The organism is Citrobacter sp. Cu096, assembly GCF_030332285.1.
GTDB lineage: Bacteria > Pseudomonadota > Gammaproteobacteria > Enterobacterales > Enterobacteriaceae > Citrobacter > Citrobacter meridianamericanus.
Genome location: NZ_JAOWID010000030.1, coordinates 229587 through 287257 on the forward strand (window position 1 = coordinate 229587; position 57671 = coordinate 287257).

Consider the following 57671-nt stretch of genomic DNA (forward strand, 5'->3'; position numbering starts at 1 on the left):
ATCCTATTTTCGATGTAGAAATAATTAATGATAAATAATGTTACTATCGCATTTAATATAATTAATATCTGAATAGTAGCTATACGACAGAAACCTCTTTAATAGCAGGGTTTTCTTTAAGTGAAGAAAGAATCTGATTCACCGAGGTTGCGTCCGTATACTCAATGTTTGCCGTGAGAACATGAGAGTCGGATGTATCATTAGCCAGTGAACGCAGTTGGATGCGATATCCCTGTTCATTAAGCGAGGTCAGAACAACTTGCGCAGTCCCGGCTGCAATACGCATACGTAGTTGTAGATGGCGATTTAAAAAGCGGTAGGTAAGCTGACGGAAAAACTCCAGCACAATGAGCGCCATAATCGTACCTATGATGCCAACTTCATACATTCCACTGCCGATAACCAAACCTATTGCTGCGGTGACCCACACATCCGCAGCTGTTGTTAATCCTCTGATGGTTTGTTTTTGTACCAGAATATTCCCCGCACCGAGAAATCCTACGCCAGTGACAACCTGAGCTGCGATTCTGCTGGGATCTAATCCTATATGGATATGTTCAATAACATCATAGAAACCGTATTTAGAAACGATCATGAACATGGCACTGCCAATACCAATCAAGATATGTGTGCGTACACCTGCTTCTTTAGCGCGAATTTGACGCTCCAGACCAATTACGCCGCCGAGCAGACTGGCTAATATAAGTCGGAAAAGAAATTCTTCAGTCATAATGATTCTCTCATTGATTCAGGAGTGACGATGCTCTGGCATAAATTCTTTATTCGGCACCAGGAATAACCATGATGAAATAACAAATGGCATGGTTAATGTTGGTATACCAAAAGGCATTAAAAGCACATTCATGGCAGCCTGAATAAAAACTGTAAAAATGATACCTGAGATAGTATAAATAAATACTCGCCAGCCAGGTTGATTAAATACTGTACCCAGGGCAACTGATGTCAACACGGCACTAAAGGCATACAGTCCTGTAGAAATGTCATGAGCATTAGCACCCAGATAATACGCAAGCAGTGTCGCGATTAGAGAGCCGACGATGGCATAGCAGGCGCATACAACAGATTCTACTGCCAGACCTGCAATGAAGAATAAACTAGCAAGAATCCCTGGAAACAAAAATACCTGTGATATCCCATGTAGGGTGCCGTCGATAAAAAAGCTAAGAGAGTAATCGCCAGGCGTTGTTGGGATATAATGTTGGGATAACTCTGGGGAGGGTAAACCCGAACCATAGATATTATGAAATGCATAGCTGGCCAGTAGAATGACCCATGTTGTTAGCACAAACGGCGCTGTTAACGCAGCAACTTTCCACGTTTTTAAAATATCGGCAATGCAAACCGTAGCAATAACTGATACGACACTACCAACGATCAGGCAGAACCACATTAACGGCGTTGCAGTGATAAACACAGGAATAGCAATGCCGACCAGACAGCCATTATAACTATAGAGGCCATCCCGCCAACCTTTTACATCATGAGTTATGGCTCCCGTAATTGAAGCCAGGACAGTTCCAATTACGCACCCCCATGCAGCCAATGGATTATTATTGCTATAAGCAGCGATAAATATAGCAATAAAAAACAATAACCCAGTGATGGGATTGTTTTGAAACATTACCTGAGCACAACCACGTAATGATATATCAATAATTTTGAGAATGTAGTGCTTATCAATATTATTTTTCCATAATACTGGGATTGAGTGTGTTATCATCATTATTTACCAGCGTAAAAGTAATAAGGAGGTATTATTGTTTCCAGATAAATGGGGGCGGTAACTCTGCATTCAGAACGACTTTTCTGGTCATGGCCCACACTTTACGGATATGTTTTTTAATAATACTACTGTCATTAGATAATATCTTAAATATAAGGCCGGATTCGGCGGGAAGTGTTGACATTCCGTAGCAACAATCTTTGCCATAATAAGCTTTGAAGGCCGCCTGAATGGATGATATGTTTTCTGCTGGAGTTAATATAAAAATAGTGCCGATAATTTGAAAACCTCCCATTACCCCGAGTTCAGTCATGGGATGCTCCTTGGGTTTCAGTACAATCTGTTCTTTGAAAACAATATTTCCAGACTCATCTTTTGCAGATACTGTTGAGGAATAATAATCAAAACCATTTAGCTCGTTTTCATGATGGTAACGACGTCCCGGTATAATGACTTCGGAATAAATAAGTGTTGCGTTTCTTTTATAATCGATGACGGTATCGTTAACAAATCTTGCATTGCGATGTAGGATTAAAGGATCGGGTAGGTATTCCAGATAGGAGTTATCGTGTAGTTGGATGAATTGAATCTGCGCTCCATAGTTTTTATCCATCGAGTGTACTTTGGTTGCTGATTGAGTGTTAACGCTGGCGAAAGCATTTTCACCCACGTTGATGGATAACACCATGCGATCCCCCTGCAGCACACAGCCTGAAGTCGATATCATGGTCACGCAGGGAAGATCCGGCAGTGCCTCATCATGATACAATGCCTTTTGCGCAAATAATGGGGTTCGCTTTTCCATACGATGAAGAATGCTTTTTCTCCCGGTACGCGTAAAACCCAGGTACAAAAAACCATCTTTTCCGATTGCCCCACTGGGCATTTGCTCCGGCTCCTGACGATACTCTATGGGGATTTGCGTGTCCCAACGTTTCCGGCTCTTCTCTACCTGGTCATTTATAGTCTGTGAATGCGTCATCTTGTTTTCCTTCAATAGTGTGACCAAATAAAAAATCGCGTTCAATCATGTCCACAAGCTGCTCAATACCTTCGCCTGTTTTACAGTTAGTTAAAATATAAGGGCGATTGTTTCTGACATAACGGGTATCCGCTTCCATTACTTCCAGACTGGCACCTACATAGGGCGCTAGATCAATTTTATTGATGATTAAAATATCAGCCTGAACCAGGCCTGGGCCATTTTTACGTGGGATTTTTTCACCTTCAGCTACGTCAATGACATAAATATAAAAATCAGCCAATGCAGGACTGAAAGTGAGGGTAAGGTTATCGCCACCGCTTTCAATCATAATTAAATCGCTATCCGGGAATTTATATTCCATTTCTTCCACAGCAGCAATATTCATACTGGGATCTTCGCGCACAGCAGTGTGTGGACATGCCCCAGTTTCAACGCCAATGATTTTTTCTTCTGCTAATATTCCTTTTAGTGTTCTTTTAACCTGCTTTGCATCCTCCGTTGTGACAACATCATTGGTCACAATCAGAGGTTTATATCCCCGACGAATAAGAACAGGAGTAATAACCTCAATAATGGCCGTTTTTCCTGAACCTACGGGACCACCAATGCCAATTCGGGTAATTTTTTTCATTTCTAACCTCAGTTAATTCATAAATAAACGTACATGGGCATCGACATGAACAGCAGCCAGAATGTCGATCACCGGAGAAAAAGAAGACATTTCTTCCGGTCGGGTGTTGAGCGCCATTTCAGCGTAATCAGGAAAAAGTGACGTGACTTCGGCCAGAATTTTTTGGCTATCCAGATGCGTGATCCGCATCAGTCTTTGCGCGGCACTGAGAATAGTCATTGCTACGCCATAAAAATGCATGGCCAGCATCGCATCTTCATCAAGATCCAAATGGCTCATGAGTAGCCCATGGGAAACAGGGTAGGTGCCAATAACCGTTCCCTGGCGAATTTGCTCAAGCCACCAGTTAAATACCGGATCATGGTAAATAGCTGTCGAAAGCTCAGTTAATTTTTTCCCCATTCTTTGGGTCATCACTCGGGATTCTGGTGATAGTTTTCTACTGATCACATCCTTATCAATTGAGATAAGGTCATTTAACCTGTTACTGCGGCAGGCGCGCAGGGTTTGTATTTGTGCGACAGCATCGCACTTAGCGGCCTGCAATAAGGCGGTACAAACATATTGTTTGAGGGTTTGCCGATCGTAGACAATACCGCAAGAAATGGCAGATTCAACTCCACAGGAAAAGGTAAATGCCCCAACAGGAAGAACTGAATCGCCAAATTGCAGTATCCGAGCGATATTAAGTAACCTATGTGAACTCTCTTGCATGATCGGCAACCTCATTACATTAGTGGTCAATGTGTACATGCGTATGTGCTTCTTCCGCGCCACCAAAAAGAAGTCGGGATTCAGACGGCGTTAAGAGCGGGATGACTTTTTCACCTTCCGTAAAATAGTATTGCCCTTCAATGTAACCATGAGATTTCATGACTGAAGCCAACATTTTGTCGGCTACAACAATAGGAATAAAAACACAGTATCCTTTTATAACAGCTTTCCAGTGCTGATTTCCTAAGGCGTGACCTAGTTCAAACGCTCGAGTCAGAAGGTCGGTGATTTTCTCCACGCCAAACAATCCTAGATCGACAACCATCACGCGTCGTAGCTGTATTTTTACCGTAAGTAAATATCGATTGGTTTTATCATACAAAAGAATATCACCATCATTAAGACGGATATGACGATCAAGCGATAAACCAATATCGTAGCCGAGTTGACTTTTTTTACGGCAACGGCTTTTTTGTGCTTCCCATTGCTCCAGTATCAGTACATCATGGTTGATACCTTCAGTGGATAGATCAGGTTCGCCGCAGGAATTTATATTTCCGAGGGTTTTTTCGATTAAATACATAACAGCTTTCCTTTTAACCAAAGAAATATTTTTGATTCATAACGGCAGTTTGAATAGGCTGGCAGGTTGCATGCACACCATCAACTTTTACGGCAAATGTTTCTGGGTTCACATCAATATGTGGGGTTGCATTATTTCTGATAAGGTCATGTTTGCTAATGCTACGACAGTTATTAACTGCAACCACCTGTTTCTCAAGTCCGGCCTTTTCTTTAACGCCATCCTCAAGGGCAGCCTGCGATACGAAGGTAATGCAAGTATCCTGCAACGTTTTTCCCATGGCACCAAACATTGGACGATAAAAAACGGGCTGAGGAGTAGGCAGAGAAGCGTTAGGATCACCCATTAAAGACCAGTTAATCATTCCCCCTTTAATAATAAGTTTCGGCTTGGCCCCAAAAAATTGAGGTTCCCAGAGTACAAGGTCAGCCATTTTACCCACTTCAACAGAACCAAGAATATGGCTAACACCTTGTGTAATAGCTGGGTTAATCGTAATTTTGGCAACGTATCGTAGAACGCGGAAATTGTCATTGTTCGGATTGTCTTCCGGTAATTTCCCGCGTGCGACTTTCATCGCATGCGCAGTTTGCACCAGGCGCAACCAGTTTTCTCCCACGCGACCCATTGCCTGAGAATCGCTGGAGAACATGGATATAACGCCCATATCATGAAGAATGTTTTCTGCTGCAATCGTCTCAGGACGAACGCGGCTTTCTGCAAATGAAACATCGGCAGCAACGTTAGGATTCAGGTTATGGCATACCATAATCATATCGAACAGTTCTGCCTGGCTGTTAATGCCAAACGGTAATGTTGGATTGGTCGAGCTCGGCAGGACGTTTGGTTGGCTTGCGACCTTGATAATATCCGGGGCATGACCACCGCCAGCGCCTTCTGTATGAAAGGTGTGAATTGTCCTTCCTTCAAAGGCTGCAATCGTATTCTCAACATATCCGGCTTCATTGAGGCTGTCAGTGTGTACGGAGACCTGAATATCCATATCATCTGCGGTGCGCAAGGCGTGGCGGAGCGAGTTAGGCGTGGCACCCCAGTCCTCATGCACTTTTAGCCCAACGGCACCGGCAATAATTTGCTCTTCGAGTGGGGCTTTACTGTAGGCATTGCCTTTGCCCAGCAGGCCAATATTGACTGGAATACCTTCCCATGCCCGTAGCATGGCGCGCATATTCTTAGGCCCAGCGGTCACTGTAGTGCCATTAGTGCCATCAGTCGGTCCAATTCCTCCGCCGAAAAAGGTGGTGATACCGTTAGACAATGCGGCATAAGCTTGCTGGGGAGAGATCAGATGAATATGGGAGTCGATACCTGCCGCAGTCAGAATCAAATGCTCACCTGAAATGGCATCGGTACTAAGCCCGACCGTCATCCCTGGCGTGATACCAGACATGATTGCAGGGTTACCGCTTTTACCAATACCCGATATTAATCCATCCTTAATACCAACATCTGCTTTAATAACCCCAAGTTTGGCATCCACTATCGTGACATTGGTAATGACCAGATCGAGAACGCCCTGGTCGCGGGAACACTGATTATTAGCCCCCATACCATCGCGTAACGATTTTCCACCGCCATATACCGCTTCATCACCATAACCACGTAGATCTTGTTCGATTTCAATATATAAATCAGTTTCACCTAAACGAATTTTATCACCGGTCGTTGGACCAAACAGACTGGCATATTCCTTTCTGGATATTGTTGGCATAAAAGGTCCTCAGCTAGGATTGTTAGACATTTTGAAACCGGCTTGCCGGGCGTTATCAATGAGTGCTTTTAACTTTATTGGATCGTTGATCACTTCAGCGAGTTGTTTACCGGTCATGTCAACAAGGTTATTAAAACCAAAAATATCGTTATCACCGCTATAGGGAATAAGTTCTATTTCTATCTCATCACCGGGTTCAAAGCGTATCGCTGTTGTGGCAGTAATATTTAAGCGTTTACCCAGTGCGCTTTCACGATCAAACTCCAGTTCTTTATTAACTTCGAAGAAATGGAAGTGTGATCCTACCTGCACCGGCCGATCCCCTGTATTTTTGACACGTACTTTGGTTACAGGTTTTTCTGTATTAAATGAAATAGGGGAGGCATCTAAAAGGTAGCCACCATAGGGTACATTTTCTGTTTCTTTGTTCTGCGACATAGTCTATTTCTCCTGCTCTTAACGAATAGGATCGTGCACGGTTACCAGTCTGCTGCCATCGGTGAAAATAGCTTCAACCTGTATTTGTGGGATAAGGTCAGCGACGCCCTCCATGACGTCATCTTTAGTCAAAATATCTCTAGATTTATTCATGACCGTTTCCAGATCATTACCTTCTCTGGCACATTCCATGGCCGTTGACGCAATAATAGAAACGGCTTCCGGATAATTAAGTTTAATTCCTTTTTCTTTCCGACTTTGAGCCACGCTGGCAAGTGAGTAAATCATTATTTTCTCTATTTCTCTGGGGCTAAGTTTCATAAATTACTCCTTACCTGAAGGGGTATAGGCATCTTCGCCAAATGCTGAATAATCAGGAGATTGGCGGGCGTCATTGGTTGAAATTCGTACCGGGGTAAATTTGTTAATTATCCATAAAATCAGAAGGGTAAAAATAAAAGACCATATGCTGGTAATAAGTACAGCGGCGAGTTGTTTTGCAACTTGCAAAATGCCACCACCTTCAAGCAAACCTGAAGGTCCTTTGTTATTCCATGCCTGTGATGCGAAAACACCAAGCAGGATTGAGCCAGTAATTCCTCCCATACCATGTACGCCAAAAACGTCCAACGCATCATCGACATACTTTTTAACGAACAGTGCGCAGTAGTAGCAGACAAAACCGGCAACAACACCAATTAATGCGGCGGATTGAATTGAAACATACCCTGCAGCAGGAGTTATGGTGGCGAGGCCTGCGACGGCTCCTGTCAGGAAGCCAACAAACTTTGGTTTACCGGTATGCATTTTCTCAATGAATAGCCATGTCGCACCGGCAAAAGCAGCAGCAATGTCGGTGGTAACAAACGCAGAGACAGTAATTGTGTTAACCTGTAATTCAGAGCCTGCATTAAAGCCATACCAGCCAAACCACAGTAACCCCGCACCCAGAGCAATATAAGGAATGTTGTGGCTACCATCAGGCTGAATGACTCGACGCCCGACGTATAAAGCGGAAGCAAGCGCAGCGAAACCTGCTGTCGCGTGGACGACAATACCACCGGCAAAATCAACCACTCCCCATTTAGCCATCACGCCCTGTGGACTCCAGACCATATGCACAAACGGGCAGTAAACGAATAATGTCCAAAGGGTAATAAAAATCAGGTACGCCTTGAATTTCACCCGTCCGACAAATGCGCCAGTGATTAGCGCCGGAGTGATAATGGCAAACATCATTTGGTAAACAAAATGTACCAGGATGGGGATCCCTGCATCATTGCCGGTGAACAGCGTGTTCGCATTGATATTTTGTAAAAACGCATAGTGAAGCGGATTGCCAATAATGCCATTGAGGCTGGGACCGAAGGCCAGGGAATAACCCACGGCAAACCATAATATGGCTACCCAGCTCATAGAGACAAAACTCTGAAACATAATGGTAAGTATGCCTTTACGCTGGACTAAACCACCGTAAAAAAAAGCAAGCCCCGGTGTCATTAACATGACCAGACTGGTGCATAACAGCATAAATGCTGTATTCGCTGGATCCAGTATTTGAAATTGTACAGGTAATATTCCCATATACCCTGTGCCCCTTGCTTAAGGTTTATAAAAAGATGTGACTTGGCTATTTTCCATACAAAAGATAAATTACTACTTAATTTATTAATGGATAATTACTTGTCTTTGAATGAATATAATTTTGATTGTGGGTTGTGTTTACAATATTCAATGACTTGCGGGATGCTGGTAAGGTCTGTTTCATTCAGAGAAACAGAATCACCACCCTTATAAACCGTTTCTTCATTGAGCATCCACCATGCAACTGGAAGCATGGCCTTAGGATTCAGATTGATAAACTCCTGACAGGTCATTTTATCAGGACTGTTGTCTGCCGCATGCGTAACAGGGACGTTTAGCATAAATAAGGATAACAGGGGAGTAAGTGTGATAAGTGCGCGTTTCATATATAACCTCATGGTGTCTTTAATACAATTAATTTACTGAAGCGGGAACTGCTGGGGTACAGTTCTCGCTTCAGTGATATCAATAAAAAAATTACTGGTGTTGGTTTAATTACAGATCTTTTTTGATTTTGTCCCACTCACTGTCAGCTTTTTTCTTAAAATTGGCTTTTTTATCCTGCATACATGCCTGCACCAGTGCAGGGGTCACTGTTTCAACCCCTTTAACATCCAGTACCGCGTCTTCTGGTTTGTCCTTTTTATTCAACGCTTCGGCAAAGCCAACCACTGTGGGTTGGAATGTGGTATCTGTGGCAAGAAAATCTTCACACGTCCATTGACTGACGGGTTTGTGATTTTCTGCCGCCTGACCCAGAGCAGGGATCATGAGTAGGGAGCCAACGATCATGCTTAATGTTTTATTCATCTAACGTACCTCGTGTATCAATTAATATCTATGGGTGAAAAGTCTGATTGCGACATTAAATATATATCCTGGAACAGCGTGGATGTCATATTTTGAATTGAATGGGGTTTTTAATATGTTCAATATTTTCTTTTGTTATTAGATAGTTGTAAGGCGTTTAAGAAGAAATCATCGGACTATATTATTAATGACGTAGTATTTATTGATGATATTTAGAATAAATTAATGTTGTCAGTAGTACTCTGACTTACAGGAGAAACAAATGTTAAATGTAACACGAGATATTCTATCTAAGCTTGACGATGATGTGCTGGTCAAACAGCGGCGGTTTCTTAAGTTCTTGGCATGCCTGATGTTCTTGGGTGGGGTGCTTTTTATCCTTTTCCCTTATGTGTCTGGAGGCGTGCTCAGTATCATTGTTGGCGGGATTTTGATGTGCAGTGGTGTAGCGTTAGCAGTGGGTATGTTTAAAAACAGGGTGCATAATTTTTGGCCAGTTGTTTCTGGGGTAGTCGTCAGTATTGCATATTTTTTGATGGGGTATTTTTTTATTACTGCACCCGAATTAGGTGTTTTTGCAATTGCAACTTTTTTGGCATGTTTATTTTGTTTTGGTGGGGTTATCCGACTGACTACCTTTTTTAAGCACAGAAAAGAGAAAAAGGTATGGTTACAGGGAGTTATCGGTATATTGGATCTCTTTATCGCATGGTGTTTTATTACTGCCACTCCACAGGCATCAATTTATATGGTATCAATGGTGACGGGAATTGAACTTATGCTGAGCGGTATTAGTTGCGCATATATTGCTAATCAATTTCGTAAAACCTGAAACTGAGTAGTTAGCTGTTACTATTATCTGGCCACTGGTAGTGGGGTCATTACATAAAAAAAACTGCCCTTGCGGGCAGTTAAAATCGGAAGCATACCAAATGTTTTCTCAGGGGATCAGTCTGCACTGATACCGGGATTATCGTAAACACTCTTGCGATATGTTGCAAAACCTCCAGTACGTATTTTTAATAAATAAATCCTAACTAACATTGTTTATTTTCTTATCGCTATTTTTGTAAAAAAGCGATGTACAACAATAAAGAATACGGGAACAAAGAATATCGCCAGGACCGTTGCGGCAATCATTCCGCCCATCACGCCTGTGCCTACTGCGTTTTGTGCGCCTGAACCCGCGCCGTTGCTAATGACTAATGGAAGCACACCAAGAATGAATGCCAAAGAGGTCATCAGAATCGGTCTTAAGCGCATTCTGGCTGCGTCTAATGTCGCTTCAATATCGCTTTTACCCTGTTTTTGCATAATTTCAACGGCAAATTCTACAATCAAAATCGCGTTTTTAGCCGATAACCCAATTGTTGTCAGTAGACCGACCTGAAAATAGACATCGTTGGATAACCCACGCAACCAGGTCGCTGATAAGGCGCCAACAACGCCAAGTGGAACAACCAGAATTACGGCAAAGGGAATTGACCAGCTTTCATAGAGCGCTGCCAGACACAGAAAAACAACGACGATTGAAATAAGGTACAGCATAGGGGCCTGGTCGGTGGATAAACGCTCCTGGTACGACATTCCTGTCCAGTCATATCCGATGCCAGCTGGCAGTTTTTCGATGAGTGAGACCATAAATGCCATGGCATCTCCGGTGCTTTTTCCCGGTGCGGCTTCGCCAAGAATCTCCATTGAAGGAGAGCCGTTATAGCGTTCAAGACGCGGTGAACCATAAGTCCAATCTGTATAGGCAAATGCGCTAAACGGTACCATGTCCCCAGAAGCGTTACGGACATACCAGCTATCAATACTTTCCGGAAGCATGCGATAAGGAATGGCTGCCTGTACGAAGACCTTTTTGACGCGTCCATTATCCAGGAAGTCGTTAACGTAGCTGCTACCAAAAGCGGTTGAGATCGTCTGATTTATATCGTTGAGAGATACGCCCATAGATTCTGCTTTTGCCGCATTGACATGCACCCGAAACATGGGCGTATCTTCCAGTCCATTGGGGCGAACGCCGACCACCTGTTCGGGATGCTGTTTTGCCATACCGAGGAGCTGATTTCTTGCCTGAGTGAGCTTTTGGTGACCCAGGTTGGCTTTATCTATAAGTTCCAGATCAAAACCTGAGGCCGTGCCAAGTTCCGGGACGGCGGGTAAATTGAAGGGATAAACAATAGCCTGATTTATTGTAGCCAGACCTCTGGTGGCACGTTGAATGATCGCATTAATACCATCGGCACTTGCCGTGCGTTCAGACCAGGGTTTCAGGCTTACAAAGGCCAACCCGTTGTTCTGACCTTGCCCGCTAAATCCAAAACCGCTGACAGTAAAGACTGATTCCACATTACTTTTTTCTTGTGTCAGGTAATAGTGGCTGACGTCTTCAAGTACTTTATTAGTTTTAACCAGCGTAGCACCCGGCGGCAGTTGGGCCATGGTCAGCAAAACGCCCTGATCCTCCTCAGGTAAAAATGAGGTCGGAATGCGTAGAAACAGTAGCGCCATGGCAATAATGATCAGTAAATACAGAATCATATATCGAGAAGTGACTCGCAGAATCTTGCGCGTACTGTCGCTGTAATGCTGGGTAAAACGCTCAAAGTGCTGGTTAAACAGTGTGAAAAAACGAGGTGCAGAATGGGAGGTATCATGATGCGCTGGTTTGAGCAGCGTGGCACATAATGCGGGCGTTAACGATAATGCGGTTAATAAAGAAAGCGCCATGGCGGCGACAATCGTTACTGAGAATTGCCGGTATATCTCTCCGGTAGAACCGCCGAGTAACGCCATCGGTACAAATACAGCCGACAGGACCAGCACAATCCCCAACAGCGCCCCTTGTATTTGTGACATTGATTTATGCGTAGCTTCTTTGGGGGAAAGGTGTTCCTCTGCAATCACGCGCTCAACATTTTCCACCACCACAATAGCATCATCAACGAGCAGACCAATGGCCAGGACAAGGCCAAACATTGTCAGAGTATTGATGGTAAAGCCAGCAACGGAGAGAACGGCAAATGTGCCTAGTATGACAACCGGGACTGCTATTGTTGGAATAAGTGTTGCCCGAAAATTTTGTAAGAATAAATACATAACAATGAAAACTAAAACAATGGCCTCAACCAGCGTTTTAACGACTTCTTGTATGGATATCTTAATGAAGGGCGTTGTGTCATAGGGATAGACGGTTTTGAGACCTGGCGGGAACCAGGGCGAAAGCCGGGCTATTTCCTCTTTGACTAACTTTGCGGTATCCAGGGCATTGGCACCTGTGGCCAACTTAATCGCAATCCCTGCTGCAGGGTTCCCATTGTATTTTGCTACAGTGCCATAACTTTCAGCACCCAGTTCAATGTGAGCAACGTCGTTCAATGTAACGTGTGAGCCATCTTGTTGAACTTTCAGTAGAATATTTCCAAACTCCTGTGTATTTTGTAATCGGGTCTGGACGATAATTGAAGCATTCAACTGCTGGTTATTTGCCTGCGGTGCGCCGCCTAACTGTCCTCCCGATATTTGATTATTCTGTATTTTGACTTTCTGAATGACATCCTGAGGGACAAGCTGATATTGGTTGAGTTTGACCGGATCAAGCCAAATTCGCATGGCATGCTGTGAACCAAATAGTTGAATGCTGCCCACCCCTGCGATTCTGCTAAGCGGATCTTTGATATTGGACGCAACATAGTCGGCAATATCGTACTGGTTAAGCGCCCCATCCTCTGAAATAAATGCGGCAACCAGTAAAATATTGCTGCTGGCTTTATCAACACTAATGCCTTGCTGTTGTACTTGCTGCGGTAATGACGGCATCGCCAACTGTAATTTATTCTGCACCTGTACCTGAGCGATATCCGGGTTGGTCCCCGACTCGAACGTGAGGGTCAGGGCGGCATTGCCAGAGGCGTCGCTGGTTGAGGACATATACATTAATCCATCCAGACCATTCATATTCTGTTCAATAATCTGCGTCACCGAGTTTTGTACAGTCTGTGCATCGGCTCCTGGGTATGATGCGCTGATAGTTACCGCTGGTGGGGCAATGTTGGGGTATTGAGCAATGGGCAACTGAGTAATAGCAATGACGCCGCTTAACATCATGATAATAGCAAGAACCCAGGCGAAGACCGGGCGCTCAATAAAAAAATTAGCCATAGAAAAAACTCCTGTTACCCGGCCTTACTGAGGTAAAGGGGGATTTGAATCTAAAGGGGAGGGGAGAGCATGAGCTTTAATGCCAGGCCGAATCTGTTGGAGCCCAGAAATAATGACCCTATCGCCAGGGTGCAAACCGGAAGTTACCAGCCACTTATCTCCTATTGCTTTAGTGGCAATAATTTCACGCGACTGGACGATGTTTTCCGGATCAAGAATAAGCGTTGTGGCTTTGCCGCTGGCATTGCGAGTTACCGCTTCTTGTGGAACCAACAATACATTGCGCTGGATACCCTCACTGAGCACAGCAGTAACGTACATGCCAGGTAATAGCGTGTTATCTGGATTAGGAAAAATTGCTCTGAGCGTAACAGACCCCGTTGTTTCATCCACTGTGAGGTCGGAAAACTGTAATTTCCCTGTGTGAGCATATTGCTTACCGTTATCAAACTCTAATATGGCCGTTGCCTGGCCCTGGCTTTGCTCTATTATGCCTTGCTCCATATCTGTTTTTAGCCGGAGAAAATCATTGGCGGACTGGGTAACATCCACGTATATAGGATCAAGACGTTGAACTGTGACCAGTGCTTGCCCCTGATTGGCGGTGACAAGTGCGCCGATGGTGACAGTTGATTTGCCGCTTAATCCACTCAGCGGCGAGGTGACGCTGGCATAGTTCAGGTTGATTCTGGCACTTTCAACCGCCGCTTTCGCCACTTGCAGGTTTGCCTGCGCTTCCTTCGCGTTAGTCTGGGCCTCGTCGTAGTCTTGTTGGCTGACATAATGTGATTTAAGCAGTGACGTAAAACGATTCAACGTTAAGCGGCTGTTATCTGCTGCTGATTGAGCCTTAGCCAGACTTCCCTTCGCCCGATCCAGTTCTACCAGTAAAGGGGCAGGGTCAATCTGGTACAGCGGTTCTCCGGCATTAACCGTGCTGCCTTCTTTAAACTGACGGCTGAGAATAATCCCCCCAACCTGCGGACGTATCTCAGCAACTTCATAAGGTACAATTCGCCCGGGTAATTTACTGGTGATATTCACGGATTCTTCTTTAAGCGTAATAATACCGACATCCGGTATTACGGTATGTGGCGGGGCATTCTTACTATCATCACACCCCACAACGAATAGAATATTAACCAGGCCAATTACCGCAAATTTTCTTTTTATCTGCATTATATCCCTCACATATACGTTACGAAGGTTTACGGTTCATCGGTACCAATAGGTAATAAATGACGCAATTAAGAAGCCGGTATACACGGCGAGTAAGGAGAACAGCACGTGAACCGCAATTTCAGTACCGGCCCAAATGTAATCTTCATTTTGCAAATGCGAAAATACCTCCTCTGAAAAAGTAGAGAATGTCGATAAACCACCACATAGCCCTGTGGTGACCATCAGCTTCACTGCCGGAGAAAATGATGTTAGTCGGGTAAAAAAAACTGTAGCAAATCCAATAATAAATCCGGCAATTATATTTGAAACGAGCGTTCCGGGGGGTAATAAAGGGAATAGTGCATTCAATCGCTGGGAAATGCCCCAACGTAAAGCACTACCGACACCACCACCAACCATAATGGCAATTAAAGATGCGAGCATAAAACCTTCTTTTCTAATGGATGTTTTTGAATGTCAATCACTTGTATGCTAAAAATAAGGTGATATCTTCAGGGTAACAAGATCGCTTATTCTTCTAAGTTTTAGCTTGAGCATGATATTAAATTTTTGAATGCGCATTGTTTGCTCTGAAATGTTCAGGGACTGAGTGATTTCATGTATGTTATGTTGGTTAATTATGGAGTTGACAAGTTTAAGTTGGTTGTGCGAGAGTGCCACGTTAGGTTTTTGATATGAAATTTTTTCATCTATGATGAGGGAGAGTAAATTTAATATCTGCTCTTTTCTGCTTACGAACAGTAAAGGCGACTGGCTTTTTAATTTGCTAATGTGAAAGGGAGCCAGGATGATGATCCTTTCAACATTGATGTCATTGAGTAGCTTGACCGTAGTTTCATCAATAATATTATTATGATAAGTGTCAATAATGATTTTTACATCGTGATCCAGATCATTAAAGTTAATGTCTGAAAGTTGATTGATTTTGATGGTTTTTTCCTTTTCCTGTAGGTTAAAAACACCCTGGAAAAGGAAAAAATCCTTTGTGATAATGAAAATCATAAAAATGCTCCTTTGGTGCAGATGTCTAGTTATAATGTTTGTAGAAAACAGAGTTTTAACATTGGTGATCGAGTTTGATGTGTAGGGGTAATTATCCCGTGTTATGCTTAGATAATAATATAAACATAATCTATTTTTATGATTTATCCAGAGATGTACCTATATAATAATCCTAAGTAAAATTCTTAATCCTGAAAAATATATAGTTTTTTGTTTTTAGTATGAGAATAATCCTGGTGTTACAAATACTCCTTAGGTATTACTATGAGATATTATGTTTTATCTTATCCAGGATTAATTTATATAAGAGTAACTTGTTGTGTATCTGCCAGAGTATTAGGATTACTATGTCACTTGTATTGGTGACAAACTCGAGACTCCTTTACAGACTTTTGCTGGCGATGGATTCGCCAGCTTTTTTTATTCATCTTTAACAAGATAATTAATGGATGATTACTGATAATGCCCGGAAACGTGGGCCATCCAGGCATTGAATGGAGACGAGGTTATGAAGGGGGAGGTACCGAAACTTAAGGAGATAGCGTCTTTTCCACTTGCAGCGGCGGATCGTACCATCCCCAGCCAGGATACATCATACCATTCCAGTCGGCAGGCCAAACGGGTCCAATACCGTAATCAAAACCCGGTGCTGGCATAATACGTGTTTCTTCCTGCCATACCTGATACCCAAGAATATTCATTGTAACAAATGGGTAACTGGAATTACCGACCCGACCAGAACGGCTCCCGGTCAGGTTACCCAAAACGGTAACATAGTGATTGCGGAAATTAACAGGGTCGAGAAAAGTTGAACTCCGGGCTAATAATCGTCCTTGATATGGTGTCCCGATTTCTGGTTTCGCATTATAATTAAGCGGTAGTACCGCTATTTCGAGCAACGTTTCATGCGGTTGGTTAACGACATTGATAACCAGTCCACCCAGTCGCGCTTGCTGTCCTACATAGAGATTGGGAGTTTGCTTCAGTTTTAGAAAATCTTTCTGCAGGTCTGGTTGGCCATTACCTTTAATTGATGAAGGAATGGAGGTACAGCCTGATAGCAAGAGTGTCATCGCGCAGAAGGCGATATACGTCAGTTTTCCAGAGATATAAATTCTGGGCATATTATCTCCTTAAATAAATTCAACGAAAAACAATAATTACATGCAATTACTTGACTCTCCTGTTTAGGGAGGGTCAAGTAATCATGGCGGTGCAGATTGGTAATGACTTATTTCTATTATGGTTTATTTATAAATATCAGCATTGATCGTTTTGTGTTCCGATTGCCCTTCAATTGAGGTAATTACATAGTATTTGCCACCCTTTTCATCCACCTTTTTGCTGAGCCCGTCATCTGTCATTGTAAAGCCGTCTTCAGTTACGCTAAGTTCTCCTATTTTTGTATATTTGCTGGCTTGCTCTGGTGAGATTTGTTCAGCGGCATATGCTGAAAATGCTAATGCTGAACCTAACAGTGCAATAATACTGAGTTTTTTCATAAGTTTATTCTCTTATAGATTAGTGATAAGCAATAATTATGTTAGATAACTTATTTTTTAATTCAATATAAATGTTGTTCGGATTTGCCAATAGTAATTCATTATGCTAATAATTAGTTGATTTGAATGTATTTTTCTCTTGTTGAATATTTAATATAATAATCTTAATGCAGAATGATAATAGCACTTTGCAAAGTGTATTGTGTATTGCATCAATTAAATTACTGCTCTTTTGATCATTGGTTAAGGGAACACGAGATAAACCGGATGTCTGTGCCTGTATCGAACGGATAACCGCGCAACAAGAATAAAATAATAATCTATATTACTCTCAATGCTGATATATAATTTTGCATCATCCACATAAATCAAACATTAATTCTGATCAATATAGTCCAATAGAGGTATGCTGGTGAATATTAGGCCTAAAAACAATCACTTGCCTCATAGGGGATTTTAAAGAGAGGCTGTTTGATGCCGATAACCATGATGAAAATATGGTTAATGGAGGGATGTGACATGTGGTGGGTTTATCGAATGCCGATGAAAATGAAGTTAATTATCGCGCTACAACCACTGTTATTGGCGTTATGTTGGTTTGCAGGTTCGGGAATATTGGCGCGTATAGAAACAGAACGACAGATGGAGAATATTGCCCAGCTAACAGCGCTTGCACGAAGTGCTGGAAATGTGGTGCATGAATTGCAAAAAGAACGCGGAATGAGCGTCGGATTTCTGGGGGCTAAAGGGAAGACGTTTAAAGATGAATTAAACGTACAGCGGGCTTTAACCGATCGCGAGATCGAGGTCTTTGTGCGTACACTGTCCGATACTGCTTTGCCTGAAGGGGATGTCGCTGCTTCTGTTGCCACGTTTAAGAAAAACATTCTATCCCTAGCCACCATCCGGGAAAACGTCACGCAATTAGGTCTTCCGGCATCCGATGTGGTTACGTTTTATACTAATGTCATTGCTGATGTGTTGAGTTTTGTGGGCCGACTGGGGCAGTTGACGGATTCAGGCGAGATGGCGAACGCATTTGCCGCCTACTACAACTTGCTGAATTTAAAAGAACAAGCAGGTATTGAACGCGCGTTGTTGTCAAATATCTTTTCTTCCGGTCATTTTGCCGTAGGGCAGTTACATCAACTCAGTGATGTCGTCAGTAAACAGAATGTCTGGTTGGCACAATCGTTACGCCTGAGCACACCTGAACAGGCGGCCATGTTGCAAAGCCGCCTGCAGTCACCAGAAGCGTCAAAAGCGCTCTCATTGCGCGAAATCGCGTTTAACCATGCAGTGAATGGTGGATTTGATGTCGATCCTACCGTCTGGTTTAAGGTACAAACCCAGCGTATTGAAGTGATGCGGCAGATAGAAAATGTCACGGCGAATCTTCTGTTGGCGAATGCGGAAAAACTTGCACAGGACGCACGAAAAAACTGGCAAACGTATATGGTTGTCAGCATGTTAGCATTACTGGCATCACTGACGTTCGCTGGGGCAATCGCAATCAATATGCATCGTCAATTCAGTGAAACGCTACGCAAGATTGCGGGCATGAACGGCGATCTGACTCAACGACTGTCGACCCCGGGGAAAGATGAGCTTTCGTCACTTAATCGCGCCTACAACACGATGCTGGAAAGTATTCAGCATATAGTCCAGGAGATTAAACAAGGCTCCGTAGTTTTGTCTGATGCCAGCAGCAGTATTACGGCGGGTAATCAGGATCTTGCCCAACGTACAGATGAACAGGCTGCATCAATCGTACAGGCTGTAGCCAGCATGGAACAACTATCTACCTCGATAACGCAAACGGCGGATAATGCCCGGGACGCAGAGCATCTGACAGTCAGGTTGGAAAAAGAGGTTCGGCAGGCCAGTTACGTCGCCAGCGCGGCAAATCAAAGTATGGGAGATATTCGCGCTTCCAGTGAGAAAATCTCGAATATTGTGACGTCAATTGACGATATTTCGTTTCAGACTAACTTGCTGGCGCTGAATGCCGCAGTGGAAGCTGCTCGCGCAGGAGAGATGGGGAGGGGATTTGCGGTCGTGGCCAGTGAGGTGCGGAATCTTTCGCAGCGTTGCGCCAAAGAAGCTAACCAGATCCGCGAGCTCGTTGCGCAAAATATGGTCAAAATCAGTGAGGGCGTTGAGCGGGTTACGGCATCAGCTACCGCGCTGGAAGCTGCGGCAGACAATACCACCAGTATGAAGCAATATATTGCGGATATTGCTCGCGTGGCGACGGAACAGTCGCAAGGAGTATCCCAGATAAACCTGGCATTACGGCCTATGGAGCAGGTCACGCAGCAAAACGCGGCGTTGGTTTCTCAGGCCGCGAGCGACAGCCAGCGCCTGGACAATCTGTCGGTGACTATGAAGGATTTAGTTAACCGTTTTGTGGTTTGACATGACACCGTTTAACCGACCCAGACAACATCCCGGGCCGGTTAAATCTCACAATCTTATTGTGAGCTTCATACTGTTAACGTTGGCCCAGAACAACTTTTCGCCGAGCATATAATGTGACTGCTTACAGCTGAAAATCCAAATATCCTGTCATTCGTTTTCGGGATTTGAGTTCTTTCATCGTAATACCACTAATATGGCCTTCATCTATCAGTTTCTTTATCTTCGCGGTGCTGAGTAAAAGCTGGCGCTTCAAGATCGATAGCACACTAATCTGAAAAGAGTGGGAAAGTCTGATGGTTACGGTGACTTTCTGGCCGGTTTTGATGCTGACCTGCCACTGTTCCTGAATACGAAAATCAGGTTTACCTGCAAGTTCAGCCTTGTTACGGCTCAGGGTCGCTTTATCATTGGCAAAATAGTGAACCGTACTGGCATCGTTGGTGATAAATCGATGAAACAATGAATCTTGCGAGATTACCAGTGTGGCAGCCTTTAAGTATATGAGTTCAATCAATATTCATTATGTTGTCACGGTTGAAGTCACTGCGGATGCCGGGCACTCTGGTGACTTCTACCAGCAGGCTTCCGGTTGCATTCTGTCGCTGGTAAAGTGAGCAACCCTTACCGATATTTGACCAGAAAGGAATTCCGTGTGACCGAACGTATTGATTATCAGACTGAAAAGTACAGCTTTACTGAGGCTGCTGAGAGTTCTCGTCTTACCGGTCAGTGGGCTGATGTTATTGCTGAATGTCGGGAAATGAAGGCAGGTTCGGAAGAGCGTCTGCGTATTGCTTTATTGAATGTGGACTATGTGACCAGCTTTGAGCTGCCCTTTCGCTTGTTGCTACTCCGCACCCCGCAACTGATCGCCAGCGTGCGTGATGAGCTACAGCTTAGCCAGAAAAACGTCCTCTTTAACGGCAAACGCTTTGGCTGCGTATACAGTCTGAAAGCGAGCCTTGGCGGAATACCGGATGAATTCCAATACCGTCTCTCGCATCGTATCCGGCGCATTGATCCCACAGGCTTAAACGAAGCGCCGTATCAGCAGATTGCTAAAGTAGTGAAAGCACCGCGTGAACGTCTGAAGCTGGCGCTGGAATCGGGTCTTGATGTCACTGCTCTGGATGGACTCTTCTGGTTTGGCAGCCAACGTATTGCTGCTGATGTACTGAGGCTAAGAAAAGCAGGGATGCGGATAGCTACAGGACAGAAGAGTGTGTCCGATAACCTGACTGCAACCGTGAGAAACGTGCCGTTTTATCGCCTGGCTAATTAATGAATGAACATGAGCGACTTGTCTGACAGACCCTTTCCAGGGGGGCTGCAGAGTACTTAGGTATAGACATTAAAAGTTATGGCTCATCTCAAAAGCATATTAAATATATGATAAATAATGATATTAATGTATGCAGGCTATGAGTGTCATTGTGATCTGAGGGCAAAATTGCCTTGCTTTACTGGATCTACGCACTACTGCTAACCCTGCGATGACGCACCGTTTTACTTTTTGGACATAGTAATAGGCGATGTCGTAATTCATCAAACCGTCCCACTCTGATGTTGGTTGGCTACACGCTATGTAAGAGTCGAGGTGTGCGAACAGGCGACATCTATAGTGTACTGAGTCCGCTATCAACTCAAACCTTGCAGGGATCTCTGCAATTTTCTCTAGCTTGTAACAATTTTTTCCTTAATTTTAAGTATCTCATCGGATGACCTGGATGAAATCTCACTTCATTGAACGGCCATGCTGTTTGAAATTGTCTGAAAAAAGTCAAAGTTAAGACATTAACGAAATGTATGCGATTGCTAATACATAAGTTTGATTAATTAATCCTAAGCGTAATATCTTAAGCTTCGATTTACAGGAAGGGGAAGTACATAATTTAACTTGCTGTAATAATGGTTTTTTATTTATTTTATATAAATTATATAAAAATTGTAATTATTATTCTTAATTACATGAATTGTATGGCTTTTGACAAAAAACAAAAAAATAGAAACATCAATTATTTAAAGTTTTGTATTTGAGTGTATGACTAATGTTTTGTAGTATTGATTAGTTTTCAAGATCTTATCGATCGATTTTATTGATTTTTACCCATTAAGTATTTGTTTAAGAATATTTGTAACAAAGAACTGGCCTGTCAGTATTTTTGTACATGACAACAGGAGGTTGCCTGGGATGTGTGCTGAGAAAACATCAAAAGCTCTGCAACGTGCAATTGTTTATTCCACGGAGTGGGCAAAAACAATCGCATTGAAATATTTGTGCGGGCATTCTGCTTGCGGAAAAGAAATTTATGTAGAGACTACAGGAGATCTTAGAACTTTATTTTCTCGTTTAAGTACGAAAAGCACTGAAGTTCCCGATATTATTGTTCTGGATATCCCTGCCAGGGATTATGTCGGTCTGCTATGCCATATTCGTCGCTTGCATCCGGCATTGCCGGTGGTTATCACACAGTCACGAATATTATTCTCTGACCGGGCGGTAGCCTCTTGGTTTGGCAATATTTGGCTACGTGAATACGACAGCCTATTGGCGGGATATCCGGGGGCGTTGATCGGTTCTTGCATGACAGATCTGCAATTTGCGGGCACATATAGCTCCGCGGCCTGTTCGACAGAATGTCCGGGACGAATGAGTGATGCAATACTCCTTAATCACGTGGAACGATGGTTGTGCGGGCGTCTGACAGAAAGAATTGGTTCAGGGCTCTGCGCGCAGGTTGCAACTGAATGGTTGTCACGAGGGATCTCCGCACAAGAGGTGGGGAAGCGTCTGAACCGCAGCGACAAATTGGTATATCACTATCGCAGTCGGATTATACAAGAACTGAGAATTTCCGGTCATCCGCGGGACTTTATCGCCTCATTATCTTTGAAAGAGGGGCCGGTACCTTCAGACCGCCCGATGACATGCCAGATGAGAGTTGTCGCGTAGTCACCAGTAATTCATCAAAGAATGGGAAGCAGGGTTAGAAGATTATGGGGATGCTGATGCGTAATGAATATTATCAGAGGCGTTATTCCATTCCAGGTAATTTACAACCAGGGATGGTGGATATTCGTCATTTGCGATTGCTGATGGTGTTGTGCAGCATCAGTAATCCACGAATGGTGCTGGCGCTGGAAGAAGTACTGGTTAATGGGCTGTCGCGGCGGGAAGCATGTGAACGCAACGGTGTATCTCAGAGTCATTTGTCGGTGAAATACCGCAGGCTGCAGGACGTAAACCAGATTGTGTTACGAATTTACCCGTATGTACAGGATGAACTCGAATGCAGTTCGGGATAACAGGACAGAAGTCATTAATTTGATAGGGATGGCTGTATTAAAACTGTTAGTAAAGTTAAATTTTTATTTAGCCTCAGTTATTAAGTGTATTTAAAAGGCATTTTTGCCAGGGGCGATTGTACCTTTTATTCAGAAAGTAAGTTATTGGATTCTGTGAAATACAAAATCCGTGCGGTAGCTATGAAAAGAAAAAATGTTATAAAAATTCAGCAGGTAACTTACACGGCAATAGTGAGCAAAGGATACTTCTTAACCCAATATCAATCAAAAGCAGATGGCAAATCGCTTCGTTGTTAAAAAAAGGTTGTAGGGGAAAGCGGTAATGTAGGAAAGAGTCTCAGTTGCCTGAGACTGATTACAGTAAACGTCAGAAGGGCAAGCTCTTACTGGTTTTTTAAATTTCTTTCAAAGGAAGAAAAATATGTTAAATAATACCTTACTTAAGGCATATTGTGGTGCCGAAGTATACATAAAAAATAGCGTAAAAGACTTTTTCAAAAAAGAAGAAGGCGTAACCGCTGTTGAGTATGCAATTGTGGTGGCAGGTGTAGCTGCAGTGGTCCTGTTTATCTTCGGTTCAAGTGGACCTGTGCGGGAGATGTTAAACACTACGTTTACTACACTTCAGACAAAAATTACATCGATGATAAATGGTGGCGGAGCAACTCCGTAAAATTTTTGCATAAGTAGATTTTAAGAACACTGAGAATATTTGACTAAACTTTCTTTTTTAGAAAGGTTTTAATTATTTAAGTATTAAGGGATTAGAATGAAGCGGAAACTCGTCATTATCTATATTTTGATGATTTTAGTCGGTATTGTCGGTATTTTTATTTTCAGTAATAATGCGCCGGACACGGAGGTCCAGCCATTAACTCAAGCTAAGCCAGAAGAGCCAACGATTGAAGTTAAACGCGTCGAGGTTATTAAAGATTTAACTCGTGGTAAAATTTTAACCACTGACGATTATCGCATTAACGCGATAAGGAAAAAGGAAAGCGAAGTCACCGCTGCAGAGAAAAAAGCGATCGAAGGACTGGAAAATATCACTGGTTGGGCGTTGAAGTCGGATCTCAGTAAAGATACGATGATTACGCTTAATGATGTTGCCAAACCCGGTACGACAGAATACTTTGAGCTTTTCTTGTTGCCTGGAAATGTTGTCTATACATTTACCTTACAGAGTAATGAAAATTATCTTCTCGACAATGTGAAAACCGGAACTGGCGTAGATATCTATTTGATATATGGTCGAGAAATTAGTCGGGATATGAAGGAAAGTATCGTTTCACCTCCCACGTCCGTTACTGGTCGTAGCTTAAAAAAAGTTATTTCTAATAAACGTGTCCTTGCTATTAATAAAGCAAAACGAAAAGAGAAAGACGGCATTTATACGATTGCCGAAGGTAGTCAGGTAATCGTTGAGCTGAACAACGATGATGTGAAGATCCTGAAAGGGTTAGAAACAGGAACTAAATTAGTCTTATTCCCGGCGAGTGATAAAGATCAACAAGAACTGACACTGGATAATTTGTTGCTGTTACAAGAAAGTAATTGGGCTGATGATGCTCCTTACTTACCTGAAGGCAATTATCCTGCACCGGGCCTGAGCGATGGTCCTGCCCGAGATGGTGTAACTGAATTACGCGGATAAGCGCTTAATCGATGTGATAGTTCTGTAAATTGAAAAAGGATAATCTAATGCGTCTGACCACTTTTTTATGGCAAGTAAGTGTATTGTTCTCAACTGTCTTTATAAGTTCAATAAGCCTTGCAGAACAAATGTATATAAAGCCGGGCATGTCAAAGCAGATTAAAACCAGTGAGCCTATTAAAACTGTTTTTATTTCATCGCCCGAGATTGCTGACTATAAGGTTATCAGTAATAAGGCTGTGGTGTTGTATGGTAAAAAGGTAGGTACCGCTGAAATATCGGTATACGGCGCTAATTCGAAGGTTATTTATAACGTCAGTCTCGGTGTTGATCCATTATTACCGGAGCTTTCCCAGCGTATCAGACAGGAATATCCGGGTAGTAATGTTATCATTAAGCGTTTTAACGATAATGGTGGCAAGGCTTCTTATATCTTATCAGGTACTGCACCAAGTGAAGAAATCAAAGATGGTGTATATCAACTGGTTGGAAGTTTAGTCGGGACATCTGCAGAAGAGAAAAAAGTTGAGGCAGACGATACCAGTAGCAACGGTGTTGGTGGCAGTAATATGATGGTTAAAAGTGACAAGATTCCTTTTGCCAGCTACAAAACCTATGACAATATTATTAATCGTATCGAACTGCCATCATCGAATCAGGTCAACGTAAAATTGACTGTGGTAGAGGTGACAAAAGAATTTACCGATAACTTGGGGATCGAATGGAGTAGTTTAACTCTCGACAGCATGATGGGCGGGGGGACGACGGCAAACTCAGCAGGAACGTTCAATCTGTTAGGTTTCAAAAACGGGTTTGATGCCAGAAATATCAGTACTCTTATTAATGCAGTGCATAATGATAAAATTGCCAGAGTACTTGCACAACCAAACCTGACTGTTTTATCAGGAGAATCAGCTAACTTTCTCGTCGGTGGGGAAATTCCGATCCTGATGCAGGATCGTGATGCGACAACAGTCACTTACAAAGAATACGGTATTCGTCTTAACATTGCTGCTAAGGTTGAGAGAAAAAATAAAATTAAGCTTTTTATCTCTAACGAAGTTAGTAGCGTAACGGGTACATATGCTTACAATACCTACCAAATTCCAACGCTGAAAACGCGTAAATCGAATTCAACGATTGAATTAGGTGACGGGGATAGTTTTGCAATTGGTGGTTTGTTGAATGAATCCGATCTTGAAACTTTAACCAAAGTTCCTTTCATTGGTGACATCCCGGTTTTGGGTGCATTAGGTCGTCGTGCTGGAAGTGAGCGCAGCAAGACCGAATTAGTCGTATTTGCAACGGTTAATTTGGTGAAGCCTATGTCATCTGGTGAAAAAATAGCGTTACCTAAGTTTAATAAAACGTCATCAACCAGATTGTTCTTTAACACTGGTGTTGATGAAAAAACGCGCAGCGATCGATTAAATACGGATACCGCTCAGTTTCTTGATCAAGTTGGCTTTGCTAAATAAGGGGATTTAATATGAGACTGTTTAGCACAACAACGGATACAGAAACTAAAGAAGACAGTAATCGGGTGGTTCTTGACAGAAGCAAGGTGGTTTTAGTTTCACGGAATCAAAAGATCCAGCTCGATGTTAAAAATGTGCTGATGATGCACAATATAAGCAACATTGTGCAAAAGGAAGTTGCAGTTAATGAATATCTTGACGATCAGGATACCAAAGATGCAGGTTGGATGATCCTGGATATTGAAGATGAAAACGACATTAATGTGATTAATGAAGTAACGTCTTTGATTGTTCCTTATGATGTTTATTATGTACTGATCGGTAATACTGATTCCATTGCATTTGCCAAAACCTTAGAAAAAAGTGGCAGTAAATATCTTTACATCAATACGCAAGTTAATGAATTACCAAATGTTATCTTAAAATCGCAGGTACAAAGCGCCGATAAGTCGACGCTACGTATAAGTATTCTGGGATGTAAAGGGGGATGCGGTACCTCTACTATCAGCAACGAAGTTTTGATGTCACTGAATAATTTCACAACTGCGCCTTGTCTTTTGATTCAGGGGGCTACTGGTAGTAAAGATTTCGACTTAATCTCAGGTAATGAAATTGATGCTTCAGATAGTAAAGTGCAAAAAATCTCTGATAATCGCTCGATAAAAATGGAATCAGTAAATGAGACATTAAATTATAGCGACCCAGTATTCAATCACTTTAATATCGCTTTGTTTGACCATAACGCTTGTGCAATTTCCGCAGAAAATTTAGAGTTAATATTTAAAAATTCGAATACTATCGTTTTAGTTCTTGGCCGAAATTTTTCATCTTTCAGAACAGCCAAAAGAGTTCTGGATGAGTATGCAAGGTTTGAGCGACAAAAGAATGATGTTATAAAACGAAAAATCATCATTAGCATTAATGAGTATAATGTTGCTGATAACAAGCAAAAATTCTCTAATGAAGATATTGTGGATTATTTGGGTAAAGAGATTTGTACAATACTCCCCTATTATCAAAGTCGGAAAGAGAATGATATTTTCTCGCAGCGTGCGCTTCAATTATCGGCAGCGATCCTGGGACGTGAAAAAATAGAAATTAAACAAAATAAAAAAACATTTAATTTGTCCAGTATTATCAATCGATTTAGTAAAAAATAGAGGTTGTAGAGGCTAAATGGGACCTAATGAACTATCATCATTAAGAATATTTAGGGAAAATATTCTTAAGAAACTGGACCTGGATCGTATTGATGCGATAAAGGATGATAGAACAGCACTGGAAACAGAGATAAGTGATATTTTACAGCGGGTATCTGCTGAGATAGGTCAATATTTATCTACTCAACTTCGGCTGGAACTCATTAAACTCGTGGCTGATGAAATTTCTGGCTATGGACCATTACGAGATTTAATGGAAGATGATTCCGTTAGCGATATTCTCGTTAATGGACCAGAACAGATATTTGTCGAACGCAGCGGGCGACTGGAAAAGGTTGGTACGTTTTTTCTCAGCAACCAGCAGTTGACAGAGATTGCCCGGCGCCTGGTTTCTAAGGTTGGGCGTCGCGTTGATGACTCGCAGCCACTGGTTGATGCCCGTTTACCTGATGGTAGTCGTTTAAACGTTGTTATTGCGCCAATTACTCTTGATGGCACATCGATTTCAATTCGTAAATTTGGTAAAGGCAAAAAAACGTTAGGTGACTTAATTAACTATGGAAGTATGGATGAAATGATGGCCAACTTCCTGGTTATTGCTGCCAGTTGCAAAGTCAATATTATTATATCCGGCGGTACCGGTTCCGGAAAAACAACGTTGCTGAACGCATTATCGCAATATATTGGTGAAACAGAACGTATCATCACTCTGGAAGATGCGGCTGAACTCCGTCTGATTAAACCACATGTGGTACGTATGGAAACGCGTATGGCCGGCGCGGAGCAGCAGGGGATGATCCCAATGCGTTCACTGGTTATAAACTCGCTCCGTATGCGGCCCGACCGTATTATTGTCGGCGAATGTCGTGGTGAGGAGGCATTCGAGATGCTGCAGGCGATGAACACCGGTCACGATGGTTCAATGTCAACTCTACACGCCAACTCGCCGCGCGATGCCATAGCACGTCTGGAAAGTATGGTGATGATGGCAAGTGCGTCCTTGCCGTTGATGGCTATCAGGAGAAATATTTCATCGGCGATACATCTGATTATTCAGGTTTCACGTATGCCGGATGGCTCGCGAAAGGTTATGAATATATCTGAGGTAATGGGGATGGAGGGGGAAAATATTATTATCCAGGATATATTCACATTCGAAGCTTCATCTCAAAGAGATGCGAACGGTAGGATTCAGGGGGTTTATAAGTTTAATGGTCTTTTGAAACGATCTGTCGTTTACCGTCAGGGTGTTATCTATGGTATGACTGATGCCTTGAACGAATTATTTGGGAGTCAGATTCAATGACACTTTTTTTTATTATACTTGTAGTTCTTGGTACTGTGAATTTTCTGGCGGTGCTCATTTATTACAAAAAAGTAAAAAAACTGGATGGCGGTCAACAACGTTTCCATATTACCACCAAAAAAAATAGCTGGAATAGCCAGCTGTTTGAACGCTTAAAGCAAGCTATAACGGGGGACGTCAGAAGCGTAAAATCAACGTACCGTAACATGAAGCCAAAAGATGCTTTCTTGTTTATCGGGTTGTTTTTGGCAGGTGTTTATATTAACTTTGTTTATTTAAAGTTTAATATCATCATCGCGTCCTTACTCTTACTCATACTGCTGAATTATGTTCATTACAAATCAAGTCAAAAAAAACAAAGGGCATTATTTGAAATTGAATTTTCGGAGGCGCTGAATATCATCAATAGCTCTATTAGCTCTGGAAATTCAATAGTGGTAGGGATTACCCAGTGTGGTAATAAGTTAAGTGGTGAAGTAGTCGGCCCTGAGCTTAAGATTGTATCTCGCAGACTTAGTATTGGTGAGGATGTCAATACTGTGTTAATGGATTCATATGAACGTTTACCCTATCGTGAGTATTATTTCTTCATTCTCGCTGTAATGATAAACATTAATGGGGGAGGCCAGGTCAGGGAAGTAATGACTCGTTTAGCTAAACAGATATCGGATGCAAAAATTACCGACCGCAAGAAGCTGACGATGACGTCTGAAGCCAGAATGTCAGTAAAAGTATTGGCTATGATCCCTGTCGGTTTTATCTTTGTCCTGAATTTTTTAAGTCCTGAGAATTTTGATATATTAATAAATCATGAGTCAGGGAAATATATTTTGTATTATGCTGTTGGAAGCGTTTGTCTTGGACTTGCGATCATATGGAATATGATGAATAAAGCTGTTTAAAACTATGGAGACATAACAAATGTCCTTATATGTCCTGTATTTTTTTGTGGTATCTTTATTTTTTGCTTTTTTGTATTTGTTGACTAAAAACAAAAAAACAAAGAAAATTTCCTCTGTACTGGGAAGACAGGGTAATATCGTCGCCAAAAATGAAGAATTAGTTTCAAATATTGAAAAAATTTATCGTAAAACAAGTAAGACAGTGACTTTTTTTGATTTTTTAGATTCTAATATTTTTTTGAAATTCGGTATAGTGATTGCTTTTTCGTTACTTATTTTTATTCTCGGTGCGCTTGGTATACTTAAATATGATAAACAAACACAGGCTATAATTATTGGTGTGGCATTAGTATTAGTGATTCTTATTCCTCCAAGAATAAAGAATTATGTAATGAAAAAAAAGACAAAGAAAATAAATGTCGATTTACCTTATGTTATAGATATTATGTCTATCTGTGTTCAATCTGGAATGACCATAGAGAATGCTTTAATTTACATTTCGAAAAACATCCAATTTATTAATAGCGATATCGCAAGTTTATTAGAAAGAACTGCTATTAAAATTGAGGTGAGTGGCATAGTTAGTGCGCTTGACCAATTGTATGAGGAAGTTCCCAGCGCCGAGGTACGAATGTTTTGTACCACGTTGCAACAAAGTATCACTTATGGGGCATCAATCAGTACCGTGCTTGTTGAGTTATCTAAGGAGATGCGAGAGATGCAGCTTTTATCCGTTGAAGAAAAGGTTGCTAGTTTATCCGCTAAAATGGCGGCTCCGATGATTTTATTTATTATGTTTCCGATACTTGCGATCGTAGCAGGTCCCGGATTTATCAGGATGATGGCAATATGGGGAAGTTAAGCGCTTTAGTAATTTCTTTGTTACTTGTAGGGTGTAGTTCACAAACCAACCTTGATAATAAAGAACGAGAATTTATCTTAACAAAAGTTAATAACTATAAAGGACTTATCGCATTTTATCGCGAACAGCTTAGCAAGAATGACACACCTGAAGTTCGACTTAAACTCTGTGAAGTTTATAACAAAATTGAAGATTATGAATCCTCGCAGAATTGTCTTAAAGAGTTGGTAAGTTCTTCTCCTACGGATGAGTCTTTGCTATTGTCGGCACAAAATAATAGCACTCTTGGCCATGATGAGATCGCATTAAGGCAAATAGATGAAGCGATAAAAATAAATCCTAAAATGGGAGAGGCTTATAACCTCAAAGGTGTAATCCTTGCACATTTAGGCGATTTAGAAAACGCGAAGGAAAGTTTTGAAAAAGCAAGAAATTTGTTTGTTGCTGAGGATATTGTAAATAATAACCTGGCAATGATCGCTATTGTAGAAAAGGATTACAATCTCGCGAGATCTTATTTAATGCCCCTATATTCCAGAGGTTATAATTCGCCAAAAATTGTTCATAATCTGATTTTTACACTTGTTAAGCTTAACGACTATAGCACAGCAGATATGCTAATCCGGCAAAATAATCTGGAGGGCTCATCTCAACGCTTAATTGCCGATCTTGATGGTATTATGACTACGATTCCTGAACGCAAGTCGCCAGACGTCGGTGTGAAAGTTTCAGCTCAAGGTGTTATCGAACAACCAAAAAAGAATAATTCAAGTTTGTTGAATGCGAGCGAAGATAACACTAAGACGCTAACTGAAAATAAAAATATTGCTCCACGAGAAGTTGCCGTATCACCAGATGGCCCTGGTCAGGTGGAGAATATTGTGATAGGTGAACATGGTAAATTTGTTCGTCTGGTGTTTATTTCATCTTCCTTTATTAAGGGAGAGAAAGTAACTGGTGGGCGTGATAATCATGTTGAGTTTGTTTTGAAAAATATAAGAACAAACAAAAAAATGGCCGATTTAACTCGTAATATTAAAAAATACACTAAGTCATTAAATGATGTTTCAATACAGCAGCGCGGTGACGACTTATATCTGACATTTAATGCCAAGCGCGTCGTGAAACAGGTTAGGGCTTATATTTCACCAAAATCATCCATATCTAGTAATCGATTAGTATTAGATATTATTTTCTAAGCCTTATTGAGGCGTAGTTAAACCAAAGTAGGAGTTGTTTATGAGTAAGTTAAGTGATTCACTTGAAAATCTAATGGAACTTGATGGCGCAGTTTGCGCTGCCGTAGTTGATACGCGTAATGGAATGATCTTAGGTCATGTGGGCACAGGTATTGATATTGAGATCGCAGCAGCAGGCAATACCGATGTGTTGAAGGCGAAGCTCAAAACAATCAAACTCCTTGGTTTGAATGAAACGATTGAGGATATTCTTATTACGCTGGAAAAACAATACCACATTTTGCGTCCTTTACAGAAAGTTGAATCTGTATTTATTTATCTTGTGTTAGACAAACGCGAAAGTAACCTGGCATTAGCACGTCGTAAGGTTATGGATGTTGAATCTTCTGTAGAATCAATTTAATACTCGCTTCACGTACCCTATACTGAATATAAAAGATATGGATGATTATAAAGTTTTATTTATAGGCCGTAGTGGTTCGGCAAAAACAACGGCCATAAATTCTGCAAGCCAGATTAATGTCGTTTCAACGGATGTGGCCATGTCATTTATGGCCTCTGACGAAAAAAAAGAAACGACAGTGGGCCTGGATTATGGGGATCTACTTGTGGAAGATCGTGCTGGTCAGTGCCGATTGCGTTTATATGGTGTTCCTGGGCAATCCAGATTCTCCTTTTCATGGGAAATTCTACAGCAAGGTTGCTCTGGTCTTATTTTAATGATAGATGCAACTGATAAATTCGCTATTGAGGATATTCATTATTATACAACCGCTACGAGTTCTGACTGTGAGCGGATTATGCTTCCTACAGTTATTGCTGTTGTAAAAAGTGATTTGCTGAATCTTGAGGCATTATCGAAATTAAAAGAGGCTATCCAAAAGGAAAATATTTTGTCCCCAATACTCTGGATAGATGCCAGAAATAAAGATGCCGTTGTATCAGTATTAAGTGTGTTATTAAAGCAAATCAGGAGGTAGTTATGAAGAATGGACTTCCTTTTCCATTGAAGTTTACAGTTAGCTCAGATAAGGATAAAAGTGCAAGTGTAGAAGGCCATCCTGAGCAAATAATAGAGCCTGAGGTCGTTCTTCAACCTCTTGATGAAAAGCAAGAGAAGATAAGTGATAACGACAAAAGTTTTGTAGATTCTGCTCTTAAAGAACAGATTGATAAGACATTGAATAATTATGTAAGTAAATTCCCAGATATACAGAACCTCGTGCTTTCAACAGTAGATGGTTTTGAAATATCTTCTGTGCTTGATCAGGGCGGTGAAGAGATTATTCGAAAAGTCTCAGCTATGTCGAGTTCTCTGCAATCTATAGGTTCAGCAATATTAAGAGAGATTGGTGCCCCAGGATATCAGTATCTATATCTGAATAATGGTAAACGCTCAGTATTTATCTATCTTATCTCTGGTAATCAACTGGATGTTGTTCTGATGGCCGTTTCAGGTGAGATTGATTCTTTGGGCCAGGCTCTTTGGATGATGCAAAAATTAGTTGATGAAGTTAAAGAGTTGATTCAATAACGGATAGTTAAGGATTTAATAAATGAATAGTGTATTAGTTTTCAGGCTCTCAATGGAATTAGTCGCCGCAGATATTATCTCCGAATATATTCCGTTAAAACCTGTGCTTGATAATCGTAATGAATTAATTCAGGACCAAATACAGACTTATATTTCTTTAGTTTCTGATAATCTAAGCACATGGCAGAAAATAGGAACTCAAAAGGGATATACTACAGCACAAACTGACCAATTGATTGAGTTTGCATTTTTATTAGTAAAGTCTGATATTGCATCAAACTTTATTGGTCATTCGCCTGTTCTTTGCGATCGTATGACTATGATTGTTGAGTCTGTTATAAAATACATGAATATACTCAATATACCGATGTCGACCTCGTTTGATGAACTTCCTGAAAAATCTGTATCTATTATTATGGAAAAGCCAAAAGTTATGGGGAGAAAAAATGTTAAAAGATTTCCCCGTAAAGGTAGGAAATGATGGTGATTACAGGCATTGGATATTCAATCATTATATGCACAATACTGTATGGTATTTATACTGATATCAAGGTCAGGAAAATATATAACAGCGTGCCGTTGATTATCATTGCTGTTAGTCTATTTTTGAATGTGTTTTCAGATATTAATGTATCTTATGTATCAGCATCTCTAATTCTGATAGTTGGATTTGTCTTAAGTGTGTTTAATATATGGGGGGCAGGTGATGCAAAACTATGTTTTGCTTTATCACTATCAATTCCCGGGGTGAATTTACCTGCATTCCTCTTATTGACCTCTGTTATTGGTGGAGTGATGGCTATCCTGATGCTAATTACTCCGCGCTTGTACGGAAAATATAAAACGCTACCTTATGGCATAGCAATAGGTTGTGGCTACTTCATGAACTTATTAACCTTTTAAGGAGGCTTGATTGCACACCTTAATGCGCATGATAAAAAAAATTAAAGGTGAAGACGGCGCGATCGCCGTTGAACTGTCATTAGTCATTATTCCATTCCTTGTGTCTATATTATTTATCATAGAGTTGTGTCGTGTTATGTATTTGACATCGGCTTTAGATGTAGTGCTTGCTGAATCTGGACGATATATCTCGTTGGATAGTACTGTAACTAATCATTCAGAAGCATTCGAACAAAATATAAAAACAAGTGCACGCAATTGGCCTTTGCTCTACAGTGGAAGCGAAATATCCGTAACCGTTAAGCATTGTAAAAATATACCTGACTTGCTAAGTGATAGTTGTATTACGGGGGCGACTACTACAGACCATTTTTTGTCAGTATATTCATTTAAATATAATTATCATCCCGTTTTCTTTTTTTTTGGCACTGGTTTTTTCTCATCAATATTTGAACGGAATATAGTTTATGTACAAGAGCCCAACAGAGTATAAGCGTTTTTTTTGGCAGAAGAGCCAGGCAAGCGCCACAGTTGAGTTTGCTTTTGTATTTCCCATCATCGTTTTACTGGGTCTTATGCTGATTGATTTTACTTTTCATTTCTCAGCTGAAAGTAAACTTGCCAGATTAAGTAATTCTATGTCATCCATGTTGAGAGAACGCAGTACGTTATATGCCAATAACCTTGTTGTTGAGTCTGAAGATGTGAAAAATATTCAAAAAACGGTGGACTTATTACTTGGTTCCGATGCTTTAAAGGGCACTGTCAGCGTCAGGGTGCAAACGGTTCATTTCTCTGATACCTCCACAAAAACGGGCAAAATTTTAGATGCCACGAAGTCGAGAGATATTTATGAGGCTGCCAATAGTGGCGCGGTGGCGCAACAAAATTGTAAAGGGGCATTTGATATTAATAGTGCTGAGGTTTACAAGATGTCACCGTGGATGCAGGAAACTGAAGATAAAGGAAAGTGGGCCCCGCTATATCAGGTCACATTATGTACAAAAGGAAGAAATAGTCTGTTTTTGAATGCGTTGTCCAGTACTGGCATTATTGCAGACACTATTTCAGTTAGTAACATTGTTATTCCAAGATAAGCATACAGGTGATAGTGATGAAAATGTATAATAAGTTTCATATTCGCCGCTTTATCCGGGGTGGTAACGCAGGTGTCTCAATAATGTTTGCTATCATTCTTCCTGTGCTGATTGCAACTTTTTCCTTAGGCATTGATGGTTCACGCTTTTTGATTAAAAGAGCACGTCTTGCAGATGCCTTATCTCAGGGAAGTTTTGCGGTAGCTTCCACAAATTCCAACCTCACCACTGAACCTGAAAAAATTGAAGGTAAAGAATTGGTGAAAAGTTATATTAATTATTATATTCCGAGCAAAGAACTCGACGAATCAACGCTTGCTGTCTCAGCTAATATTGATGTTGATCCGGATGATTCAACAAAAGTTAACTCTATTGAATATGTGGCTACTGCAAAAATAATTGCACACCCCATCATTGATGGAATCAGCAGGGCATTGCCTGGATTTAATAAAGATGTACCTATCATTGCTGATGAAAACAATGGCATTGTGCGTAAAACAATCGGTGAGGTAAATATTGAGAGCGATATCGCTTTCGCAGTCGATTTTTCTGGTTCTATGCTTGGACGGACACCCGATGGAAAGTTACGAATTCAGGTTTTACGGGACGTAGTTAATGATTTGTCATCCCAAATTGCTAATGAAAAGTCAAAGTCAAAAATTGCTATTGTTCCCTTTGATATTGGGATACCGGTCAAACTGGAAGAAAAAAATGAGGCTGGCGGTGATCGTATAGGATGTGCTACCCCCTATAAGTTTAAAAACAAGTATGATATTGATCATGCTTTCTGGGCTAATAAAAAAACAGACTGGACTTCTTCTGGGAATAATACATCTGGTCCAGATCGAGAAGACGTTATCAGAAGCTATCTTGATCTTAAACGTTATGAATATTATTCTAATTATATCAATGCAGCAGGAGTCAATTACAAAAAATTTTGCGCATCTAACACATCATATGATAGTTCTGTATCCTCAGGGAAACTACACTCTAATCCATTATCTTGTGAAGCTATTAAAGAAGTAAGTGCTGTCTCATCATCTAATTATATTGAAATACAAAATTATAGTCAGATAATGCAAGACTATTTCCATCCTTTGATAAATGATATGAAAAGTCAATCTTTTGCCAATGATACAACTATTGATTACGCTGGTACTGTAGATGAGTCTTTTTTATTCGATGAGAAAATGGATAATAAATTTGAGAGACCTTTTGCCAGTTTTGACATGGGTAATCCCTTTAAACAAATATGCTTGACGGGATTTAATTTTGCAGGCGTAATTCCTGCATGGGGGCCAGATAAAAGTATCCCTCAAGGGTACCCCTATGGGCGTCCGGATAATTATTATTCTAGATACTTAAGTGAAGTGAGACAAAATGCATATGTTATAGGGTTATCATCTGATAAATCAGAGATTGATAAGTTTCAGTCAATGTGGCCAATGGATGGTGCTGGTACAGATATAGTTGCTGGACTGCTTTATTCTGCCCGAGAGGTGGCTAAGGGAGAAAACCCGCGGAAAATTATAATTGTTGTAACAGATGGTGAGGAATATGGTGAGCAGCAAACTGTTGCCTTTAAATTTCGAACGCCTGCAGTATGCCAAAAAATAATGGATGGTGTAAAAAACAACTCAAAAAATACTAAAGAAGTTAAAATCTATTTTGTCTCAATTGTAAATGACTTTCAAACTAGTTCAATAATATATGATTGGAAGAAGAACTGCGTTGGAGAAGATGGCGCCTTTGTTGCTACTGACTACTCTGCTCTGAAGGATGCGATAACCAGTATATTTAGTAATGAACCGGGTGGTTTAAAATTCATCAATAAATCAGACATGATCGTGCCTTAATAATTTAAGCGGCATCTTTTGTTTATGGGTATATAAATTGAGGGCTGCTTACGGCAATTATAATGATTTTAAAATTTTTGAGTCGAATATTTATCAAACAAGAAATTGCATCATCAAAAAGTGTTATAAAGGAGCCTGAATTTATGAACAAATTTGACAATGTTTTAGAACAATTGCGCCCTGATAGTTCAGTTAGTTATGTTGCATTTGTTGATATGAATAGTGGGATGAAACTGGCTTCTGTCGGTTTATTAAAAGATGGTGATGCGCTTATCGACTGTTCTATACGGGTGATGCGAGCAGAGCTTAAGACAATCAAACTATTAGAAGTTAACGATGATGTGCTGGATATACTCATTACGACTGATGACGAATATCAACTGTTGTATCCTTGCCGAGGGATGAAAGATATCTTCATTTACCTGGTAGCAAGCCGTGAGCGTGCAAATCTTGCTTTGCTTAAACGTAATATCTCTGATGTTGAGGCTAACCTAATCTCCATAATGTATACAGATGGCGACATTCAAAATCATGGTTTTAATGTTAAGTCGGCATTGGATGCGCATTGTCGCTGGCGTGATAAGTTAATTGCAATAATCAATGGCACCGATACTGTTACCAATCTTAATGAACTTGGGATGGATGATAGGTGTGAGTTAGGACAGTGGCTGCATACAGTTGGTCAAAACCAATATGGCAGTATGTCTGAATTTCAGGAACTAATGAAATTGCATCATGATTTCCATCGTTGTGTGCAGGAAGTTGTTGATATGTATATCGCTGAAGGTGTTGACGCTGCGAAATGCGAGTTGACGGGGAATTTCCAGAAGAGGTCTGCACTTGTACAGGAACAAATCGTCCATTTCTTTGACAGTATTTAATACTGTTGATTGAGTTAAGGGCGTTGTTCGCAGCGCCTGTTATTTCTTTGAAATGGTAATCAGATTTTAACGTCCGATTTGTTACTTGCATGATACATGCTGTACAAATAAATTTATTGTAATTTTTTAAAGGGATTTATTATCCAGTTTCTGGTAGTGAAAAGGCTTTCAGTGAAGTATATGAAGGATTTTTCCATGTTTACATCTGAACTACGTGACATTGTCCTCGATCATATTCGCTCCAGTGCTGTAACAAAATTTGCCCATGTGCATTATACATCGGAGAAGAGTTTTCGCTTACGCGAAAGTATGTTGCATTCGGCATCGCACTGTAGGGAAGAATCTCAGTCACTTACTCTTGTCTTAAACCGTCAGTATCGCCTTGTTAATCATCTTGCCAAAGATACCCAGCAAGATAATTACAAAACTGAACATAGCCAGTTATTGAAGCTGGCACGTGAGCAGTACCAACAAACGGGTTTTACTCAGGAGAATCTAAGTCGTGTTGCGTCGGGATTGGCTCTTGCGGCGGACAAGTTATTATTTGCACTTCTTAAAGTACAGCACTATCAATGGCGTGACAGGTTGTATATCGCTTTGTTGACAGAGCAACATAATAATATTGTTTCTGATGAGCGAGAGTGCACCTTAGGGCTATGGATACATGGCGAAGGTCTCCGTCGTTTTCGTACGTTGCCTGGTTTTCGGGAGCTTGACGCCTGTCATCACCTTGTTCATGAGACCAGTAATAATCTTTTCAGACGCAAGCTTAAAACGTTTACCCCTGAAGAACTGAAACGAGTATTGCATGATGTAGAAGAGGCTAGCCAACAACTCATTACTGCGCTGGATCGCCTTGATGAATGCACAAGTTTATTGTATCCACAGCCATAACGTTTGCCTTACGTTAACTTTCGGCCAATTGAACTGAGTTTAATAAATTTACCGCAGAGTTCGATTATAAATTATTGTGACCTCCAATATGTAACGTCAATATGTTCAAGGAGTTATCGTGCTTAGCAGCTCTAATCTAAGTCAATTTGCTAGTAAAAAGGAGTAAAAATGAGCCGTGGTTTTTCAGGGATGATAATAACTTTTTTTATAGGTTCGCTGCTGATTTCTCTCCCTGCTTTGTCTCGGGATTGTTTTGATCGTGCTGGTAGGTATTATCGAATAGATCCCGATTTATTACGTGCTATTGCTTTCAGGGAGTCCTCCTGGCGGGGCAAAGCCATGAATATTGTATCATCAACCGAGTATGCGGTAGGAATGATGCAAATTCACTCACAAAATTTCTCTCATTTAGCAACGTTTGGTATTACACCTCAAAAACTCTATCATAACAGTTGTTTAAATATTTATACGGGTGCTTACTATCTTTCCATAGCTTTCAAACGCTGGGGATACTCATGGCAGGCTGTAGGCGCTTATAATGCTGGCTTCAAAATTAATGAGCAACAAAACTTAAAGAGAAAACAATACGCTTTAAGCGTGCAAAGTATATACAAAAAGCTTAAGCAAAGACGTCATTAAGAGATACTTTGCTGTGTCATAGAAACCGACAAGTTAGTGATAAGTGTCCCCTGCAGGAATCGAACCTGCAACTAGCCCTTAGGAGGGGCTCGTTATATCCATTTAACTAAGGGGACGAAGCGGCACGAGTATAGCGTTTTTTACCCACGACGGTAAGCCTCGGGCCGCCCAACTGCTCAAACAGTCACCATTCAGGCCTGTTTTTTTGGGTTTTTCTGCTCTTGCTCATCCCGCTTTGCTTGCAATCTGGCTTCTTCCTTGCGCTTGTTGCTCATATCATTACGGATCTGTGCGTGGCTCATCAGCGCGAAGATAAACGTCCCGCCGCAGATATTCCCTGCGAGTGTGGGTAGCGCAAAGGGCCAGAGGAAATCACTCCAGTGCAGCGTGCCGTTAAAGACCAGATAGAGAATTTCCACTGAGCCGACGACGATGTGCGTGGTGTCCCCCAGCGCAATCAGCCAGGTCATTAGAATAATAACCACAATTTTTGCTGCACCTGCGGCGGGAAACATCCATACCATCGTGGCAATCAACCAGCCAGAAATGATGGCGTTGGAAAACATCTCCATCGGCGTATTTTTCATCACATCCATGCCGATTTTGACAAAAGCATCGCGAGTCTCTTCATCAAAAATCGGCATATGTTCAAACGCCCATGCAGCGACCCCGGTGCCAATGATATTACCCAGCAGCACCACGCTCCACAGGCGCATCAACAGACCAAAATTTCCAAGGGTAGGGTTTTGCATAACCGGGAGCACGGCGGTGACGGTATTTTCGGTAAAGAGCTGTTGGCGGGCCATGATGACAATAATAAAGCCGAAGGTATAACCAAGATTTTCCAGTAAAAATCCTCCAGGCACACCTTCAAGCTGCACATGAAAAATCCCCTTAGCCAGTAGCGAGGCTCCCATTGACAGTCCGGCAGCGATGGCTGACCACAGTAGAGCCATTGCGTCGCGTTCCATCTCTTTCTCCCCATCCTGGCGGATATGTTCATGGATCGCCATGGCGCGGGAGGGGAGTCGGTCCTCATCGACCTCAATCTTTTTACCTTCTAACTTTTCATCACTTTCGACCTGAAGTTCGTCGCTGTGTCGATCAATTTTTTCTTTTTCAATGTCATTCATAACCGAATCCTGAATTAGCACGTATTGCTAAAGCGTAGCGGCTTTTATGCGAAAATCAGCGGGAGAAAGTCTGAGATAGCAAAAATGGTAACGTTTGTTTTTATCGGCTTAGTTAAAATAGCAACACCGCGCGGTGTGCATTACCAGGCTATGATCAAATCAGTAAGACCGGGTATATAGACATCGTTTGACGTGCTGTTACAATCGCTCACATCTAAACAGGCGGATACGTCATTGTTCCGTCATGGATGGCAATCAGCGATAGCCATAATACACAGGGAGACACTTATGAAGCTTCGCCTGTCGGCGCTTGCGCTGGGAACCACACTGTTGGTGGGGTGTGCGAGCTCCGGTAATGAACAACAAGGGCGTTCGGACCCATTTGAAGGGTTCAACCGCACCATGTACAACTTCAACTTTAATGTATTGGATCCCTATGTTGTTCGACCGGTAGCAGTAGCATGGCGTGATTATGTTCCGCAGCCGGCACGTAACGGTTTGAGCAACTTTACTGGCAACCTTGAAGAACCGGCCGTGATGGTCAACTACTTCCTGCAAGGTGACCCTTATCAAGGGATGGTCCATTTTACCCGTTTCTTCCTCAACACCCTGTTAGGTATGGGCGGATTTATCGATGTGGCGGGTATGGCAAATCCGAAGTTGCAACGCGTTGAGCCACACCGTTTTGGTAGTACGTTAGGCCACTATGACGTGGGTTACGGACCGTATATGCAGCTTCCGTTCTACGGCAGCTTTACGCTACGTGATGATGGTGGTGATATGGTGGATACGCTGTATCCAGTACTCTCCTGGCTCACCTGGCCGTTGTCGATAGGTAAGTGGACGGTTGAAGGTATTGAAACCCGCGCGCAGTTGCTTGATTCCGACGGTCTGCTGCGTCAGTCTTCCGATCCTTACATTATGGTGCGTGAAGCTTACTTCCAGCGTCATGACTTTATTGCGAACGGCGGGAAACTCAAACCAGAAGAAAATCCGAACGCGCAAGCAATTCAGGATGAATTAAAAGAGATCGATTCCGAGTAAGGAAAGATGAAAAGAAAAAGGTGAGCTAAAAAGCTCACCTTTTTTATATCTGAAGAAAATCAGAATGCGTAGTTGAAGTTGGTACCGAACAGCCAGGCTTTACCTTCAGAATCGAAAGTATATGGGCCTTCTTTTACGGTCACTTTCTGGCCGTGCATATAAGAAACGCCAACGTCAATAGACGCGTCATCATTGAATGCGTAAGTCGTACCCGCACTCAGCCACAGACGATCCTGGTCCGGAATGGATATGGAACGCTTGCTTGCAGGAACCGGGCTATCGTCATAGGCAATACCGGTACGGAAGGTCCAGCTTTTATCCATGTAGTAAGTGGTACCCAGCGCGATGCGGTAAGAATCTTTGAAGCCTTCTTCTTTATAGAACAGCGTCTTCCCGTTGGTGCCGGTTGCTTTCAGCTCCTGGAACTGACTCCAGCTGGTGTAAGCCATGCTGTAGTGAATAGCCCACTGTGGAGCGATGCGGTTGTAACCCGACAGTTCCCACATTTCCGGCAGGTTAAGCGTCAAAGAACCCGGGACGGTGGCATTGGTTGTTCCCCAAGGGAACGCCGTGCCTGCACCAGGTAACACGTTTGCCTGGGTGCGGATGCCGCTCTTGTAATCGCCATCGAAGTCGATTTTGACTTCGGAACGATACGTTAAACCGTAGCGGTTATTTTTATCCAGCTCGTACAAAATACCGGCGTTCCAGCCATAACCCCATTCATCACCTTTCAGGCTGGCGATTTTCTGGCTGACTTTCGGCAATGCAGCCGTTTGTTCGCCGGAATAACGCTCAATTTTTGCATCGGCATAGACGGCATTAAAACCGACACCGAAGCTCCAGCTATCATTCAGACGGTAAGCACCACTCAGGTTCAGGTTGACCGTTTTAAGATCGGTCTTCCCGCCGTATTCGCCGACGATGTAACTATCGTTAAATTCAGTTGCCAGGCCATAGTTTGACGTGACAGACGCCCCCCAACCAAACTGTTCGTTGATAGGCATCACGAAGTGAGCATTGGGAACCCACGCCGTAGGCGCGATGTTGTCCGCATCGGTGCTGCGTCCGGTGTATGGCGATTTACCGGAAATATTAACGTCTGGATCGATATACACCGCACCCGCAGAAAAAGTAGGGCGATCGAACATCATAATCAGCGCCGGGTTGCGACTGGCGTTGCCTGCATCATCTGCAATAGCGCCTTCACCCGAATATGCCCGGCCAAGGCCAGAGGAAGAAAATTCGTTTAACTGAAAGCCTGCAGACCAGGCCTGTGTGGAGATAATTGCCACTGCGACTGCGAGAGCAGACTTTGTAAACAGGGTTTTCTGGCTCATGACCATAACCTCATAGATTTATTTTTATACAAACAATGTTACATACCGTAACAGGAGCGCGAAGTGTAGGGTCTGAGGTACGACTTAGAAATCAGACCAGTGCCGAGAGTATAGGTCTGACCAGCTGAAATGTTGCAAGTATGTTTATAAATATTTTCAATTCTGATCTCTGAAACGCGATCCAGCTGGCAAAATTGCGGGTATACGCACTCACCTGTTTGGGTGATTTTTGTTTTAGATCATTTTTAAGTGTGATTTCGGTCACTTATCGCATTTCATACAATTAACGACTGGAGAGGCGAATAATGGGAGCGTAAAATATCCCCATCGTTTATCTGGCACCTCAGGTGCGAATACAGAGGAAATCTACAATGAGTAAATGCAGTGCTGATGAAACCCCGGTTTGCTGCTGTATGGATGTTGGTACCATCATGGACAACTCCGATTGCACCGCGTCATACAGCCGTGTGTTCGCGAATCGCGCAGAGGCAGAAGAAACGCTGGCCGCTCTGACTGAGAAGGCACGTGGCGTGGAATCTGAGCCTTGCCAAATCACCTCGGCCTTTACTGAAGAATCAGAAGGTGTGCGTCTGGATATCGACTTTGTTTTTGCCTGTGAAGCTGAAACATTGATCTTCCAGCTGGGCCTGCGTTAATCCCTTCTGTAAAAGCCCTTGCTACCCGGTAGCAAGGGCTTTTTTGTCACTGTCAGTGATTATTCACTGTGTCTTAGCTCCCACTTTCTTTTCTCCCTGCTTGGCTAAATGTAAAAAATTGGTTAAGACTGTGATCAGGTCAGACCACTTATTTTTTATTTTTACAGGGGAGTGTTATGAGTCAGGCTTTACCGCTGGTTACCCGCCAGGGCGATCGCATCGCCATTGTAAGCGGATTGCGTACGCCGTTTGCCCGCCAGGCAACTGCGTTTCATGGCATTCCCGCCGTAGATTTGGGGAGAATGGTCGTTGGCGAACTGCTGGCGCGTAGCGAAATTCCTGCAGATGTGATTGAGCAACTGGTTTTTGGTCAGGTGGTGCAAATGCCTGAAGCGCCGAATATCGCTCGTGAAATCGTACTGGGAACCGGGATGAATGTGCACACGGATGCCTACAGTGTAAGCCGGGCCTGTGCTACAAGTTTCCAGGCGGTGGCGAATGTTGCGGAAAGCCTGATGGCAGGAACTATTCGCGCAGGAATTGCCGGTGGTGCGGACTCCTCGTCAGTTCTGCCTATTGGTGTCAGTAAAAAGCTGGCGCGGGTGCTGGTGGATGTCAATAAAGCGCGCACTACCGGTCAGCGTCTTAAACTTTTCTCCCGACTGCGCTTACGTGACCTGATGCCCGTACCGCCAGCTGTCGCCGAATATTCCACCGGTTTACGCATGGGGGATACGGCCGAGCAAATGGCCAAAACTTATGGTATTACGCGAGAGCAACAGGATGCCCTCGCGCACCGTTCTCATCAGCGCGCCGCTCAGGCATGGGCTGAAGGTAAACTGACAGATGAGGTGATGACCACCTACGCGCCACCTTTCAAAGATCCTTTTTCAGAAGATAACAATATTCGTGGTAACTCTACGTTGGCTGATTACGCCAAACTGCGTCCGGCATTTGACCGAAAACACGGCACCGTTACTGCGGCGAACAGCACCCCACTAACGGATGGCGCCGCCGCCGTGATTATGATGACAGAGTCACGCGCGAAAGAACTGGGGCTGGTGCCGCTGGGATACCTGCGTAGTTTTGCCTTCACCGCCATCGATGTCTGGCAGGACATGCTGCTGGGACCGGCGTGGTCAACGCCGCTTGCCCTGGAGAGAGCGGGTCTGACGATGGCCGATTTAACTCTGATCGATATGCATGAAGCCTTTGCCGCACAAACGCTGGCGAATCTTCAACTGCTGGGCAGCGAACGTTTTGCCCGCGAAGTGCTGGGCAGAGCGCACGCCACTGGCGAGGTCGATGACAGCAAATTTAACGTGTTGGGCGGCTCTATTGCCTATGGACACCCCTTTGCCGCCACCGGGGCGCGCATGATCACCCAAACCCTTCATGAGTTACGACGTCGTGGCGGAGGTTTCGGTTTAGTGACTGCCTGTGCGGCAGGTGGTCTGGGCGCGGCAATGGTTCTGGAGGCGGAATAATGGAAATGACATCGGCTTTTACACTAAACGTACGTCTGGATAACGTTGCTGTTGTCACCATTGATGTACCCGGCGAGAAGATGAATACCCTGAAGGCGGAGTTTGCCTCTCAGGTGCGGGCTATTCTGAAACAAATTCGTGATAACAAAGCATTGCGCGGCGTGGTGTTTATTTCGGCGAAACCGGATAATTTTATCGCCGGGGCGGATATTAACATGATCGGCAACTGCTGCAGTGCGCAGGAAGCTGAAACCCTGGCGCGTCAGGGACAGCAGATTATGGCGGAAATTAATGCGTTGCCGATCCCGGTTATCGCCGCTATTCACGGAGCCTGCCTTGGCGGTGGCCTGGAGATGGCGCTGGCGTGCCACAACCGTATTTGTACCGATGATACTAAAACCGTTCTGGGGTTACCGGAAGTACAGCTTGGTCTGCTACCCGGTTCCGGTGGTACGCAGCGGTTACCGCGCCTGATTGGCGTCAGTACCGCGTTGGATATGATCCTCACAGGAAAGCAATTACGCGCTAAACAGGCGCTGAAAGTAGGGCTGGTGGACGAAGTTGTGCCGCAGACTATTTTACTGGAAGCGGCTGTAGAACTGGCCAAAAAAGACAGTCCCCCACATCGAGCGTTGCCAGTGCGTGAGCGTGTGTTAGCGGGCCCGCTGGGGCGCGCGCTTTTGTTCCGTATGGTCAGTAAAAAGACGGCGCAAAAAACGCATGGCAACTACCCAGCGACGGAGCGAATCCTTGAGGTGATTGAAACCGGTTTGGCGCAAGGTAGCAGTAGCGGCTATGACGCAGAAGCTCGTGCATTTGGCGAACTGGCGATGACATCTCAGTCGCAGGCATTGCGGCACATCTTTTTTGCCAACACTGACGTGAAAAAGGATCCGGGAAGCGATGCGAAGCCTGGTCCGCTGAACAGCGTTGGCATTTTGGGCGGCGGTCTGATGGGGGGCGGTATTGCCTATGTGACGGCCTGTAAAGGGGGCTTGCCAGTACGTATTAAAGATATAAACGCTAAGGGAATCAACCACGCACTGAAGTACAGCTGGGATCAGCTTGAAACGAAGGTTCGTCGCCGTCATATCAAAGCCAGCGAGCGTGATAAACAACTGGCACTGATTTCGGGATCGACCGACTACCGCGGCTTTGCGCATCGTGACCTGGTTATTGAAGCCGTGTTTGAAGATCTGGCGTTAAAACAACAGATGGTGGCGGAAGTTGAGCAAAATTGCGCGTCTCACACCATTTTTGCGTCTAACACCTCGTCTTTACCAATTGGTGATATTGCGGCGAACGCTGCCAGACCTGAACAAGTGATTGGTTTGCACTTTTTTAGTCCGGTGGAAAAAATGCCGTTGGTCGAGGTGATCCCACATGCCACAACGTCTGATCAGACGATTGCAACCACCGTTAAATTGGCGAAAAAACAGGGTAAAACGCCGATAGTGGTCAGAGATAAAGCCGGGTTTTATGTTAACCGCATTTTAGCGCCTTACATTAACGAAGCGATTCGCCTGTTGACCGAAGGTGAGCGGGTTGAAACCATCGACGCCGCGCTGGTTAAGTTTGGTTTTCCGGTCGGGCCAATCCAACTTTTGGATGAGGTCGGAATTGATACGGGCACTAAAATTATACCAGTGCTTGAAGCCGCCTATGGAGAACGCTTTAGCGCGCCTGCAAATGTTGTTGCTTCAATTTTGAATGACGATCGCAAAGGTAGAAAAAATGGTCGAGGTTTCTATCTTTATGGTGCGAAAGGGCGTAAAAGCAAAAAACAGGTCGACCCTGCAATTTATACGCTTATTGGCGTCCAGAGCCAGGGCCGACTTACCGCCGTGCAGATTGCAGAGCGGTGCGTCATGTTAATGCTTAACGAAGCAGCACGCTGTTTCGACGAGAAAATTGTTCGCAGCGCGCGTGATGGCGACATCGGCGCTGTATTTGGCATTGGTTTTCCGCCATTCCTCGGTGGCCCGTTCCGGTATATGGATTCTCTGGGCGCGGGTGAAGTGGCTGCGGCGCTGCAACGACTGACCACGCAGTACGGCTCGCGGTTTACACCTTGTGAGCAGTTATTGCTGATGGCGGAACGTGGTGAAAAATTCTGGAGCGTTAGGGAAACTGACCTGAATTCATGAGGTCAAAAGTAGGGTGAATCCGCACTGAGTGTAAGGGTTGAGCTCAAAATGTAAACAGAGATTGACTATACTTACGCCGTTGAGGTAAAAAACAGCGTTTCATTCGGTGAATGGATAAGGCACAATGCCGGCCACCACATCGTTACCACCGCCAATAGGGGCTGTGATTAAAGGTGTTGGTGATTCTGGTTAACAAAAGCGGTGCAATATGCAAGTTTTTATCATGCGTCACGGCGACGCGGCCCTCGATGCCGCCAGTGATTCGGTTCGTCCCTTAACTTCCAGTGGTTGTGACGAATCTCGCCTGATGGCGAACTGGCTGAAAGGTCAAAAAGTGGATATCGAACGTGTTCTGGTGAGCCCGTTCCTGCGAGCCGAACAAACGCTGGATGTGGTGGGGGAATGTATGAACCTTCCAACCGGTGTGGATGTTTTGCCGGAGCTGACTCCGTGCGGCGATGTCGGTCTGGTCAGCGCCTATTTACAGGCTCTGGCCAATGAGGGTATCGCCACGGCGCTGGTTATCTCTCACTTGCCTTTAGTGGGGTACCTGGTGTCTGAGCTGTGCCCTGGCGAAACTCCACCGATGTTTACCACATCAGCGATTGCCAGCGTTACGCTTGACGAGAGCGGGAAGGGGACATTCAACTGGCAGATGAGCCCGTGTAACCTGAAAATGGCAAAAGCAATTTAATAAAGATTGGATTCTGACAAGGCGCACAGCCGCTATCCGGAAAATTAAAGAGCCGCAAACGCGGCTCTTTATGTTTGCCTGCATCAGGGAAGTTCGGGCGGCAGCCACTCTTCCACTTCAATCAGCACCAACAGCGCGGCATCACCACCGTACTCTTTTGGCGCCTGATGAAAGGCCATCACATGCGGATGCTGTGCCAGCCAGAGCGGCGTTTGCTGCTTAAGAATATGCTTTCCGTGGCCGTGCATCACGCAGGCGCAAAACACATGCTCACGACGGCAGGCGGCAATCAGCGCGCCTAACTCCTGTTTCGCCTGCTGCTGGGTCAGCCCGTGCAGATCGAGAAACAGCTCCGGGGAGTAATCGCCACGGCGCATTTTCTTCAGTTCGAAATGGCTGACGTCGGCACGCAGATATCTTACCGGGCCGTCCGTATTCAACAGTGGCTGAAACTCGTCTGAGAAATAGTGGCTGGCATCCGCCTGCTCCTGCAGCAGCTTTTTAACCGGAACCTCGGTCATTTTTTTACGTGGAGGCCGGTGAACAATGGTGTCCTGTTTAATTTTACGCGTGCCGGTCATCAGCTGGCGAAACAGCGTCTGATCCTCCTCGCTGAGCGATGTTTTCTTTTTCATTCGAGCATCTCATCTTTTATTTTCCCTTAGTTTAACCCGACTCGGCAGGCATCCGATCGCTTAAAACGCAATTTTCGCGCTCAGGCTCCGCGTGAATGCTGATTTATCGCCGCCTTCGTGGCAAACTAGCCGCCGAAATTAATACGAGCATGCCCTGGAGAAATACGTGGATAAAATTTTCGTCGATGAAGCCGTGAGTGAACTGCATACCATTCAGGACATGTTGCGTTGGGCGGTCAGCCGTTTTAGCGCGGCGAATATCTGGTATGGCCATGGCACGGATAACCCATGGGACGAGGCCGTACAGCTGGTGCTGCCGTCGCTTTATTTGCCGCTGGATATTCCAGAAGATATGCGCACTGCGCGTCTGACCTCCAGCGAGCGCCATCGTATTGTTGAGCGCGTGATTCGCCGCGTCAACGAGCGCATTCCGGTGGCTTATCTCACCAACAAAGCCTGGTTCTGCGGGCATGAATTTTATGTTGATGAACGTGTGCTGGTTCCACGTTCACCGATCGGCGAGCTTATCAATAACCGCTTTGCTGGCCTGATTAATGAGCAGCCCCAGCATATCCTCGATATGTGTACCGGCAGCGGCTGTATTGCCATTGCCTGCGCCTATGCCTTCCCGGAAGCCGAAGTCGATGCCGTGGACATTTCCACTGATGCGCTGGCGGTGACTGAGCAAAATATTGAAGAGCACGGCCTGATCCATCACGTAACGCCGATCCGTTCCGATCTGTTCCGCGATCTGCTGAAAGTTCAGTATGACCTGATAGTGACCAATCCACCGTATGTCGATGCAGAAGATATGTCCGATCTGCCAAACGAATACCGCCATGAGCCTGAATTGGGACTGGCGTCCGGTAGCGATGGGCTGAAACTTACCCGCCGCATTCTGGGTAACGCCCCGGACTACCTGTCAGATAACGGTATTCTGATTTGTGAAGTCGGAAACAGCATGGTACATCTGATAGAGCAATATCCGGATGTACCGTTCACCTGGCTGGAGTTCGACAACGGCGGTGACGGCGTATTCATGCTGACCAAAGAGCAGTTAGTTGCTGCTCGTGAGCACTTCAGCATTTATAAAGACTAATTACACGCGCACGCACATACACAACACGCATAACGGAGCCGTGATGGCAGGAAACACAATTGGGCAACTCTTTCGCGTAACCACCTTCGGCGAATCACACGGGCTGGCGCTCGGTTGTATTGTCGATGGTGTTCCGCCGGGCATTTCTCTGACAGAAGCTGACCTGCAGCACGATCTCGACAGACGTCGTCCAGGTACTTCGCGTTACACTACGCAGCGCCGTGAGCCGGATCAGGTGAAAATCCTCTCCGGCGTGTTCGAGGGCGTTACCACCGGCACCAGCATTGGCTTGCTGATTGAAAATACCGATCAACGTTCACAGGATTACGGCGCGATCAAAGATGTTTTCCGTCCGGGTCATGCCGACTATACCTATGAACAGAAATATGGTTTGCGCGACTACCGTGGTGGTGGGCGTTCATCCGCACGTGAAACGGCGATGCGCGTGGCGGCCGGAGCGATTGCCAAAAAGTATCTGGCAGAAAAATTCGGCGTTGAAATTCGCGGCTGTCTGACGCAGATGGGCGATATTCCGCTGGAGATCAAAGACTGGTCTCAGGTGGAACTTAACCCGTTCTTTTGTCCGGACCCGGATAAACTCGACGCGCTGGACGAACTGATGCGCGGACTGAAGAAAGAGGGCGACTCCATCGGTGCGAAAGTGACCGTTGTTGCAAGCGGCGTACCTGCGGGTCTTGGCGAACCTGTATTCGACCGTCTGGATGCGGACATCGCCCATGCGCTGATGAGTATTAACGCCGTTAAGGGCGTTGAGATTGGCGACGGATTTGACGTTGTTGCACTGCGCGGCAGTCAGAACCGCGATGAAATCACCAAAGAGGGTTTCCAGAGCAACCATGCGGGCGGCATTCTGGGCGGGATCAGCAGTGGGCAACAAATCATTGCTCATATGGCACTGAAACCGACGTCCAGTATTACCGTTCCTGGACGCACCATTAATCGCTTTGGTGAAGAAGTCGACATGATCACTAAAGGTCGTCACGATCCGTGTGTTGGGATCCGCGCAGTGCCAATCGCTGAAGCAATGCTGGCGATCGTGTTGATGGATCACTTGTTGCGTCAGAGGGCGCAAAATGCGGATGTGAAGACCGATATTCCACGCTGGTAAAAATGAAAAAAACGGCACTTGCGGCGCTGGCTCTGTTTGTCAGTACCGCCTGTCTGGCGGCAACGCCCTGGCAGAAAATTACCCATCCGATTGCAGGCAGCGCGCAGTCGATCGGCGCGTTTTCCAATGGCTGTATTGTTGGCGCAGATACGCTGCCTGTACAGTCAGAACACTATCAGGTGATGCGCACCGATCAGCGCCGTTACTTTGGTCATCCGGATCTGGTGATGTTTATCCAGCGTTTGAGTAATCAGGCCAATAATCTGGGGCTGGGCACGGTGTTAATCGGTGATATGGGCATGCCGGCCGGTGGGCGATTCAATGGCGGTCACGCCAGCCACCAGACGGGACTGGATGTGGATATTTTCCTGCAACTGCCGAAAACGCGCTGGACCCAGTCACAGCTGCTGCGGCCTCAGGCGTTAGATCTGGTCTCGCAGGATGGTAAACGCGTTGTGCCGTCCCTGTGGAAGCCGGAGATTTTCAGCCTGATCAGGCTGGCTGCAAGAGATAATGAAGTTACGCGTATTTTCGTGAATCCGGCGATTAAGCAGCAACTTTGTCTGGATGCAGGGACCGACAGGGACTGGTTGCGTAAAGTGCGACCGTGGTTCCAGCACCGTGCGCATATGCACGTCCGGTTACGTTGTCCTGCCGACAGTCTTGAGTGCGAAGATCAACCGTTACCGCCACCGGGTGACGGCTGCGGCGCGGAGCTGCAAAGCTGGTTCGAACCTCCGAAACCTGGAACCACCAAGCCTGAGAAGAAGACACCGCCGCCGTTGCCGCCTTCCTGCCAGGCGCTACTGGACGAGCATGTACTCTAATGGATCATTTTGTCTCTCTGTTTATGGTGTCGCCACTGCTGTTAGGTGTGCTTTTTTTTGTGGCGATGTTGGCAGGTTTTATTGATTCTCTGGCCGGAGGCGGTGGTTTACTCACCATTCCGGCATTGATGGCGGCCGGGATGCCGCCCGCGCAAGCTCTGGCCACCAACAAATTGCAGGCCTGTGGCGGGTCTATCTCTTCTTCCCTTTATTTTATTCGCCGGGGTGTGGTTAACCTGGCGGATCAGAAACTCAATATCTTCATGACGTTTGTCGGATCAATGAGCGGCGCGCTATTGGTTCAGCATGTGCAGTCAGATATTCTGCGCCAGATCCTGCCGGTTCTGGTTATCTGTATTGGCCTCTATTTTCTGTTAATGCCGAAAGTGGGGGAAGAGGACCGACAGCGTCGATTGCATGGTTTGCCTTTCGCGCTGGTGGCCGGAGGCTGTGTCGGTTTTTACGATGGCTTTTTTGGTCCGGCGGCGGGGTCGTTCTACGCGCTGGCCTTTGTCATGCTGTGCGGCTACAACCTTGCGAAATCGACGGCCCACGCCAAAGTATTAAATGCCACCTCGAATATCGGTGGGCTGCTGTTATTTGCCCTGGGCGGCAAAGTGATTTGGGCGACGGGCTTTGTGATGCTTATTGGCCAGTTTATTGGCGCACGGATGGGCTCACGGCTGGTGCTCAGCAAAGGACAAAAACTCATTCGGCCGATGATCGTCATTGTCTCCGCCGTGATGAGCGCCAAGCTACTTTATGATAATCATGGACAGGAGATTCTCCACTGGCTGGGGATGAACTAATGAATAATACCCATCACTACGAACAGTTAATTGAGATTTTTAACGGCTGCTTTGCCGATGAATTTAATACCCGTCTGATTAAAGGCGACGATGAACCGATCTATCTTCCTGCGGATGCGGAATTGCCGTATCACCGTATCGTTTTTGCGCATGGCTATTATGCCAGTGCGTTACACGAAATTTCACACTGGTGCATCGCGGGAAAGGCGCGTCGTGAGCTGGTTGACTTCGGTTACTGGTACTGCCCTGACGGACGCGACGCGAAGACGCAATGTCAGTTTGAAGATGTGGAAGTGAAGCCGCAGGCGTTTGACTGGTTGTTTTGCGTGGCGGCGGGCTACCCGTTTAACGTCAGTTGCGACAACCTGGAAGGGGACTTTGAACCGGATCGCGTCCTATTCCAGCGCCGTGTTCATGCTCAGGTGATGGAGTACCTGGAGAAGGGGATCCCTGAACGCCCGGCGCGCTTCATCAACGCGTTACAGAATTATTATCACACGCCTGAACTTAAGGCGGAACAATTCCCGTGGCCCGAAGCGCTAAACTGAAGCCGCTGCCACGTTTACAATGAGGAAAGAAGATGATCGCGGAGTTTGAATCACGCATTCTGGTATTAATCGACGATATGGTAGAGCACGCCAGCGATGATGAGTTGTTTGCCAGTGGTTATTTGCGTGGACACCTGACGCTGGCCGTGGCCGAACTGGACGCTGGCGAGGACCATTCCGCTGAGGCATTGTACGCCAATGTGACCAGCAGCCTGGAAAAAGCCATCAGCGCAGGTGAACTCTCGCCGCGTGACCAGGCGTTAGTGAAAGAAATGTGGGACACTCTGTTCCAGAAAGCGACAAAACAATAATTGCAGTTGCGTGTGCCGGATAGCGACGCTCAGGCGTCTTATCCGGCCTGGCAGAGTGAAGCATAGTCTTTAGGCCTGATAAGCGTAGCGCCATCAGGCAATAGTGAGTTTTATTTCACCGCTTTTCCCTTCAATAACTTCCTGACCCACAGACGATTAGGATTCAGCGCCGCCAGGGTGCTGGCATCCATGGGAATAGGTTCATCGCTCATTTGCGAAGCCAGAATTTCCGCACACAACGGCGCAGAACACAGTCCGCGCGAGCCCAGTGCGCCCAGCATAAATAAATCGGAATACACCGGTGCGCTTACGGCATGCTCTTTATCTTCAGCAAGCGTGGCGTACTGGCTGAGCGTGGCGTTATAGTCCGCGACGTTGCCGACCATCGGTATGTGATCGCGCGTGGCGCAGCGCACCCCACAGCGGGCGGCATTATCACTAACGTTTACCTCTTTTGCCCACGCAGCGTTGGGGAAGCAGTCGACTAAGCGTTGACGGTTTTGCTGCTGATCGTCCTCGCGAAAGGCTGTCTCTTCACTTCCTCGATGATAGCTGGCGCCAATGCAGTGCTGCTGGTTTTGCGGGTTGTGCGGCGTGAGGTAGCCGTCATAGCACAACACCTGGCGTAGCGCTGAAAGTGCTGGCGTGGTGGGAATATGACTCACCTGACCGCCTACGGAGTACACGGGTAGAGCTTGCGTCTGCTCAACGCTGTTAATGCGGTGACCGTTAGCCAGAACGACCGCTGCGTGAGTGGTGATTTCACCGTTAGAAAACTGTAGTTGCCAGCCTGACGTCTGGCGTGTCAGAGAGGTCAACGTGTGTTGATAACGGGCGCGTAATCCCAGAGTTGAAGCGTAGTCCAGTACGGCGGTGGTCAACTGCGCCGGGCACAGCCATCCTCCGGCTGGATACTGAATCCCACCGCATTCGGTTTCCACGCCCGTAGTTTGCAACACCTGCTTCGCGTTCACGCCGACGGCGAGCGGTTCGGGCAGTTCAAGGGACAGCATCTGAGCGATTTTTTGCTGACTTTTCTCATCCCATGCGAGTTGCGTTACGCCGCACCAGTCATGCGCAAACTCAACGGGAAGGGTGTCATACAGTCGACGGGCGAAGGTAAACGCGGTGGGGAAAAAGAGATTAATAGCCGCGTCTTGCTTGCTGAGTAACGGATAGAGTGCGCCCTGGCGATTACCGGATGCGCCCCCGGCAGGTTTATCGTCCGCGCAATAGAGCGTGACCTGCCAACCGCGACGCAATAAGGCCAGCGACAGCAATGCACTGGCTATTCCTCCGCCAATAATGGCGGCTTCGCGCTTCTCTGTTCCCGTACGTGCAAACCATGGGGCTGAAGAAGGCCGCGCCTGAGTTTGTTCCATTACGCCACAAAGCATTTCACGTTTGCGACCAAAACCTTTGCATTTTTGCATCGTAAATCCGGCTTCCTGTAACCCGCGACGTACGAATCCTGCCGAGGTGAAAGTCGCCAGCGTGCCGCCGGGACGCGCCAGTCGGGCCATCGCGTTAAACAGCGTCGGCGTCCACATATCCGGATTTTTTGCCGGTGCGAAACCGTCCAGAAACCAGGCGTCCACTTTTTGATTCAGAGAGTCATCCAGCTTGCTGGTTAATTCGTTAATATCGCCAAACCACAGATCCAGCGTGACGCGCCCATCATCAAGTAGCAGACGATGACACCCCGCCAGCGGCAGCGGCCATTGTTCTTGCAGCGCCGTGGCCCATGGGGCAAGTTCTGGCCAGTGTTGGTGGGCTGTGGTGAGATCTTCACGGGTCAGCGGAAATTTTTCAAAACTAATGAAATGTAATCTTTCCAGGGTAGCGTCAGGGTGGGTATCACGGAATTCGGCAAATGCCTGCCAGAGCGTGAGGAAGTTAAGTCCGGTGCCAAACCCGCTTTCGGCCACCACGAAGAGGGGACGTGAATGCACAGGGAATCGCTGGGCGAGATGGTTACCGCCGAGAAAGACGTAACGTGTCTCTTCCAGCCCGTTGTCATTAGAAAAATAGACATCGTCAAAATCTCGGGAAACAGGTGTACCCTCAGCGTTGAATTCAAGGTTGGCAGGTTGTATAGCGTATTGTTTCACGTAAGTTACTCGTCTGGCAGGCTGTGTCCCGATCTTAGCGATGAGTGCCTGGCTGCGCAAATTTCCACATAAAATGGCTGATCGGACTTGTTCGGCGTACAAGTGTACGCTATTGTGCCACTCGAAACTTTAAAATAGTGCGACTTACAGAGGTATTGAATGAAACGTGCAGTGATTACTGGCTTGGGCATCGTTTCCAGCATCGGTAATAACCAGCAGGAAGTCCTGGCATCTCTGCGTGAAGGACGTTCAGGGATCACTTTCTCTCAGGAGCTGAAGGACTCCGGCATGCGTAGCCACGTTTGGGGCAACGTAAAACTGGATACCACTGGCCTCATTGACCGCAAAGTAGTGCGCTTCATGAGCGACGCATCCATCTATGCATTCCTTTCAATGGAGCAGGCAGTGGCTGATGCCGGCCTGGCTGCAGAAGATTACCAGAACAATCCGCGCGTTGGCCTGATTGCAGGTTCCGGCGGCGGTTCCCCGCGTTTCCAGGTGTTCGGCGCTGACGCAATGCGTAGCCCGCGTGGCTTGAAAGCGGTTGGCCCGTATGTGGTCACTAAAGCGATGGCTTCAGGCGTTTCTGCCTGCCTCGCTACACCGTTCAAAATCCACGGTGTTAACTACTCCATCAGCTCTGCCTGTGCGACATCTGCGCACTGCATCGGCAACGCAGTAGAACAAATTCAGCTGGGCAAACAGGACATCGTTTTTGCTGGCGGCGGCGAAGAGCTGTGCTGGGAAATGGCGTGTGAATTCGACGCAATGGGCGCGCTGTCTACCAAATATAACGACGACCCATCTAAAGCTTCCCGTACCTATGACGCACACCGTGATGGTTTCGTTATTGCAGGCGGCGGCGGTATGGTCGTGGTCGAAGAGCTGGAACACGCTCTGGCTCGTGGCGCGCACATCTATGCGGAAATCGTCGGTTACGGCGCAACGTCCGATGGCGCAGACATGGTTGCTCCGTCTGGCGAAGGCGCAGTACGTTGCATGCAGATGGCGATGCACGGCGTAGATACGCCGATCGACTACCTGAACTCCCACGGTACCTCTACTCCGGTAGGCGACGTGAAAGAGCTGGGCGCAATTCGTGAAGTGTTTGGCGACAACAGTCCGGCAATTTCTGCGACCAAAGCGATGACCGGTCACTCACTGGGCGCGGCTGGTGTACAGGAAGCTATCTACTCTCTGCTGATGCTGGAACACGGCTTTATTGCGCCAAGCATCAACATTGAAGAGCTGGACGAGCAGGCGGCAGGTCTGAACATCGTGACCAAACCGACCGAGCAGGCGCTGACCACCGTGATGTCCAACAGCTTCGGCTTTGGCGGCACCAACGCTACGCTGGTTATGCGTAAACTGAAAGCGTAAGACTGAAAGATTATGCAAAAGGGGAGCCTGATGGCTCCCTTTTTTATATCGTTGACAACCGCTCTGGTTTACAGGCAGACTCCAGCTTCAACATTATCCTCTTGATAATGCGTAAGCGTTTAACGTTATCCAACGCACCTTAATCCTGATAGTCAGGTAGAGGGGGCGTGGACATTCCTCGCCTTACTCTGCATTTTGGAGTAACGCATGACTGCTGTAACCCAACAAGAAAAAACACCTTCGGCGAACTTTTCGCTGTTTCGCATCGCTTTTGCGGTTTTCCTGACCTATATGACGGTCGGTTTACCTTTGCCCGTCATTCCTCTGTTTGTGCACCAGGAACTGGGCTATGGCAATACCATGGTCGGCATCGCCGTCGGCGTACAGTTTCTGGCAACGGTATTAACGCGCGGCTATGCCGGGCGCTTAGCCGATCAATATGGCGCAAAACGTTCGGCGCTACAGGGGATGTTCGCCTGTGCGCTGGCAGGTGCGGCGTGGCTTTTAGCTGCGCTCCTGCCTGTCTCTGTTCCCGTTAAATTTGCATTGTTGATTGTCGGGCGCTTGATCCTGGGTTTTGGCGAAAGCCAACTGCTCACCGGAACGCTGACCTGGGGGCTGGGGCTAGTCGGCCCAACACGCTCCGGTAAGGTGATGTCATGGAACGGAATGGCGATTTACGGCGCGCTGGCCGCCGGTGCACCGTTGGGCCTGTTGATCCACAGCCACTTTGGCTTTGCGGCGCTGGCAGGAACCACGATGCTATTACCACTGCTGGCATGGGCATTCAATGGCACCGTGCGTAAAGTCCCTGCACATGCAGGAGAGCGTCCTTCGCTATGGAGCGTGGTAGGGCTTATCTGGAAACCGGGCCTGGGCCTGGCGCTGCAGGGCGTGGGCTTTGCGGTAATCGGTACATTTATTTCACTCTATTTTGTCAGCAACGGCTGGACGATGGCGGGGTTTACCCTGACCGCGTTTGGCGGGGCGTTTGTGCTGATGCGCATTCTGTTTGGTTGGATGCCGGACCGATTCGGCGGCGTGAAGGTTGCCGTTGTCTCTTTGCTGGTGGAAACCGCAGGACTGATTCTGCTGTGGCAGGCCCCAACAGCCTGGGTTGCACTACTTGGAGCAGCATTAACCGGGGCTGGATGT

At 45.0% G+C, this 57671-nt stretch carries 60 protein-coding genes and 1 tRNA gene (1 of these 61 only partly in view); 37 read left to right on the plus strand and 24 right to left on the minus strand.

Going from position 1 to position 57671, the window contains the following annotated elements:
- Nucleotides 1-79: 79 nt before the first annotated feature.
- From OGX99_RS15420 to hdeA, 12 genes are all read right to left on the minus strand, one after another.
- Nucleotides 80-730, minus strand: coding sequence for an MgtC/SapB family protein (locus tag OGX99_RS15420; protein WP_286544130.1), 651 nt, complete (start codon nt 728-730; stop codon nt 80-82).
- An 18-nt stretch (nt 731-748) separates the two neighbouring features.
- Nucleotides 749-1741: an urea transporter gene (gene yut / locus OGX99_RS15425; protein ID WP_151217698.1), complete on the minus strand. Its 993-nt coding sequence runs from the start codon at nt 1739-1741 to the stop codon at nt 749-751.
- Between the two features lie 34 nt (nt 1742-1775).
- Entirely contained in the window at nt 1776-2726 is a 951-nt protein-coding gene (locus tag OGX99_RS15430; RefSeq protein ID WP_286544132.1) for an urease accessory protein UreD, read from the minus strand.
- A complete protein-coding gene (ureG, locus tag OGX99_RS15435) occupies nt 2701-3360 on the minus strand; it encodes an urease accessory protein UreG (RefSeq protein ID WP_286544134.1) in 660 nt (219 codons plus the stop codon). The genes OGX99_RS15430 and ureG overlap by 26 nt, the downstream gene beginning before the upstream one ends.
- Before the next feature lie 12 nt (nt 3361-3372).
- On the minus strand, nt 3373-4074 hold the full coding sequence (locus tag OGX99_RS15440; protein ID WP_187253501.1) for an urease accessory protein UreF: 702 nt from the start codon (nt 4072-4074) through the stop codon (nt 3373-3375).
- A 19-nt stretch (nt 4075-4093) separates the two neighbouring features.
- Entirely contained in the window at nt 4094-4657 is a 564-nt protein-coding gene (locus OGX99_RS15445; protein WP_151217538.1) for an urease accessory protein UreE, read from the minus strand.
- A gap of 13 nt (nt 4658-4670) precedes the next feature.
- Complete coding sequence (locus OGX99_RS15450) at nt 4671-6389, minus strand: urease subunit alpha (RefSeq protein ID WP_286544137.1); 1719 nt, start codon at nt 6387-6389, stop codon at nt 4671-4673.
- A gap of 9 nt (nt 6390-6398) precedes the next feature.
- Nucleotides 6399-6827 (minus strand): urease subunit beta, encoded by a 429-nt coding sequence (locus OGX99_RS15455; protein WP_151224796.1) that lies wholly within the window; start codon nt 6825-6827, stop codon nt 6399-6401.
- Nucleotides 6828-6845: 18 nt separating this feature from the next.
- Nucleotides 6846-7148, minus strand: coding sequence for an urease subunit gamma (locus tag OGX99_RS15460; protein WP_286544139.1), 303 nt, complete (start codon nt 7146-7148; stop codon nt 6846-6848).
- Nucleotides 7149-7151: 3 nt separating this feature from the next.
- Nucleotides 7152-8411: an ammonium transporter gene (locus OGX99_RS15465; RefSeq protein WP_187253499.1), complete on the minus strand. Its 1260-nt coding sequence runs from the start codon at nt 8409-8411 to the stop codon at nt 7152-7154.
- 95 nt (nt 8412-8506) lie between these two features.
- Complete coding sequence (gene hdeB / locus OGX99_RS15470) at nt 8507-8797, minus strand: acid-activated periplasmic chaperone HdeB (protein WP_370619936.1); 291 nt, start codon at nt 8795-8797, stop codon at nt 8507-8509.
- Between the two features lie 109 nt (nt 8798-8906).
- Complete coding sequence (hdeA, locus tag OGX99_RS15475) at nt 8907-9221, minus strand: acid-activated periplasmic chaperone HdeA (RefSeq protein ID WP_057102354.1); 315 nt, start codon at nt 9219-9221, stop codon at nt 8907-8909.
- 262 nt (nt 9222-9483) lie between these two features.
- Between hdeA and OGX99_RS15480 the strand changes: the two genes are divergently transcribed.
- Nucleotides 9484-10053, plus strand: coding sequence for an HdeD family acid-resistance protein (locus OGX99_RS15480; protein ID WP_187253498.1), 570 nt, complete (start codon nt 9484-9486; stop codon nt 10051-10053).
- A 215-nt stretch (nt 10054-10268) separates the two neighbouring features.
- On the opposite strand, the gene OGX99_RS15485 is transcribed toward OGX99_RS15480, so the two are convergent.
- The 6 genes from OGX99_RS15485 to OGX99_RS15510 all read right to left on the minus strand — a co-directional run bounded on the left by OGX99_RS15485 (nt 10269) and on the right by OGX99_RS15510 (nt 17074).
- Nucleotides 10269-13388 (minus strand): efflux RND transporter permease subunit, encoded by a 3120-nt coding sequence (locus OGX99_RS15485; RefSeq protein ID WP_286544144.1) that lies wholly within the window; start codon nt 13386-13388, stop codon nt 10269-10271.
- Between the two features lie 24 nt (nt 13389-13412).
- Nucleotides 13413-14567: an efflux RND transporter periplasmic adaptor subunit gene (locus tag OGX99_RS15490; protein WP_080975634.1), complete on the minus strand. Its 1155-nt coding sequence runs from the start codon at nt 14565-14567 to the stop codon at nt 13413-13415.
- A gap of 36 nt (nt 14568-14603) precedes the next feature.
- The gene (gene crcB, locus OGX99_RS15495) at nt 14604-14993 is read right to left on the minus strand and encodes a fluoride efflux transporter CrcB (RefSeq protein ID WP_088903225.1); all 390 of its coding nucleotides are present in this window, start codon (nt 14991-14993) and stop codon (nt 14604-14606) included.
- A 48-nt stretch (nt 14994-15041) separates the two neighbouring features.
- The gene (locus tag OGX99_RS15500) at nt 15042-15572 is read right to left on the minus strand and encodes a helix-turn-helix transcriptional regulator (RefSeq protein WP_187253495.1); all 531 of its coding nucleotides are present in this window, start codon (nt 15570-15572) and stop codon (nt 15042-15044) included.
- A gap of 530 nt (nt 15573-16102) precedes the next feature.
- Nucleotides 16103-16696 (minus strand): Slp family lipoprotein, encoded by a 594-nt coding sequence (locus OGX99_RS15505; RefSeq protein WP_151217523.1) that lies wholly within the window; start codon nt 16694-16696, stop codon nt 16103-16105.
- Nucleotides 16697-16819: 123 nt separating this feature from the next.
- Nucleotides 16820-17074 (minus strand): YdgH/BhsA/McbA family protein, encoded by a 255-nt coding sequence (locus OGX99_RS15510; protein ID WP_151217521.1) that lies wholly within the window; start codon nt 17072-17074, stop codon nt 16820-16822.
- A 519-nt stretch (nt 17075-17593) separates the two neighbouring features.
- Here OGX99_RS15510 and OGX99_RS15515 point away from each other — a divergent pair.
- Complete coding sequence (locus OGX99_RS15515; protein WP_286544147.1) at nt 17594-19492, plus strand: methyl-accepting chemotaxis protein; 1899 nt, start codon at nt 17594-17596, stop codon at nt 19490-19492.
- 124 nt (nt 19493-19616) lie between these two features.
- Here OGX99_RS15515 and OGX99_RS15520 read toward each other — a convergent pair whose 3' ends face one another.
- The gene (locus tag OGX99_RS15520) at nt 19617-20009 is read right to left on the minus strand and encodes a DUF1062 domain-containing protein (RefSeq protein WP_286544150.1); all 393 of its coding nucleotides are present in this window, start codon (nt 20007-20009) and stop codon (nt 19617-19619) included.
- Nucleotides 20010-20147: 138 nt separating this feature from the next.
- On the opposite strand from OGX99_RS15520, the gene OGX99_RS15525 reads away from it, so the two are divergent.
- The 22 genes from OGX99_RS15525 (at nt 20148) to OGX99_RS15630 (ending at nt 39166) form a co-directional block, all read left to right on the plus strand.
- Entirely contained in the window at nt 20148-20777 is a 630-nt protein-coding gene (locus OGX99_RS15525; protein WP_286544153.1) for an ECs1377 family protein, read from the plus strand.
- 909 nt (nt 20778-21686) lie between these two features.
- Nucleotides 21687-22448: a response regulator gene (locus tag OGX99_RS15530; protein ID WP_151217515.1), complete on the plus strand. Its 762-nt coding sequence runs from the start codon at nt 21687-21689 to the stop codon at nt 22446-22448.
- Between the two features lie 56 nt (nt 22449-22504).
- Nucleotides 22505-22801 (plus strand): PapB/FocB family fimbrial expression transcriptional regulator, encoded by a 297-nt coding sequence (locus OGX99_RS15535; protein WP_187253491.1) that lies wholly within the window; start codon nt 22505-22507, stop codon nt 22799-22801.
- 421 nt (nt 22802-23222) lie between these two features.
- Nucleotides 23223-23474, plus strand: coding sequence for a Flp family type IVb pilin (locus OGX99_RS15540; RefSeq protein WP_151217512.1), 252 nt, complete (start codon nt 23223-23225; stop codon nt 23472-23474).
- A 96-nt stretch (nt 23475-23570) separates the two neighbouring features.
- Entirely contained in the window at nt 23571-24455 is an 885-nt protein-coding gene (locus OGX99_RS15545; RefSeq protein ID WP_210904516.1) for a hypothetical protein, read from the plus strand.
- Between the two features lie 47 nt (nt 24456-24502).
- Nucleotides 24503-25933 carry a type II and III secretion system protein family protein gene (locus tag OGX99_RS15550; protein ID WP_187253488.1) on the plus strand — a complete coding sequence of 477 codons (1431 nt, stop codon included), beginning with the start codon at nt 24503-24505 and terminating at the stop codon, nt 25931-25933.
- An 11-nt stretch (nt 25934-25944) separates the two neighbouring features.
- Nucleotides 25945-27093, plus strand: coding sequence for a CpaE/TadZ family protein (locus OGX99_RS15555; RefSeq protein WP_151224788.1), 1149 nt, complete (start codon nt 25945-25947; stop codon nt 27091-27093).
- Nucleotides 27094-27109: 16 nt separating this feature from the next.
- Nucleotides 27110-28399 (plus strand): TadA family conjugal transfer-associated ATPase, encoded by a 1290-nt coding sequence (locus tag OGX99_RS15560; protein ID WP_151224787.1) that lies wholly within the window; start codon nt 27110-27112, stop codon nt 28397-28399.
- Nucleotides 28396-29301, plus strand: a complete 906-nt coding sequence (locus tag OGX99_RS15565; protein WP_187253485.1) for a type II secretion system F family protein — start codon at nt 28396-28398, stop codon at nt 29299-29301. Before OGX99_RS15560 ends, OGX99_RS15565 begins: the two co-directional genes overlap by 4 nt.
- A 19-nt stretch (nt 29302-29320) precedes the next feature.
- Entirely contained in the window at nt 29321-30163 is an 843-nt protein-coding gene (locus OGX99_RS15570) for a type II secretion system F family protein (RefSeq protein ID WP_210904520.1), read from the plus strand.
- Entirely contained in the window at nt 30151-31362 is a 1212-nt protein-coding gene (locus OGX99_RS15575) for a tetratricopeptide repeat protein (protein WP_286544158.1), read from the plus strand. The genes OGX99_RS15570 and OGX99_RS15575 overlap by 13 nt, the downstream gene beginning before the upstream one ends.
- 40 nt (nt 31363-31402) lie before the next feature.
- Entirely contained in the window at nt 31403-31765 is a 363-nt protein-coding gene (locus OGX99_RS15580; protein WP_151217495.1) for a hypothetical protein, read from the plus strand.
- A gap of 37 nt (nt 31766-31802) precedes the next feature.
- A complete protein-coding gene (locus OGX99_RS15585) occupies nt 31803-32342 on the plus strand; it encodes a GTP-binding protein (RefSeq protein ID WP_151224782.1) in 540 nt (179 codons plus the stop codon).
- A 2-nt stretch (nt 32343-32344) separates the two neighbouring features.
- On the plus strand, nt 32345-32896 hold the full coding sequence (locus tag OGX99_RS15590) for a roadblock/LC7 domain-containing protein (RefSeq protein ID WP_151224781.1): 552 nt from the start codon (nt 32345-32347) through the stop codon (nt 32894-32896).
- A 22-nt stretch (nt 32897-32918) separates the two neighbouring features.
- Nucleotides 32919-33377, plus strand: coding sequence for a hypothetical protein (locus OGX99_RS15595; RefSeq protein ID WP_151219963.1), 459 nt, complete (start codon nt 32919-32921; stop codon nt 33375-33377).
- Nucleotides 33374-33799: an A24 family peptidase gene (locus OGX99_RS15600; protein ID WP_151219962.1), complete on the plus strand. Its 426-nt coding sequence runs from the start codon at nt 33374-33376 to the stop codon at nt 33797-33799. The genes OGX99_RS15595 and OGX99_RS15600 overlap by 4 nt, the downstream gene beginning before the upstream one ends.
- Before the next feature lie 10 nt (nt 33800-33809).
- On the plus strand, nt 33810-34292 hold the full coding sequence (locus OGX99_RS15605) for a TadE/TadG family type IV pilus assembly protein (protein WP_187258648.1): 483 nt from the start codon (nt 33810-33812) through the stop codon (nt 34290-34292).
- Nucleotides 34267-34896 carry a tight adherence pilus pseudopilin TadF gene (tadF, locus tag OGX99_RS15610; protein ID WP_278237767.1) on the plus strand — a complete coding sequence of 210 codons (630 nt, stop codon included), beginning with the start codon at nt 34267-34269 and terminating at the stop codon, nt 34894-34896. The genes OGX99_RS15605 and tadF overlap by 26 nt, the downstream gene beginning before the upstream one ends.
- A gap of 17 nt (nt 34897-34913) precedes the next feature.
- On the plus strand, nt 34914-36752 hold the full coding sequence (locus tag OGX99_RS15615) for a pilus assembly protein (protein WP_278237768.1): 1839 nt from the start codon (nt 34914-34916) through the stop codon (nt 36750-36752).
- A gap of 143 nt (nt 36753-36895) precedes the next feature.
- Nucleotides 36896-37633 (plus strand): CZB domain-containing protein, encoded by a 738-nt coding sequence (locus OGX99_RS15620; protein ID WP_187253479.1) that lies wholly within the window; start codon nt 36896-36898, stop codon nt 37631-37633.
- A gap of 195 nt (nt 37634-37828) precedes the next feature.
- Nucleotides 37829-38527, plus strand: a complete 699-nt coding sequence (locus tag OGX99_RS15625) for a CZB domain-containing protein (protein ID WP_187258651.1) — start codon at nt 37829-37831, stop codon at nt 38525-38527.
- A gap of 168 nt (nt 38528-38695) precedes the next feature.
- The gene (locus OGX99_RS15630) at nt 38696-39166 is read left to right on the plus strand and encodes a transglycosylase SLT domain-containing protein (RefSeq protein ID WP_370608056.1); all 471 of its coding nucleotides are present in this window, start codon (nt 38696-38698) and stop codon (nt 39164-39166) included.
- A gap of 44 nt (nt 39167-39210) precedes the next feature.
- Here the strand turns inward: OGX99_RS15630 and OGX99_RS15635 are convergent.
- Nucleotides 39211-39282, minus strand: a tRNA-Arg gene (locus OGX99_RS15635).
- A gap of 75 nt (nt 39283-39357) precedes the next feature.
- Complete coding sequence (locus OGX99_RS15640) at nt 39358-40299, minus strand: formate/nitrite transporter family protein (protein ID WP_151219955.1); 942 nt, start codon at nt 40297-40299, stop codon at nt 39358-39360.
- A 288-nt stretch (nt 40300-40587) separates the two neighbouring features.
- Here OGX99_RS15640 and mlaA point away from each other — a divergent pair, with 288 nt between their 5' ends.
- Nucleotides 40588-41343, plus strand: coding sequence for a phospholipid-binding lipoprotein MlaA (gene mlaA, locus OGX99_RS15645; protein WP_151219954.1), 756 nt, complete (start codon nt 40588-40590; stop codon nt 41341-41343).
- A gap of 59 nt (nt 41344-41402) precedes the next feature.
- Here mlaA and fadL read toward each other — a convergent pair whose 3' ends face one another.
- Complete coding sequence (gene fadL / locus OGX99_RS15650) at nt 41403-42683, minus strand: long-chain fatty acid transporter FadL (protein ID WP_151219953.1); 1281 nt, start codon at nt 42681-42683, stop codon at nt 41403-41405.
- A 371-nt stretch (nt 42684-43054) separates the two neighbouring features.
- Here fadL and OGX99_RS15655 point away from each other — a divergent pair, with 371 nt between their 5' ends.
- The 4 genes from OGX99_RS15655 (at nt 43055) to sixA (ending at nt 47667) form a co-directional block, all read left to right on the plus strand.
- Nucleotides 43055-43339 (plus strand): YfcZ/YiiS family protein, encoded by a 285-nt coding sequence (locus OGX99_RS15655; RefSeq protein ID WP_286544163.1) that lies wholly within the window; start codon nt 43055-43057, stop codon nt 43337-43339.
- A 176-nt stretch (nt 43340-43515) separates the two neighbouring features.
- Nucleotides 43516-44826: an acetyl-CoA C-acyltransferase FadI gene (gene fadI / locus OGX99_RS15660; RefSeq protein ID WP_286544165.1), complete on the plus strand. Its 1311-nt coding sequence runs from the start codon at nt 43516-43518 to the stop codon at nt 44824-44826.
- Nucleotides 44826-46973 carry a fatty acid oxidation complex subunit alpha FadJ gene (fadJ, locus tag OGX99_RS15665; protein WP_286544168.1) on the plus strand — a complete coding sequence of 716 codons (2148 nt, stop codon included), beginning with the start codon at nt 44826-44828 and terminating at the stop codon, nt 46971-46973. The genes fadI and fadJ overlap by 1 nt, the downstream gene beginning before the upstream one ends.
- 208 nt (nt 46974-47181) lie before the next feature.
- Complete coding sequence (gene sixA, locus OGX99_RS15670) at nt 47182-47667, plus strand: phosphohistidine phosphatase SixA (protein WP_151219951.1); 486 nt, start codon at nt 47182-47184, stop codon at nt 47665-47667.
- A gap of 83 nt (nt 47668-47750) precedes the next feature.
- Here the strand turns inward: sixA and smrB are convergent, their stop codons facing one another.
- Complete coding sequence (gene smrB, locus OGX99_RS15675; RefSeq protein WP_151219950.1) at nt 47751-48302, minus strand: endonuclease SmrB; 552 nt, start codon at nt 48300-48302, stop codon at nt 47751-47753.
- Nucleotides 48303-48468: 166 nt separating this feature from the next.
- Here smrB and prmB point away from each other — a divergent pair, with 166 nt between their 5' ends.
- Genes prmB through OGX99_RS15705 form a run of 6 tightly spaced genes read left to right on the plus strand, consistent with a single transcriptional unit; the run spans nt 48469 to nt 53025 of the window.
- Entirely contained in the window at nt 48469-49401 is a 933-nt protein-coding gene (gene prmB / locus OGX99_RS15680) for a 50S ribosomal protein L3 N(5)-glutamine methyltransferase (RefSeq protein ID WP_151219949.1), read from the plus strand.
- Nucleotides 49402-49444: 43 nt separating this feature from the next.
- Nucleotides 49445-50530, plus strand: coding sequence for a chorismate synthase (aroC, locus tag OGX99_RS15685; protein ID WP_043017081.1), 1086 nt, complete (start codon nt 49445-49447; stop codon nt 50528-50530).
- Between the two features lie 2 nt (nt 50531-50532).
- Nucleotides 50533-51357: a penicillin-insensitive murein endopeptidase gene (mepA, locus tag OGX99_RS15690; RefSeq protein WP_151219948.1), complete on the plus strand. Its 825-nt coding sequence runs from the start codon at nt 50533-50535 to the stop codon at nt 51355-51357.
- Nucleotides 51357-52166, plus strand: a complete 810-nt coding sequence (locus OGX99_RS15695) for a sulfite exporter TauE/SafE family protein (protein ID WP_187253475.1) — start codon at nt 51357-51359, stop codon at nt 52164-52166. The genes mepA and OGX99_RS15695 overlap by 1 nt, the downstream gene beginning before the upstream one ends.
- Nucleotides 52166-52714, plus strand: a complete 549-nt coding sequence (locus OGX99_RS15700) for an elongation factor P hydroxylase (RefSeq protein ID WP_151219947.1) — start codon at nt 52166-52168, stop codon at nt 52712-52714. Before OGX99_RS15695 ends, OGX99_RS15700 begins: the two co-directional genes overlap by 1 nt.
- 32 nt (nt 52715-52746) lie before the next feature.
- Nucleotides 52747-53025 (plus strand): YfcL family protein, encoded by a 279-nt coding sequence (locus OGX99_RS15705; protein ID WP_151219946.1) that lies wholly within the window; start codon nt 52747-52749, stop codon nt 53023-53025.
- 110 nt (nt 53026-53135) lie between these two features.
- Here the strand turns inward: OGX99_RS15705 and mnmC are convergent, their stop codons facing one another.
- Nucleotides 53136-55136, minus strand: a complete 2001-nt coding sequence (mnmC, locus tag OGX99_RS15710) for a bifunctional tRNA (5-methylaminomethyl-2-thiouridine)(34)-methyltransferase MnmC2/FAD-dependent 5-carboxymethylaminomethyl-2-thiouridine(34) oxidoreductase MnmC1 (protein WP_187258655.1) — start codon at nt 55134-55136, stop codon at nt 53136-53138.
- A 159-nt stretch (nt 55137-55295) separates the two neighbouring features.
- On the opposite strand from mnmC, the gene fabB reads away from it, so the two are divergent.
- Both fabB and OGX99_RS15720 read left to right on the plus strand, forming a co-directional pair.
- Complete coding sequence (gene fabB, locus OGX99_RS15715; protein ID WP_046670107.1) at nt 55296-56516, plus strand: beta-ketoacyl-ACP synthase I; 1221 nt, start codon at nt 55296-55298, stop codon at nt 56514-56516.
- Between the two features lie 207 nt (nt 56517-56723).
- Nucleotides 56724-57671: the 5' portion of an MFS transporter gene (locus tag OGX99_RS15720; RefSeq protein WP_151219943.1), read on the plus strand. 231 nt of this gene lie beyond the right edge of the window; only the first 948 of its 1179 coding nucleotides appear in the window; it begins with the start codon at nt 56724-56726; its stop codon lies off the right edge, out of view.

Excerpts from the sequence above, each read along its gene's own strand:
- OGX99_RS15420 (WP_286544130.1), bottom strand. The coding sequence starts at position 730 with ATGACTGAAGAATTTCTTTTCCGACTTATATTAGCCAGTCTGCTCGGC.
- yut (WP_151217698.1), bottom strand. The coding sequence starts at position 1,741 with ATGATAACACACTCAATCCCAGTATTATGGAAAAATAATATTGATAAG.
- OGX99_RS15430 (WP_286544132.1), bottom strand. The coding sequence starts at position 2,726 with ATGACGCATTCACAGACTATAAATGACCAGGTAGAGAAGAGCCGGAAA.
- ureG (WP_286544134.1), bottom strand. The coding sequence starts at position 3,360 with ATGAAAAAAATTACCCGAATTGGCATTGGTGGTCCCGTAGGTTCAGGA.
- OGX99_RS15440 (WP_187253501.1), bottom strand. The coding sequence starts at position 4,074 with ATGCAAGAGAGTTCACATAGGTTACTTAATATCGCTCGGATACTGCAA.
- OGX99_RS15445 (WP_151217538.1), bottom strand. The coding sequence starts at position 4,657 with ATGTATTTAATCGAAAAAACCCTCGGAAATATAAATTCCTGCGGCGAA.
- OGX99_RS15450 (WP_286544137.1), bottom strand. The coding sequence starts at position 6,389 with ATGCCAACAATATCCAGAAAGGAATATGCCAGTCTGTTTGGTCCAACG.
- OGX99_RS15455 (WP_151224796.1), bottom strand. The coding sequence starts at position 6,827 with ATGTCGCAGAACAAAGAAACAGAAAATGTACCCTATGGTGGCTACCTT.
- OGX99_RS15460 (WP_286544139.1), bottom strand. The coding sequence starts at position 7,148 with ATGAAACTTAGCCCCAGAGAAATAGAGAAAATAATGATTTACTCACTT.
- OGX99_RS15465 (WP_187253499.1), bottom strand. The coding sequence starts at position 8,411 with ATGGGAATATTACCTGTACAATTTCAAATACTGGATCCAGCGAATACA.
- hdeB (WP_370619936.1), bottom strand. The coding sequence starts at position 8,797 with ATGAAACGCGCACTTATCACACTTACTCCCCTGTTATCCTTATTTATG.
- hdeA (WP_057102354.1), bottom strand. The coding sequence starts at position 9,221 with ATGAATAAAACATTAAGCATGATCGTTGGCTCCCTACTCATGATCCCT.
- OGX99_RS15480 (WP_187253498.1), top strand. The coding sequence starts at position 9,484 with ATGTTAAATGTAACACGAGATATTCTATCTAAGCTTGACGATGATGTG.
- OGX99_RS15485 (WP_286544144.1), bottom strand. The coding sequence starts at position 13,388 with ATGGCTAATTTTTTTATTGAGCGCCCGGTCTTCGCCTGGGTTCTTGCT.
- OGX99_RS15490 (WP_080975634.1), bottom strand. The coding sequence starts at position 14,567 with ATGCAGATAAAAAGAAAATTTGCGGTAATTGGCCTGGTTAATATTCTA.
- crcB (WP_088903225.1), bottom strand. The coding sequence starts at position 14,993 with ATGCTCGCATCTTTAATTGCCATTATGGTTGGTGGTGGTGTCGGTAGT.
- OGX99_RS15500 (WP_187253495.1), bottom strand. The coding sequence starts at position 15,572 with ATGATTTTCATTATCACAAAGGATTTTTTCCTTTTCCAGGGTGTTTTT.
- OGX99_RS15505 (WP_151217523.1), bottom strand. The coding sequence starts at position 16,696 with ATGCCCAGAATTTATATCTCTGGAAAACTGACGTATATCGCCTTCTGC.
- OGX99_RS15510 (WP_151217521.1), bottom strand. The coding sequence starts at position 17,074 with ATGAAAAAACTCAGTATTATTGCACTGTTAGGTTCAGCATTAGCATTT.
- OGX99_RS15515 (WP_286544147.1), top strand. The coding sequence starts at position 17,594 with ATGTGGTGGGTTTATCGAATGCCGATGAAAATGAAGTTAATTATCGCG.
- OGX99_RS15530 (WP_151217515.1), top strand. The coding sequence starts at position 21,687 with ATGTGTGCTGAGAAAACATCAAAAGCTCTGCAACGTGCAATTGTTTAT.
- OGX99_RS15535 (WP_187253491.1), top strand. The coding sequence starts at position 22,505 with ATGCGTAATGAATATTATCAGAGGCGTTATTCCATTCCAGGTAATTTA.
- OGX99_RS15540 (WP_151217512.1), top strand. The coding sequence starts at position 23,223 with ATGTTAAATAATACCTTACTTAAGGCATATTGTGGTGCCGAAGTATAC.
- OGX99_RS15545 (WP_210904516.1), top strand. The coding sequence starts at position 23,571 with ATGAAGCGGAAACTCGTCATTATCTATATTTTGATGATTTTAGTCGGT.
- OGX99_RS15550 (WP_187253488.1), top strand. The coding sequence starts at position 24,503 with ATGCGTCTGACCACTTTTTTATGGCAAGTAAGTGTATTGTTCTCAACT.
- OGX99_RS15555 (WP_151224788.1), top strand. The coding sequence starts at position 25,945 with ATGAGACTGTTTAGCACAACAACGGATACAGAAACTAAAGAAGACAGT.
- OGX99_RS15560 (WP_151224787.1), top strand. The coding sequence starts at position 27,110 with ATGGGACCTAATGAACTATCATCATTAAGAATATTTAGGGAAAATATT.
- OGX99_RS15565 (WP_187253485.1), top strand. The coding sequence starts at position 28,396 with ATGACACTTTTTTTTATTATACTTGTAGTTCTTGGTACTGTGAATTTT.
- OGX99_RS15570 (WP_210904520.1), top strand. The coding sequence starts at position 29,321 with ATGTCCTTATATGTCCTGTATTTTTTTGTGGTATCTTTATTTTTTGCT.
- OGX99_RS15575 (WP_286544158.1), top strand. The coding sequence starts at position 30,151 with ATGGGGAAGTTAAGCGCTTTAGTAATTTCTTTGTTACTTGTAGGGTGT.
- OGX99_RS15580 (WP_151217495.1), top strand. The coding sequence starts at position 31,403 with ATGAGTAAGTTAAGTGATTCACTTGAAAATCTAATGGAACTTGATGGC.
- OGX99_RS15585 (WP_151224782.1), top strand. The coding sequence starts at position 31,803 with ATGGATGATTATAAAGTTTTATTTATAGGCCGTAGTGGTTCGGCAAAA.
- OGX99_RS15590 (WP_151224781.1), top strand. The coding sequence starts at position 32,345 with ATGAAGAATGGACTTCCTTTTCCATTGAAGTTTACAGTTAGCTCAGAT.
- OGX99_RS15595 (WP_151219963.1), top strand. The coding sequence starts at position 32,919 with ATGAATAGTGTATTAGTTTTCAGGCTCTCAATGGAATTAGTCGCCGCA.
- OGX99_RS15600 (WP_151219962.1), top strand. The coding sequence starts at position 33,374 with ATGATGGTGATTACAGGCATTGGATATTCAATCATTATATGCACAATA.
- tadF (WP_278237767.1), top strand. The coding sequence starts at position 34,267 with ATGTACAAGAGCCCAACAGAGTATAAGCGTTTTTTTTGGCAGAAGAGC.
- OGX99_RS15615 (WP_278237768.1), top strand. The coding sequence starts at position 34,914 with ATGAAAATGTATAATAAGTTTCATATTCGCCGCTTTATCCGGGGTGGT.
- OGX99_RS15620 (WP_187253479.1), top strand. The coding sequence starts at position 36,896 with ATGAACAAATTTGACAATGTTTTAGAACAATTGCGCCCTGATAGTTCA.
- OGX99_RS15625 (WP_187258651.1), top strand. The coding sequence starts at position 37,829 with ATGTTTACATCTGAACTACGTGACATTGTCCTCGATCATATTCGCTCC.
- OGX99_RS15630 (WP_370608056.1), top strand. The coding sequence starts at position 38,696 with ATGAGCCGTGGTTTTTCAGGGATGATAATAACTTTTTTTATAGGTTCG.
- OGX99_RS15640 (WP_151219955.1), bottom strand. The coding sequence starts at position 40,299 with ATGAATGACATTGAAAAAGAAAAAATTGATCGACACAGCGACGAACTT.
- mlaA (WP_151219954.1), top strand. The coding sequence starts at position 40,588 with ATGAAGCTTCGCCTGTCGGCGCTTGCGCTGGGAACCACACTGTTGGTG.
- fadL (WP_151219953.1), bottom strand. The coding sequence starts at position 42,683 with ATGAGCCAGAAAACCCTGTTTACAAAGTCTGCTCTCGCAGTCGCAGTG.
- OGX99_RS15655 (WP_286544163.1), top strand. The coding sequence starts at position 43,055 with ATGAGTAAATGCAGTGCTGATGAAACCCCGGTTTGCTGCTGTATGGAT.
- fadI (WP_286544165.1), top strand. The coding sequence starts at position 43,516 with ATGAGTCAGGCTTTACCGCTGGTTACCCGCCAGGGCGATCGCATCGCC.
- fadJ (WP_286544168.1), top strand. The coding sequence starts at position 44,826 with ATGGAAATGACATCGGCTTTTACACTAAACGTACGTCTGGATAACGTT.
- sixA (WP_151219951.1), top strand. The coding sequence starts at position 47,182 with ATGCAAGTTTTTATCATGCGTCACGGCGACGCGGCCCTCGATGCCGCC.
- smrB (WP_151219950.1), bottom strand. The coding sequence starts at position 48,302 with ATGAAAAAGAAAACATCGCTCAGCGAGGAGGATCAGACGCTGTTTCGC.
- aroC (WP_043017081.1), top strand. The coding sequence starts at position 49,445 with ATGGCAGGAAACACAATTGGGCAACTCTTTCGCGTAACCACCTTCGGC.
- mepA (WP_151219948.1), top strand. The coding sequence starts at position 50,533 with ATGAAAAAAACGGCACTTGCGGCGCTGGCTCTGTTTGTCAGTACCGCC.
- OGX99_RS15695 (WP_187253475.1), top strand. The coding sequence starts at position 51,357 with ATGGATCATTTTGTCTCTCTGTTTATGGTGTCGCCACTGCTGTTAGGT.
- OGX99_RS15700 (WP_151219947.1), top strand. The coding sequence starts at position 52,166 with ATGAATAATACCCATCACTACGAACAGTTAATTGAGATTTTTAACGGC.
- OGX99_RS15705 (WP_151219946.1), top strand. The coding sequence starts at position 52,747 with ATGATCGCGGAGTTTGAATCACGCATTCTGGTATTAATCGACGATATG.
- fabB (WP_046670107.1), top strand. The coding sequence starts at position 55,296 with ATGAAACGTGCAGTGATTACTGGCTTGGGCATCGTTTCCAGCATCGGT.